Origin of the sequence: Streptomyces sp. MA5143a (assembly GCF_900290235.1) — a bacterium.
Lineage (GTDB): Bacteria > Actinomycetota > Actinomycetes > Streptomycetales > Streptomycetaceae > Streptomyces.
The window spans coordinates 1-56,425 of sequence record NZ_OLMK01000014.1; the positions used below are offsets into that span (position 1 = coordinate 1).

The following is a 56,425-nucleotide window of genomic DNA, read 5'->3' on the forward strand; positions in this document are numbered from 1 at the left end:
CGCCGTCCGTCGCCGGACCGGGTGCCCGAGGGCGCGCCTTCCGATCGCCACGGCGGCCGCGTCGTGGCGGGTGATCTTGCGGTTTGTGCTGGTGAGGGGTTGTTGCCAGTGCTGGGCGCCCCAGCGGCTGGTGTAGGCGGGGTCGACAGCGACGACGGGGATGCCGTGGGCGTCCAGGCGCCACGCGGCCAGGTGGTCGGCGTTGGTTTCCACCCCCACCAGACCCCCCGCGCGGACCGCGGCCAGCGGCACGCTCTGCACTGTGGGGTTGGTCCAGGAGGCGGTGAGGTACCAGCGGCCGCGGGCGGTGTCCTCGTGGATGCGGTAGGCCACGGCCCGGTTCGCGTGGATGCGGTCGGCCCACTGCTCACCCCGGTGCGCGAACCTCACCCGGGCGGTGAGCACGTACCGGCCGTGCGGGGCGTTCGCCAGATAGGCAAGCGGCGCGGGGAGTTTCAGGGAGACCTCGCCGTCGGGGGTGACGCGGATGGTCTCGTTGCCGAACCGTCTGCCGGACTCGCCGTCGGCCTTCAGGAAACGCCGCTCCGCCTGCCACCGGGTGCGCCACCGCTCCTCGGTGAGCCGGGCGGCCTCCAAGTGGTGGCGGGTGTTCAGCAGCCGCTTCCCGCCCCGCACCACCCCCACCCGTCCGGCCTCCCAGTCCGCACGGAGGGCTTGGAGCCGGTCGGTGAGCACGTGCAGACGACGGGACTTCGCATGCCACTCCCGCCTGCTCGCATAACCCCCAGGAGCCCGCCCGCTGCCCTTCTCGCCCACCGGCGGCGACAACCGGTGGGCGATCATCCGCACCCCCGCTTCCAGGCTCTGGATGTGCGCGAGTTGCCCGCGCCGGGCCAGCGCCCACTGATCATGCGTGGCCTTCGTGATCGACCCGGCCCAGCGGGAGGACGACACCCCCGTCACAGCACGCTTACGCACGGCCCACCCTTCGGCGTCATGGTCCAGCCCCACCGCACACCGGGCTCTGAGGTCCCGCGAGGCGAGAGTGCCCAGATGATCGCCGACCATGCGCAGTACGGTCTCGTCCTCCGCCGTCAGGTGCTTGAGCCGGTCACGGACCGCCACACCGGACGGGCCCACGGCGACGAACGGCGCCGCCAACTCCCGCAGCCCACCCATCGCCGATCACCCACCGTCCCCGCACCGGCCGCACCCTCACCGCCGTCAACGACCATGGCGGGCAAAGGTCACACATACGACAACGGAACGTTCGTTCACACCCGTGAGGTCACAACCCCGTCGCCGCGAGCGGCGAGGTCGTCCGTGAGCACGGTGCGCTCTTCTACACGGTGACGGCCCGCCATGCCTCGGCCGCCGAGGCCACCCGGGCGGGGGCGCTCGCGCTGGGCGGCGGCCTGGAGCCGTATGTGCGCGAGGCGCGCGACGCAGCCCCGGTCGCGACGACCCTGCGGGTGCCGGACGATGGCGACGCGTCCGAACTCGTCGCCAAGGCCCTCACCGCGAACCCCGGGCGCCCGTGACACGCGGAGGGCGGCGCCCCCGGCGCGGGGCCCCAGCGCGGGGCCCCCGGCCGCGGTCAGTGCCGCCCATTACTGCTCCGGCACGTCGCCCCCGGAACCGGCGAATCGACGGAAAAGAGGGTCGCTTTTCCAGCAGAAAGGGTCCTACAATTCCATGGGTAGGATCCCGTATTCTTATGCCCGCTTCCACCTTCCCTAAACGCAAAGGTTTCGCGAACAACAAGGGGTGAGATCCGGGTGGATTCCGTGAGGGGCAGGCGCATGTGACGGACTCCACAGCGCGCCCTTTTTGCGAGGGTATTTCCGGGCAAAACCACACAGGTCAACCACCTGCTTGCGCGCCCGCTCGCGCCCGCGTGATAACACAGGGGACGCTCATTCGTAACCCCGAGCGGCGATGCAATTCGAAATTTCGCTGGGTAAATTCAAGCCGTATGACTGCCGCACAAGCAGACCTGCACATCGCACACCTGGAATCACCGTCGGAAATCGCCGAGGGAATTCGGATCGACCGCCCGGACGTGGCGGACGGCAGCGCGCTGTGGCGTATCGCCGGGGCCTCCGGAACCCTCGACCTGAACTCCTCGTACAGCTATCTGCTGTGGTGCCGGGACTTCGCGGACACCTCGGCGGTGGCCCGTGACGAGACGGGGGAACCGGTCGGCTTCGTGACCGGGTACGTGCGGCCCGAGCGGCCGGACACCCTCCTCGTGTGGCAGGTGGCCGTCGACGAGGCGCACCGCGGGCGCGGGCTCGCCGGGGCGCTGCTGGACGGACTCGCCGCGCGGGTCGCGAGAGAGCGCGCGCTGACCGCCGTCGAGACCACCATCACCCCGGGCAACACCGCCTCGGAACGGCTGTTCGCCGCGTTCGCCGAACGCCACGGCGCGACCGTCGAGCGCACGGTCCTGTTCGAGGCGGGGGACTTCCCCGACGGCCCGCACGAGCCCGAGGTGCTGCACCGCATCGGCCCGCTGTCCCCCTGAGCACCACCGGCCCAGGCACCACCGGCCCACGCACCACCGGCCCCCGCCGGGCCGCCCCCTCTCCCCCACTCCCGCACACCCGCACCCCCCACGCATCGAGGAGCGATTCGCCGTGACCATCACCCAGCCCGACCTGAGCGTCTTCGAGACCCTGGAGTCCGAGGTGCGCAGCTACTGCCGCGGCTGGCCCACCGTGTTCGACACCGCGCAGGGCAGCCGGATGCGCGACGAGGACGGCCACAGCTACCTGGACTTCTTCGCCGGAGCCGGTTCGCTCAACTACGGCCACAACAACCCGGTGCTCAAACGGGCCCTGATCGACTACCTGGAGCGGGACGGCGTCACCCACGGCCTCGACATGTCGACGAGCGCCAAGCGGGCGTTCCTGGAGTCCTTCCAGAACCTGGTGCTGCGGCCCCGTGACCTGCCCTACAAGGTCATGTTCCCGGGCCCTACCGGCACCAACGCCGTGGAGTCCGCGCTGAAACTGGCGCGGAAGGTGAAGGGCCGCGAGGCCATCGTGTCGTTCACCAACGCCTTCCACGGCATGTCCCTGGGCTCCCTCGCCGTCACCGGCAACGCCTTCAAGCGGGCCGGCGCGGGCATCCCGCTGGTGCACGGGACGCCGATGCCGTTCGACAACTACTTCGAGGGCCAGGTCCCCGACTTCCTGTGGTTCGAGCGGATCCTGGAGGACCAGGGGTCCGGGCTGAACAAGCCCGCCGCCGTGATCGTGGAGACGGTCCAGGGCGAGGGCGGCATCAACGTCGCCCGCCCGGAGTGGCTGCGCGCCCTCGCCGAGCTGTGCGAGCGGCAGGACATGCTGCTGATCGTCGACGACATCCAGATGGGCTGCGGCCGTACGGGGGCCTTCTTCTCGTTCGAGGAGGCGGGCATCACCCCGGACATCGTCACCGTCTCCAAGTCCATCAGCGGCTACGGACTGCCGATGTCGCTGTGCCTGTTCAAGCCGGAGCTGGACATCTGGGAGCCAGGCGAGCACAACGGCACCTTCCGCGGCAACAACCCCGCCTTCGTCACCGCGACCGCCGCCCTGGAGGCGTACTGGTCGGACGGCTCCGCCATGGAGAAGCAGACCCGTGCGCGCGGTGAGCAGGTCGAGCAGGCGCTGATCTCCATCACCGAGGAGAACCTCGCCGACGTGAAGGAGTACCGGGGCCGCGGGCTGGTGTGGGGCCTGGAGTTCCACGAGAAGGCCCGCGCGGGCCGGATCGCCAAGCGGGCCTTCGAACTCGGGCTGCTGATCGAGACGTCCGGCCCGGAGAGCGAGGTCGTGAAGCTGCTGCCCGCCCTCACCATCACCCCGGACGAGCTGGACGAGGGCCTGCGCGTCCTCGCCCGCGCCGTGCGGGAAACCGTCTGACAACCATCCGAGGAAAGCCCACAAGGAGGCCTGGAACCACCGTGATCGTCCGTTCTTTCAAGGATCTGGAAGGCACCGACCGGCACGTCAAAGCGGCGTCCGGCACGTGGGAGAGCAAACGCATCGTCCTCGCCAAGGAGAAGGTCGGCTTCTCCCTGCACGAGACGATCCTCTACGCGGGCACGGAGACGTCGATGTGGTACGCGAACCACATCGAGGCCGTGGTGTGCGTCGAGGGCGAGGCCGAACTGACCGACGACGAGACCGGGCGGACGTACACGATCACGCCCGGGACCATGTACCTCCTCGACGGTCACGAGCGGCACACGATGCGGATCAAGGAGGACTTCCGCTGCATCTGTGTGTTCAACCCGCCCGTGACCGGACGGGAGGACCACGACGAGAACGGCGTCTATCCCCTGCTGACGGAGGAGGGCTGACCATCATGACCACGAGCACCACGATGAACACCGCCACCCGCGTGCCCGATCTCTACCCCAGCCGCGGCGCCACCGAGGTGTCGGTCCCGCGCCAGGACCCGGTCGTCTGGGGTGCCCCCGGCACCCCCGGCCCGATCTCCCTGACCGACCTCCAGCGGTACGAGCGGGACGGCTTCCTCGCCGTCGAGGAGCTCATCACGCCGGACGAGGTCGCCGTGTACCACCGGGAGCTGGAGCGGCTCGTCACCGATCCCGCGGTCCGCGCCGACGAACGCTCGATCATCGAGCCGAAGTCGAAGGAGATCCGGTCCGTCTTCGAGGTGCACCGCATCAGCGAGGTGTTCGCGCGGCTCGTCCGGGACGAGCGGGTCGTCGGCCGGGCCCGGCAGATCCTCGGCTCCGACGTGTACGTGCACCAGTCGCGGATCAATGTGAAGCCGGGCTTCGGCGCGTCCGGGTTCTACTGGCACTCCGACTTCGAGACCTGGCACGCCGAGGACGGGCTGCCGAACATGCGGACGGTGTCCGTCTCGATCGCGCTGACCGAGAACCACGACACCAACGGCGGCCTGATGATCATGCCGGGGTCGCACCGGACGTTCCTCGGCTGCGCGGGCGCCACCCCGAAGGACAATTACAAGAAGTCGCTGCAGATGCAGGACGCGGGCACCCCGTCGGACGAGGCGCTGACGGCGATGGCCTCCGAGTACGGCATCAAGCTGTTCACGGGCAAGGCCGGCTCGGCGACCTGGTTCGACTGCAACGCCATGCACGGCTCCGGCGACAACATCACGCCGTTCCCGCGCAGCAACGTCTTCATCGTCTTCAACAGCGTGGAGAACGCGGCGGTCGAGCCGTTCGCGGCTCCCGTACGGCGGCCGGAGTTCATCGGCGCGCGGGACTTCACCCCCGTGCGGTGATCCCGACCCCGACCTCGCCGTCACGATGACCGGACCGGGCGGTCCCTGCCCCCTGAGGGACCGCCCGGTCCGCCGTGTGTGCGGCTCCTGGAGGGCGGACGCTACAGCCAGGCCAGCGACGCCGCCGTGACCAGGACGTTCCGTGCGGCGCGCTCGTCGCCCGTGAGCCCCCTCGGCACCTCGTCGGGGGCATAGCGACCGCCGACCAGCAGGCAGAAGTCGACCGGGTCCAGGGTCAGTTCGGCGGCCACGGGCTCGGCGTCCGAGCCGAGGACCCAGCCGGTGCCGGGGGCGGTCCCGGTGACCTCGACGAGGACGGGCGGCGCGTCGTGCAGGGCCAGGCCGAGGATGCGGACGGCGAGCCGGACCAGCTGCTCCAGATGCTCGGCGGGCGGCGGCGGTACGGCGATGCCGAGCGCCCGGCCGATGTCGTCGGCGTGGATCCACGCCTCGAAGGCGCGGATGACGAAGTGGTCGGCGACGGGCAGTCTGAGACCCATCACCGTCGCCGCGCGGGCGGCGAGAGAGGGGTCGCGGGCCTCCGGGGTCGCCAGGAGGTCGGCGGTCTGCGCGGCCCAGGTGGCGACAGTCTCCTCGGGCGTACGGGTGTGCTCGTGGGCGATGGCGTCGGCGGTGCGCAGCTCCCACGCGTGCGCGGCGGGCGTCCCGGCCGGGATGCGGGAGACCGGCAGCCGGGCCGGGACCCCGAGCGCCACGGCGAGGTGTTCGTCGGCGGCGACGAGATGGGCGACGGTGGCGTGCGCGTCCCAGTCGTGCACCACCGGCGTGCCCCAGCGGCCCGGCAGCTCCCGGACCAGCGCCCGGAGTCCGGCGACGGCGGCGGCGTACGGCGCCGCGTGCGGGGCGACACCCGGCGTACGGGGCCGGCGCGAGCGCAGCGCCGACGCGAGCACCCCGTCCGCACCACCCCCCTCACCGGCGCGCGCGGCCTCGTCGCGCGGGTCACCGGGGGCGCCGCTCGCCCCTGAGTCCGGGCCGGGGGTGCCGTCCAGCAGCCGTACGGTCGCCCGGAGTCGTTCGGCCTCGGCCGCGCAGGTCTCGCAGTCGGCGAGGTGGAGCGGTACGGCCCTGGCGTCGGCGGGTGGCAGCGCGCCGACGGCCCAGGCGGCCAGCAGCTCCCGTACGCCGTCGTGGTCGATGGTCATCGCGCGCCGCCCTTTCGCCGTGCCGCTGCCACGATACGCAGGGCCCGCGCGGCCCCGGCGGAGCGGTGAGGGGCCGCCATCACGCGCCCCTCGCCGCTGCCGGGTCCGGTGGATCCGCGAGGGACTCCGCCAGTTTGCGCAGGGCCGAGCGGAGCCGGGTCTTCGCGGTGCCCTCGGGGATGCCCAGCTCCACGGCGGCCTGCCGGTAGGTGCGGCCCGCGAAGTAGGCGAGGTGGACCACCTCCCGCTGGGTGCGGGGGAGTTCGGCGAGGGCGGTGTGCAGCAGCAGGGAGCGCTCGCGGTCCACGACCGTCTCGTGCGGGCCGGGTCCGGCGTCGGGGATGGCGTGCAGCGCCGAGTCGTCCGCCTGGGCGTCCTTGCGGTGCCGGGCCTCGCTGCGCACCCAGTCCACGGCCCGCCGGTGGGCGAGCATCGACAGCCAGGTGCGCAGGGAGCCGCGCCGCGCGTCGAAGCCGTACGGGCTGGTCCACAGCTGGGCGAAGACCTCCTGGGCCACGTCCTCGGCCGCCGCCTGACTGTGGGTGACCCGGACGGCCACCCGGCGCACGAGTGCCCCGTACGCCGCGTAGGCCTCACGCAGCGCGGACTCGTCCCCGTACACCAGCCGCCGATGCAACTCCACATCGATGGACGGCTGTTCGAGCGTCGGCTCCACCGGCACCACCATCCCTGATGCCCTTCCTAGCGTCCCGGCCAGGCTCGCGCCAGCGGTTCAGGAAGACAGGGCGTCCAGGACCCGGTCGACGTCCGCCGCCGTGTTGTAGAGGTGGAAGGCGACGCGCAGGTTGCCGGCACGGTCGGAGACCTGGATGCCGGCCGCGCTCAACTCGGGCTGCCGCGCGCCCAGTCCGGGCACGGAGACGATCGCCGAGCCGGGCGCCGGCACGGGCTCGTGGCCGAGAGCGGCGAGCCCCGCGCGGAACCGGTCCGCGAGGGCGAGGTCATGGGCGTGGACGGCGGCCACGCCGAGTTCCTCGACGAGCGCGAGGGAGTGGCGCAGTCCGGCGTAGGTGAACAGGGCCGGGGTCAGGTCGAAGCGGCGGGCGGAACGGGCGAGTTCGGTGACGGGGCCGTAGCAGCTGCCCCAGGGGTTCTCCCCCGCGACCCAGCCGGCCAGCACCGGGGTCAGCCCGCCGAAGTCCTCGGGCACCACGAGGAAGGCCGCGCCGTGCGGGCCGAGCAGCCACTTGAAGGTCGTGCAGACGGTGTAGTCGTACGCGTCGGCGTCCATCGGCAGCCATCCGGCGGCCTGGGAGAAGTCGACGTAGGTCCGCGCCCCGTGGTCCCGCGCCGCCTCGCGCAGCGCGGGCAGGTCGGCGATCCGGCCGTCGGCGGACTGGGCGGCGCCGACCGCGACGAGCGCGGTGCCGGGGCGGACGGACTCGGCGAGCCGCTCCAGTGGCACGGCCCGCACCTTGAGGTCGCCCCGGACGTGGAACGGGTTGAGGACGGAGGTGAAGTCGTCCTCGGCGGTCAGCACCTCGGCGCCGGGCGGCAGCGACGCGGCGACCACGCCGGTGTGCGCGGCGACCGACGTCCCGGCCGCCACCCGCCCGGCCGGCACCCCGGCCAGCCGGGCGAACGCGGCCCGCGCGGCCTCCACGTCGTCGAAGAGCGGGTCCAGCGGCCGGCCCTCGGCCCGCAGCAGCGCGGCCCGACCCAGCGCGGCCACCGTCCGGGCGGGCAGCAGACCGCTGCTGGCGGTGTTCAGATAGGTGTTCTTCGGTGCGAACTCGGCTCGGACGAGGCTCTCGAAGGTCTCCATGCCTCCACTGTGGGGCCCGAAGACCTCCCCGTCCATTGAGAGGTTTTGCACGATTTCTCAAAGCACTGCTTATACATGGCGGCCTACCAGCACCTTGCCGCCGCCGTCACCGGGACGGCACCGCACATCCGTCGGGCCCGCACGCCTCCGCGCCGCCCTCCTGGATCACCTGGAGCGGCGACCGCGCGCCCCACGCCTGCGCGAGCGCCCGCTCGAACACCTCGGCGGGCTGCGCACCGGACACCCCGTACTTCCGGTCCAGCACGAAGAACGGCACCCCGTTCGCGCCCAGCTCGGCCGCCTCCCGCTCGTCCTCGCGGACGGCGTCCGCGTACGCGGTGGGGTCGGCCAGCACCTGGCGGGCGGCGCCCTCGTCGAGCCCGGCCTCGACGGCCAGCTCGATCAGGAACTCGTCCGCGTCGGCGTACACGGAGCGCTCCTCGGCGAAGTTCGCCCGGTACAGCAGCTGGAGGAGCTCGGTCTGCCGGCCGTGCTCCTTGGCGAGGTGCAGCAGGCGGTGCATGTCGAAGGTGCTGCCGTGGTCGCGGCCCTCCGCCCGGTAGGCGAGGCCCTCGGCGCCGGCCTGCGCGCGGAGGTTGTGCTCGCCGGCCTGGGCCTGCGCCTCGCTCATCCCGTACTTCTTGCTCAGCATGGTGAGGACCGGCTGGATGTCGTCCTTGGCGCGACCGGGGTCGAGCTCGAAGGAGCGGTGCACCACCTCGACGTCGTCGCGGTGCGGAAAGGCCGCGAGCGCCTTCTCGAAGCGGGCCTTGCCCACGTAGCACCAGGGGCAGGCGATGTCGCTCCAGATCTCGACGCGCATGTGTCAGCTCTCTTCGGTCGTACGGGTACGGGTGGACGGAGGCGGCGCGCTCCGCTTCTACGATGGATGAACGTTCAAGCAGCCCGCCTCATTCCCGCGCCCCTCCCCCGCTCCGGCTCGCCCCGGCCCGTCCCCGAGTGCCGTCCCGGCTCCGGCTCACCCCCCGGTGACCGCATAGGTGAGGAGCAGATGGTGGTCGTCCGGGGCCGGCGGGTTCTCGGGGTCCGGTGTCCAGCCGAGGCGGGCGTAGAAGGCCCGCGCCCGGTGGTTGTCGACGTGGACGGTGAGCGTGGCCGTGCGCCTGCCGTCGGCCCGCCACTCCTCCACGCAGGCCGCGTGCAGGGCCCGGCCGGTGCCGCGGCGCCACTGGTCGGGGTCCACATGGAGCTGGGCGAGGTACACCGAGTCGGCGGGGCCGTCCTCCGCCGTGCGGAAGGAGGCGATGCCGGTGATCCGACCGTGCTCCACCGCGCAGAGCACACGGCCGTCCGGTCGCTCGACGGCCCGCCGCCAGCCGGCGAGCCAGTCCGTGCCGTCGTCGGGGACGCCGTCCGGGTAGTACGTCGCGCGGGCGCGGGCGTGCAGCGCGACGACGTCATGGAGCTCGGCGGGGAGCACGGTCCTGATCACTCGCGCTCCGGTCACTCGTTCCACACGGTCCTTGATCATGCGGAGGAGGACGAGCGCGCCGTCGCGACGGTTCCGGCCGGGGGTGACACACCGGGCACCCCGGCCGGGGGTGACACCGGGCACCGTGGCCGCCCGCGCTCCCGCCCCTCAGCTGCCGTTTCTCAGGTCCTCGGGCCAGTTCGGACGGAACTCGATGCCGTCGTACGTCACCACGCAGCCCTCTCCCATCGGGGACTGGGTCATGAATCCGACCAGGGCGGCCCCGCTCTCCCGCTCCCCGGCGAGCGTGAACAGCCGGACGAACGTCCAGTGCTTGCCGTCGCGGGAGGCGTGGAAGGCGAACGCCCGGCCCGTGCGGCTGACCCGCAGCCACACCGAACTCCCCTCGACGGTGAAGGAGTTGGCGTCGTCGGAGTGTCCACGGGTGACCACCGTGCAGACGGTGGGGACGTCCGGCGAGTACTCCAGGCACAGCTTCGCCCAGGCCCGCTCCCCGACGTGCACATACAGCACGCCCGCGTCGAACCCGGCGGCGAAGCCGACGGTGACGCGGGCGATCAACTGGAAGTCCCCCTCCGGCGCCCCCAGCAGCCTGGGCGCGTCCGTGACGGGGTCCAGCCCCTCGTCCGTGGGCGGCACGAACCGGTCCTGCCGGGCGCCGGCCCACCCGGTGAGCACCCCGTCCTCATAGGACCAGTGCCCATCGGGCCCATACGTGCGAAGAGGGAAAGGGAGTTCGGGAAGTTCGAGATCCATTGGGGGATTCTTACAGCCCCCGGCCGGCACCCGCGCCCCTTTTGAGGGCGCGGGAAAGGCGGCCTACCGCTCCAGCGCGCCGTTGAAGCGCCGCGGCAGTCCCAGCGGATTGTCGTCCCGCAGCTCCGGCGGCAGCAGCGCCTCCGGTGCCCCCTGGTACGCCACCGGCCGCAGCCACCGCTCGATGGCCGTGCCGCCCACCGAGGTGGACGTCGACGTCGTCGCGGGGTAGGGCCCGCCGTGGTGCTGGGCCGCGGCGACGGCCACACCCGTCGGCCAGCCGTTGACCAGCACTCGGCCCGCCAGCGGCGTCAGCTCCGCGAGCAGCTCCGGGCCGCGCCCCTCACCGGCGGCCTCCTCACCGGACAGGTGCACCGTGGCGGTGAGGTTGCCCGGCAGCCGGGACAGCACCGACTTGGCCTCGTCCTCGTCCTCGTAGCGCGCGACGACGGTGAGCGGCCCGAAGCACTCCTCCAGGAGCAGGTCGTGCTCGCCCTCGGACGCCAGCTTGCCGGCGGGGACGGTGAGGAAGCCGGGGCTGACGGTGTGATCGCCGCCCGCGCCCGCCGTCACCGGCGACTCCACGTCCGGCAGCTCCGCGCGCTCGGCGACACCGGCGAGGAAGTTGTCGCGCATCCGGTGGTCGAGCAGGACACCCGCGTCGACATCGCTGACCGCGTCGGTGAGCGACTTGACCAGCCGGTCACCGGCGTCGCCCGCCGGCGCCAGCACCAGGCCCGGCTTCACGCAGAACTGGCCGACACCGAGGGTCATGGAGCCCGCGAGACCCGTACCGATCGCCTCGGCGCGCTCGGCCGCCGCGGCCTCGGTGATGAGGACGGGGTTCAGGGAGCCCAGCTCGCCGTGGAACGGGATCGGCACCGGCCGCGCGGCCGCCGCGTCGAACAGGGCCCGGCCGCCGCGGACGGAGCCGGTGAAGCCGGCGGCGGTCACCAGCGGGTGCTTGACCAGCTCGACGCCCGCCTCGAAGCCGTGGACGAGACCGAGGACGCCCTCGGGGATGCCGTGCTCGGCGGCGGCGCGGCGCAGCACGATCGCGACCAGCTCGGACAGCGCCGGGTGGTCGGGGTGGGCCTTGACGACCACCGGGCACCCGGCGGCCAGCGCGCTCGCCGTGTCGCCGCCGGGGACGGAGAAGGCGAAGGGGAAGTTGGAGGCCGAGTAGACGGCGACGACGCCCAGCGGGACCTTGTAGCGGCGCAGGTCGGGGATGGGCGGGGTCGCGGTGTCGTCGGGGTGGTTGATCACCACGTCGAGGAAGGCGCCCTCGTCGACGATGTCGGCGAAGGCCCGCAGCTGGAAGCAGGTGCGGGCGAGTTCACCGGTGAGCCGGACCGGGCCGAGCGCGGTCTCCGCGTCGGCCACCTCGACGAGCTGTTCCTTGGCCGCCTGGAGCTGGTCGGCCGCCGTGCGCAGGAACGCCGAGCGGACGGTGCGGTCGGCGAGGGCGCCGCGGGCCGCGTGGGCCGCGCGGACGGCGGCGTCCACCTCCTGGGCTGTGGCCTCCACCGCGACCTGCTCACGCTGCTTCCCGGTTCGGGGGTCGACACTCCAGACTGGTGCTGCTGCCACCGCGGGTCCCTCCACGTATTTCTGGGTCATTCCCAGGGGTATTGTCTGGGTCATTCACCAAGGTCGTTCGATATGCTGAACGCCGTCTTCAATGATGAATATGGTGTTGGAGACTATTTCCCGTCGAACGAAGGGGTCAAGGGCGATGTCGGCAGTCGAGACGGGCGGCGGAGCGCAGGTCAAGTCGGCGGTACGGACCGTCGAACTGCTCGAATACTTCGCCGGACGCCCCGGAATGCACTCCCTCGCGGCGGTGCAGGAGGCCGTCGGCTATCCCAAGTCCAGCCTTTATATGTTGCTCCGCACCCTGGTGGAGCTCGGCTGGGTCGAGACGGACGCGACGGGCACGCGGTACGGCATCGGCGTACGGGCCCTGCTCGTCGGGACCTCGTACATCGACGGGGACGAGGTGGTGGCGCTGGCCCGCCCCACGCTCGACCGCCTCTCCGACGACACCACGGAGACCATCCACCTGGCCCGCCTCGACGGCACCAACGTCGTCTATCTGGCCACCCGGCAGTCGCAGCACTATCTGCGGCCCTTCACCCGGGTCGGCCGGCGGCTGCCCGCCCACTCCACCTCCCTCGGCAAGGCGCTGCTCGCCACCCACACCGACGAGCAGGTCCGCAAGATGCTCCCGGAGACCCTCCCGGCGCTCACCGAGAACACGATCACCGACCGGGAGCAGCTCATCGAGGAGCTCCACCAGGTCCGCGAGCAGGGCTTCGCCGCGGACCGCGAGGAGAACACCCTCGGTCTGCGCTGCTTCGGCGTGGCGATCCCGTACCGCACCCCGGCCCGTGACGCGATCAGCTGCTCCGTGCCGGTGGCCCGGCTCACCCCGGCGCACGAGCAGCTGGTCAAGGACGCCCTGTTCGACGCCCGCGACCGGCTCACGCTGGCGACCCGCAGACTCTGACCCGAAGACCTCTGAAGACCTCATGAAGACCTCATGAGAACCGGGGCGGTAGGGAACGACCGACCGTGTTCCGCTCGTCTGTCCGGGTGCGATGAACAAGACGATCAGGCGCAGCGCCGTCTTCACCCTGCTCCTCGTGCTCGCCCTGCTGGTGCGGGCGACATGGGTGCAGTTCTACGAGGGCACGGCGCTCGCGGAGGACAAGGACAACCGGCGGAACGCGATCGAGACGTACGCGGCGCCGCTCGGGAACATCATCGTGGGCGGCGACGCGGTCACCGGCTCCGCGCGGACGAAGGGCGGCGACCTCGCCTACAAGCGCACCTACAAGGACGGTGAGCTGTACGCGGCGGTGACGGGGTACGCCTCGCAGAGTTACGCGCCCACGCAGCTGGAGGGCATCTACCAGGACCTGCTCAACGGCACGGACCCCCGGCTGAAGACGGTGCTGGACACCCTGACCCGCGAGCGGGCCGACCCGGGCGACGTGATCACGACGATCGACCCGTCCGTGCAGAAGGCGGCGTACGGGGCGCTCGGCGACAAGAAGGGCGCGGCCGTCGCGATCGACCCGAAGACCGGGAGGATCCTCGCGGTGGTGTCGACGCCGTCGTACGACCCGTCGTCGCTCACGGACGCCAACACGGCGGGCGCGGCCTGGCAGAAGCTCACCGCGGACCCGGACAAGCCGCTGACCAACCGGGCGCTGCGGCAGCCGCTGCCGCCGGGGTCGACGTTCAAGCTGGTCGTGGCGGCGGCCGCGCTGGAGGACGGGCTGTACCCGTCGGTGGATGTGCGGACGGACAGCCCCGACCCGTACACCCTGCCGGGCACCACGACCGAGTTGAGCAACGAGAACCCGAACGCGCCCTGCGAGAACGCCTCCATCCGTACGGCGCTGCAGTACTCGTGCAACAACGTGTTCGCGCGGATGGCCGTCAAGCTGGGCCAGGACAAGGTAAGGGCGATGGCCGAGAAGTTCGGCTTCGACGACACGGAGCAGGACGTGCCGGTGCGGGCGTACACCAGCGTGTACCCGTCCGACATGGACGAGTCGTCCACGGCGCTGACCGGGATCGGGCAGTACGACGTCACCGCGACGCCGTTGCAGATGGCCATGGTGTCGGCGGCCATCGCCAACGACGGCAAGCTGGTGACGCCGCACATGGTGTCGCAGATCACCGACGGCGGCGGCGACGTGCTGGAGGACTACGACTCCGAGGCCGGCACCGAGCAGGTGGTGAGCGCGTCCACCGCGAAGCAGCTGCGGTCGGCGATGGAGACGGTCGTCGAGGACGGCACGGGCACGAACGCGCGGATCGGCGGGGCGACCGTGGGCGGCAAGACGGGTACCGCCCAGCACGGCGAGAAGAACAGCAAGACGCCGTACGCCTGGTTCACGTCGTACGCGAAGGCCGACGGCAAGGAGGTCGCCGTCGCGGTGGTCGTGGAGCAGTCGAACGCGGCCCGCTCCGAGGTCAGCGGCAACGGGCTGGCGGCGCCGGTCGCGAAGGCCGCGATGCGGGCGGCGCTGAAGGACTGAGACCGGCGGTCGAGGACCGTCCGCGGACGAAGGGCCGCCCCTTTCCCCCGGGGGGCGGCCCTTCCTTCATGGCGTCTGCCGCATGACGGCTACCGCATGACGGCTACCGCACGCCGAACAGCTGCTGGACCGGGTTGATCGCGAAGTACACCAGGAACAGCGCCGAGGTGCCCCACAGCAGCCAGTGGATCTCCTTGGCCCTGCCGAGGACCGTCCTGATGAGGACGTAGGCGAGGAAGCCGGCGCCGATGCCGTTGGTGATGGAGTAGGTGAACGGCATCACGGCGATGGTGAGGAACGCGGGGATGGCGATGTCGTACCGGTCCCAGTCGATGTTCTTGACCTGGGTCATCATCAGGAAGCCCACGGCGACCAGCGCGGGGGCGGCGGCCTGCATCGGGACGATGGTCAGCAGCGGGGTGAGGAAGAGGGCGACGGCGAAGAGGCCGCCGGTGATCAGGTTGGAGAAGCCGGTACGGGCGCCCTCGCCGACGCCCGCGGCGGACTCGATGTAGGAGGTCGCGGAGGACGAGGAGGCCGCGCCGCCGGCGACCGCCGCGGCGCCGTCGATGAGCAGGACCCGGCCGAGGTTCGGGACCTTGCCCTCCTCGTCGAGCAGCCCCGCCTCGGCGCTGACACCGACGACGGTGCCCATGGTGTCGAAGAAGTCCGAGAGCAGCAGGGTGAAGACCAGCAGGACGACCGTGATGACGGTGGTCTCGCCGAAGGAGCCGAAGAGGCTGAAGTCGCCGATCAGTCCGAACTCGGGGGCGGCCACGAGGTCGTCGGGGACCTTCGGGGTGGTCAGGCCCCAGCTCTTGATGTCGGCCACCGAGTTGATCACGATCGCAACGACCGTCATTGTCAGGATGCTGATGAGGATCGCGCCCTTCACCTTGCGGGCGAGCAGGCCGATGGTCAGCAGGACGCCGAGGCAGAAGACCAGGATGGGCCAGCCGGACAGCGAACCGGCCGCGCCGAGTTGCACCGGAACCGTGGTGTTCGCGATGTCCGGGATGCGGGTGACGAACCCGGCGTCGACGAAGCCGATGAACGCGATGAACAGGCCGATGCCGACGCTGATCGCCTGCTTGAGCGGCTGCGGTATCGCGTGCATGACCGCCTCGCGCAGGCCCGTGACCACCAGGGCGCAGATCAGCAGACCTTCGAGGACGACCAGGCCCATCGCGTCGGGCCAGCTCATCAGCGGGGCTATCTGGAAGGCGACGACCGCGTTGAGTCCGAGGCCCGCGGCGAGCGCGAGCGGCAGGTTGCCGCCGACGCCCATGATGATCGTCATCACGGCCGCCACGAGGGCGGTGGCGGTGACGAGTTCGGCGCCGTCGAGGGTGTGGCCGTACTTGTCCTTGGCGCTGCCCAGGATGATGGGATTCAGGACAAGGATGTATGCCATCGTGAAGAACGTGGCGAGGCCGCCGCGTATCTCACGGGCGAACGTGGACCCCCGGGCGGTGATGGCGAAGAAGCGATCGACGCTGTTCGCCCCCGCTGGCGGGGTGCTCGGCCGGTCGGCCACCTTCTGTGCCTCGGACATGGGCGGTGCTCCTAGTGACGTGGGTGTACTACGCGCGGGTGCTGGCTGGATTGTTCCGTCGTTGAACCCGGTTCAGGTTTTCTCCGTGTTACGGAATCGACGTTCGTCCCGTAAGACGGTGTTCGAAGGCTCGTACGAAGTTCGTTCACGATCACTGCTACTCTTCCGGATCTCGTCGGGGGAAGCCCCGGTCGATCACGTGTCGTTCACACGGCACGCACAGGCACCCGGTCCCGGTGCCTCCAGCCGAAGCGAGGAGAGAGGTCGCCCGTGGGCACGGTCGTCGACGACGCAGCCTCCGTGGAGTTCCACGACTTCTTCGAACGGCACTACGCCGAACTGTCCCGTCTGGCCCATCTGTTGACCGGTGAGGCGGACGCGGCGGACGATCTCGCCGCGGACGCGCTGCTCGCGATGTGGCATCGCTGGGACCGGGTCCGCGCGGCGGAGCACCCGGTGGCGTACGCCCGCGGGGTGGTCGCCAACCTGGCCCGGACCCGGATCCGCAGCGCGGTGCGGGAGCGCCGCCGGATCACGCTGTTCTGGTCGCAGCGCGAGGAGAAGACCGAGAATCCCGATGTGGCCGGGGCGGTCGACGTGCAGTCGGCGCTGCGCCGGCTGCCGTTCCGCAAGCGGGCGTGCGTGGTGCTGCGGCATGCTTTCGACCTCTCGGAGAAGGACACGGCGCTCGCCCTCGGCGTCTCGGTCGGTACGGTGAAGAGCCAGACGTCCAAGGGGATGGCCGAGCTGCAGAAGCTGCTCGGCACCGGGGACGCCCCGAAGCGGATGCCCGCCGGCGTCACGGGCGCGGGCGTCAGGGGCGCGAGGGTGACCGGCGCGGGTGCGCCGGGCAGCGGAAGAAGGGACCGATGAGGGACGTGCACGAGGAGCTGCGTGCCCGGCTGCGCGAGTCGGCCGAGGCGCACGAGCCCGACCGCGCCCGCATCCTGGCCCGGATCGAGCGCGGAATGGCGGCGGCCCCCGAGGAGCGGCGCCGCAGCCGGAAGGCCACCCGGCCGCCGCTGTGGGGCTGGGTGCGTGTGGTCAGCGCGACCGCGGGTGTCGCGGGCGTGCTCGCGGTGGGCGGTTACGCCGTCGCGTCGGCGGTGAAGGGCGAGGAACGGCCGAACGACCAGACCGTCGCGGTGTCGCCGACGCCGCTGGAGTCCCCGGCCGCGACGAGCCGGGCCCCCGTCCCGCCGGACCCGCAGCCGACCCGCGGCGGGTCGAAGCAGGAGCGCGAGCCCAGCTCCAAGCCGTCGAGCACACCGTCGGCCAAGAACTCCCCCGTTCCGAAGCTGCCCTCCTCGGGGGACGAGCAGGACGGTCCGCTCTGGTCGGACGGTTCGGTCGACCCGCACAGCAACGACTTCTGGGCACAGAGCAATCTGACCCTGAGGACGAGCGAGCAGCTCACCGGGCTCACCGTCCAGTTGCGGGTCGCCGGGAGTGGCGGGGTCTCCTCGTCCGGCGCCTGGCGCTCGCTGCCGGAGCAGGACTTCGACCTGACGGTCGCGCAGGACGACGGTTTCCTGGTCTACACCTGGGTGCTCAAGGACGGCCGTACGGTCCCGAAGGGCGAGTTCGTCTTCGCCGGGCAGTACAACCACGAGCGCGGCGGCCGGGACGCGAGCGGCGACCGCTACGCGATGACCGCGACGGCGGACGGCGAGGAGTTCGCGGTGGCGGGCGGCTTCGAGGGCCCCGACGAGGGCGACGCGTCGGACGACGGCGACTCGTAGCGAAACCCGCGGAAAAATCTCGCGGGGGGCGGCAACCCTTCGGCCGCCGGTGGCGACCGGAAGACGTGAGAGCGGGAGGGAACCGACGGCCGGTTCCCGTCATCTGCTCTCACGTACGAGCGATACGGAATCCACCATTCCCGGAGCACGCCCCTTGAGCACGCACAAGAGACGACGCCTGTCCCGCAGACGGCTGCTCGGCGCCACCGCGATCGGCGTGGCCGCCACCGTCGCGGGTGGCACCGGCCTCCTCTCCACGGCGTCCGCCGCCGGTTTCGGACACTCCGACGACGGCCGGAACCTCGTCGTCGACACGGGCGCCGGCCTGGTCTTCAAGGTCTCCAAGACCACCGGCGACCTGACCTCCCTGCGCTACCGGGGCAAGGAGTACGAGGGCTACGGCGGCAGGCACTCGCACGTCGAGTCGGGGCTCGGCAGCGCCACCGTCACGCTCCGGCAGTCGGGGCGGACGATCCTGGTGAAGGCCGTGCACGGCGCGATCACCCAGTGGTACGCGGCCCGCAGCGGCCGGAGCGACATCTACCTGTGGACGCACAAGGCGGACGCCTCGTTCACCGCGACCCGCTTCCTGGTCCGCCTCAAGCCGGGCGTGTTCCCGAACGACGGCCCGGACTCCTGGATCGAGAGCTCCGACAAGGTCATCGAGGCCGGCGACGTGTGGCGGCGCGCGGACGGCACCACCCACTCCAAGCACTACTCGGGCAAGCGGGTCATCGACTACGACCACATCGGGTTCACCACCGGCGAGGTGGGCCTGTGGCTCGTCCGCTCCAACCACGAGAAGGCGTCCGGCGGCCCCTTCTACCGCTCACTGCTGCGCCACTCCAACGACAAGGGCGCCGGGCTCTACGAGATCCTGCACTACAACCAGGCCCAGACCGAGCCGGAACGTTTCGGCCTCCAGGGGCCGTACGTCCTCGCCTTCACCGACGGCGGCGCCCCCTCCCCGGCCCTGGCCCACGACCGGCTCGACACCTCCTGGGTGGACGGCCTCGGCATCACCGGCTGGGTCGGCAGGGCGGGGCGCGGCAAGGTGGCCGGGGTCGGGCTCAAGGGCATGGACCCGAAGCACGCGTACACGGTCGGCTTCGCCAACGCCGACGCCCAGTACTGGGCCGCGGCCGCGGCCGGCACCGGCGCCTTCTCCTGCAAGGGCATGCTGCCGGGCACGTACACCCTGACCGTCTACAAGGGCGAGCTGGCCGTGCACACCCGGCAGGTGACGGTGACGGCGGGCGGCTCCACCGCGCTCAACACCCTGACCATCACCGGTGATCCGTCCGTGGCGAGGACCCTGTGGCGGCTCGGCGACTGGGACGGCACGCCGCGCGGGTTCAAGAACGCCGAGCTGATGACGTACGCGCACCCCTCCGACGGCCGGGCCGCGAAGTGGACGGGCGACGTCACCCTCGGCGGCGGCGACCAGACGGCGACGTTCCCGGCGTATGTGTGGCAGGACGTGAACAACGGGGTCCGCGTGTACTTCAAGCTGACCGCCGCGCAGGCCGCCGCCGCTCACACGCTGAGGATCGGGGTCACGGACGCGTTCTCGAACGGCCGGCCGCGGGTGACGGTCAACGAGTGGGTGTCGCCGGTCCCGGCGCCGCCCAGGCAGCCCTCGACGCGTTCCCTGACCACGGGTTCCTACCGGGGGAACAACCACATGTTCACGTTCCAGGTCCCCGCCGGCGCATGGAAGTCGAACACCAGTGGGTACAACGTACTGAAGATCGATGTCGTCAGTGGATCGAGCGGCACGGCCTTCCTGAGTCCGGGCACCTCGTTCGACTGTGTGGACCTGCTGGCCTGAGCCCCCCTCGGCCGGCAGTGGTGCCGACCTGAGCCCCCCTCGGTCGGCACGACAAGCGCCCCCCGCCGGTGACGACCGGCGGGGGGCGCCCTTCTCGGGGATCAGCGCATCGTCGAGCCGATGGCCGTGGAGCCGGTCGTCAGGAACGCCGTGACCGGCAGCGCGCCACCCCTGCCACGCGGCCCGTACACCGCGCGCGCGTCCGTGGACCTGAACGGCGGTGTGGCCACCCCGCTGTCCCAGTTGTCGTCCGCCGACACCGTGCGCGGACCCAGCCGGGCCTTCCCCGTGCCGTTGTCCACCGCCAGGTTCCGCGTCAGCCGGGCCTTTCCCGCGACGAAGGAGAACCCGTCCCCTCTGTTGGCGTAGGCGGTGTTGCGGTGCAGCCGGATCGCCCCGGTGTTGGAGTTCTCGGTGAAGCCGTGCAGCGTGTTGTCCCAGGCCGCGCTGTCGCGGACGGAGTGGGCGACGGAGGCACCACCCCCGCCCAGCTTGAACCCGTTGCCGTTGCCCTGGAACGCGCGGTCGTTCCAGCGGTTCCTGCCGTTGCCGAAGGCCCAGGAGTGCTCGACGGTGACGGGCGAGGAGAACTGCCAGAGGTCGAGCCCGTCGTCCGCGTTGTCGTAGAGGCGGGCGCCGGTGATCCGGTTGCCGGTGCCTGAGCCGAACTTCACGGCGATGCCGTCGGCGTTCCGGCCGTGGTTCGCGGCGTCGTAGTTGCCGTGGCTGTCCAGGTTCCGCACGAGGTTGCCGGTGGTGCCGTCGCCGCGCAGGGTGAAGCCGGAGTCGCCGTTGTCCGCGGTGACGAGGTTGTCGAAGATCCCGCCGACGGACGACGTGGCGACGAAGCCCTGCGCCGGGGAGTTCTGGAAGGTGATCCCGGAGACGGTCCAGTGGTCACCGTGGATCGCGGCGAGCCAGGACCCGGCGGGCAGCGCGGAGCCGTCGATCCTGACCTTCCCGTCCCCGTACGCGGTGAGCGTGATCCGGGCCGAGGGGGTGCCGTCGGCCGAGGACGTCAGGGTCCGGGTGGGCCGGTAGGTGCCGCCGCGGACCTTGATGGTCGTACCGGCGGCGGCCCGGGCGAAGGCGGACTCCAGCGACGCGGTGTCGGAGACGGTGACCGTGGTCGCGGCGGCACGGGCGTCGTCGTGGGAGAGGCCGAGAAGGACGCCGCCCGCCCCCGAGGCGACGGCCACGGCGGCCGCGATCGACAGGGTGCCGGTTCGGCGATGGCGCCCGATGCTCTGACGCACGGGGGTTCCTTTCTCGGGGGACGAGGAGCGAAGCGGGCCGGGGGGCCCGCCCCGGCCCGCTTCTGTCACTGGTCGTCGCCCCGCGGCGAAAGGTTGCCGCGCATCGCCGAAAGTTCTCGGAAGTCCGGCTCAGTCCATCGTCGCCCCGATCGTCGTGCTGCCCGTGGTCAGGAACGTGGTCGCGGGCAGCGCGCCGTTCGACCGGCGGGCGTTGTACGTCGTCGAGGCGTTGGTGGAGCGGAACGCGGGCGTGGAGACACCGGAGTCCCAGGTGTTGCCGGACGAGACGACCGACGAGCCCTTGGTGACCGCACCGGAGCCGTTGCCGACGGCCAGGTTCCTGCCGAGGCGGGCCGCGCCGGTCGCGAAGTAGTAGCCCCACTTGGCGTTGGCGTAGGCGGTGGTGCGGTTGATGACGATGGCGCCCCTGTTGCTGTTCTCGGTGAAGCCGTTGCCGGCGTTGTCCCAGGCCGCCGAGTTGTTGATGACATGGGCCACGGTCTCGCCGTCGCCACCCAGCTTGTAGCCGTTGCCGTCGCCCGCGAACGCGGAGTCGCCCCAGCGGTTCCTGCCGTTGCCCATCGCCCAGGTGTGCTCGACGGTGACGGGCGAGGAGAACGACCAGAAGTCCAGCCCGTCGTCCGCGTTGTTGTAGAGACGGGCCCCGGTGATGAGGTTGCCGCCGCCGGAGCCGAACTTCACGGCGATGCCGTCGGCGTTCTCCCCGTGGTTGGCCCGGTCGTAGTGGCCGTAGGAGTCGATGTTGCGGACGGTGTTGTCGGTGGTGCCGTCGCCGGTGAGTGTGAAGCCGGAGTCGCCGCCGTTGATGGTCCTGATGGTGTCCCAGACCGTGGAGGCACAGGACTGGCAGACGACCGCGCTGTCCGGGGAGTTCTGGAAGGTGATCCCGGAGACGGTCCAGTAGTCCGCGGTCAGCTTGAAGATCCAGTCGCCGTCGGGGAGGTTCGAGCCGTCGATCTTCACGGTCTCCGAGCCGTACGGCTGGAGGTGTATGCGGTTGGAGGAGCTGCCGTTCGCCGTGGACTGGAGGGTGGCCGTCGGGTAGTACGTGCCGCCGCGCACCTGGATGACCGTGCCCGGGGTGGCGTTCTTCAGGGCGTTGGACAGGGCGGTCGTGGTGTTGACGACGACGGTCGCGGCGTACGCCTGGGTGGGGAGCACGGCCAGGCCGGCGCCGAGGGCGAGGGCGGTGCCCAGGGCGAGAGTGGTACGACGAGACATGGAGAGCGGTTCCTTTCTCGTGCGGGTGGGGTGGTTCACAGGACGGAGTCGAGCCATGGCGGCCGACGGACACCTCCGCCGGGTCGCCGTCGGCGCCCGGATCACGGGCGCCCGTCGGGCCTCCAGTCCCCGAGATACGTCCGCCGGGTGTGCGGGGCGGCCTCCGCCTCGGTGAGCCGCGGCCGGTTCTCGGGCACCGTGACGACCGCGCCCGGACCGGAGTTGCCGTACTCGCGAAAGCGCATGGTCTGCCACGGGTACGCCTCGCGCATGTTGGTGTACGGGGCGACGGCGTCGATACCGGGGCCGATCCAGGTGTCCCGGACGACCAGGGAGGGCCAGGCGGTCGTCTCGTACGACGGGACCCAGGGGCGGGCGATCTTGTACGCCCCGTGCTCGGCGCCGGAGGTGATCCGGCCCCGCAGGGCGAGGAACCCGTAGAGGTTGGCACGGGCCGTGGAGGGCGCGAAGACCATGCCCTTGGGGGTGAAGGAGACGTCCCGCCGGAGCGTGTGGAAGCGGCAGGACTCGAAGACCGCCCGTGCCCGGCCGAAGACGAAGTCGACGTCGCCCTCGATGTGGCAGCGGCGGTAGTACTGCCGGCCGAAGACGTCGAGCGAGGTGGTGTCCGCGAAGAGCGTGTCCTGATGGGCGAGGAGGCGGACGTTCTCGAAGTGGCTGCGGTCCCCGGTGACGTACGCGGCCACGGCCTGGGTCCCGGTGATGTCGGGGTGGTCGGCGCGCAGCCAGTCGTTGGCGAGGGTCAGGTCGCGCACGGTCAGTCCGGGCGCCGCCGAGGTGAAGGTGGCCGAGCCCGCCGTGCCGTACGTGCCGCCCTCGGGCCGGGGCGTGCCGCCCGCCCGGTCGAAGACGACGACCGTGGCGCGCGGGTCACGGGACGCTCCCCGGAGCGTCAACTCCCCCTTGTCGGCTTGGATGTTGACGACTTCGCGGTAGGTGCCCGGATGCACCACGATCGTCCAGCCGGGGCCGTCCACCGCGTCCACGGCGGCCTGGACGGAGCCGCCGCGCCGGACGTGCAGGACCCGGCGGCGGGCGTCTGCGGACGCGGGGGTGGCGCCGGCGGCCGCGAGACCGCCGGCGATCCCGGTGAGGAGGGTGCGCCGGCGCACGTCAGCACTCCTTCCAGGGTGCCCAGTCGCCGAGGTACGCCTCGCGGGTGTGCGCGGCGGCCTCCTCCGCGGTGAGCTGGGGCCGGTTCTCCGGGACGGTGATCCGGGCGCCGGGGCCGGTGTTCCGGTACTCGGCGAACCGCTGGTCCTGCCAGGGGAAGCCGGAGGACATGGTGGTGTACGGAGCCACCGCGTCGATGCCGGCCCCGAGCCGGGTCTCGCGGACGGTCAGCATGGGCCTGGCGGTGGTGTCGGAGCTGGGCACCCAGGGCCGGGCCAGTTTGTAGTGGGCGTCCGGGGCCCCGCTGGTGATCCGGCTCCGGGTCACCAGACAGCCGCGCGGGTTGGCGCCCGCGGTGGAGGGCGCGAACACGAACCCGTACGGGGCGGAGGCGAGGTCGGTCCGGGTCAGGGTGTGGAAGCGGCAGCGTTCGAACACCGCCGTGGCGCGGCCGAAGACGAAGTCCACGTCCCCTTCGGCGTAGCAGTCCCGGAAGTACTGGCGGGCGAACGTGCCGAGCGCCGTCGAGTCGGTGTACAGCGTGTCCTGGTGCCCGAGGAACCGGCATCGCACGAACGCCGAGCGGTCGCCCTGCACCTTGAGGGCGACGGCCTGGGTACCGCTGATCTCGGGGTGGTCGGCGCGCAGCCAGTCGTTGGCGAAGGTGATGTCCCGCGCGGTGAACCCGTCGCCCTGGACGAGGGTGGTCGCCGATCCGGTGGTGCCGTAGGTGCCGCCTCCGGGCTTGGGGGTGCCGGCCGCGTTGTCGTACACGACGGTGACGTCGCGGGCGTCGCCGGAGGCACCGATCCAGGTCATGTCCTTGCGGGCGGTGCTCACGGCGACGGTCTCCCGGTAGACGCCGGGTGCGACGACCAGCGTGTGGCCGGTGCCGGTCGCCGCGGTGACGGCGGCCCGCACGGTGGTGAAGTCCCCGGCGCCCCCGGCGTGCACGTACAGCGTCCGCTCGTCGAGGCGGGCGGCCGGTGAGCCGTACCGTCCGAAGGGCGACCGGCCGCGGGAGGCGTGGGCCGGTGCCGCCGTCCCGAGCGCGAGCGCGGCCCCGGCACTCGCGAGGACGAACGACCGTCTGCTCCGTGCTGCCCCTCGGTCGGTCATCAGCAGACCTTCCCCGCGCCCGCCCGGGCCTTGAGGATCGCGGGCACGGCGCGGGGCGAGTCGACCTTCCCCCGCAGGGTCGGCGTCCAGCCGGCCCCGGACCGGAGGGTCTCGGCCGGGATCTCCGCGTTGTGGACGGCGATGAGGTCGGTGAGCCTGCCGTTGACATAGTTGTTCTCGGCGGTCAGCGGGGACTCGTTCCACTTCTTCAGGACCTTGCCGACCTTGGCCCCGGCGGGCAGCGTGATGGCGTTGTCGGTGGCGTGGAGCTGCGAGGAGATGCCGACGCCGAAGACGTAGTAGTCGTCCTTCTGTTCCTCGTTCACGACGTAGTGGTTGTTGTAGACGTCGACCTGTCCGAACCGCACGCGCGGGGAACGCTGGAGGATGCCCTCGAAGCGGTTGTGGTGCAGGGTGACCTTCAGCTTGCCGGCGTCCTGGGAGGCGGAGCCGTCGCTGTTGCCGATCAGCATGTTCTTGTCGTGGTTCTCGAAGCGGTTCCAGGACACGGTCACGTGGTTGGCGCCGCGCACGATGTCGGTGAGGCCGTCGTGCTGCTGGAAGACCTTGCCGAAATGGACGGGGCGTTCGCTGTCCGGGTGGCGCCCGTCGGTGAACGTGTTGTGGTCGAGCCACACATGGTGGGTGCCGTAGACCACCACGGCGTCGTACTCGGAGTTCCAGTTGCCGGTGCGGTTGTCGTCGGTGGGGTCCCACTTGGGGAAGCAGTCCAGCGGTGCCTCGATGGTGAGGTTGCGCATGATGACGTTCTGGACGCCCTTGATCTGGAGGCTGCCGCCGAGGATGCCGGAGTTCCCGCCGACGCCGACGATGGTGGTGTTGCTGGGGATGCTGGCCTTGATCTCCGCGTCCTGCCGGGCGGCGGAGGCGACCCGGGCGTCCTCCTGCGGGCCCATGGCGACCTTGTCGTTGCCGTACACGGCCGGGTCGTAGTCCTTCAGATACTGCTGGAGGTCGTATCCGCCGGTGACGAAGGCGTCGCAGCCCTGGGAGACGGCGTCGATCATCCCCTTGATCTTGATGATCTTCGGCGCGTCGCCGCCGTCCGTGAGCGCGGCCTTGAACTCCGCCCAGGTGGTGACGGTGTAGACGTGCTCGGCGTCGGCCGCCGAGCCCCCGGTGGTCCCGCCTTCCGCGGAGCCCCAGCCGTCGCCGGCGGGGAGGACCTGCCGGCCGAGGTCACGGGACCCCGCCTGGGCGACGCCGGTCCCGGTGACCCCGAGGACGAGAGCGGTGCAGCCGACAACGGCGGTAATGGCATGGGCATGCCAGACATGAGCACGCATGGGTGCGAGTTCCTTTCCAGGACAAGGGGGAAGAAGAGGGCGCCCGTGCAGGGCGGGGGTGTTACGCCTGGGGCCAGGTGATCCAGGACTCGGGGACCGTCTCGCTCAGCCGGCGCACGTCGCGGGGCGCGAGCACCCGGCGCCGCAGCAGCTCGGAGGCGACCAGCCGCGCCACGGCGATGGCGCCCGGCGGATTGAAGTGCGTGTTGTCCTGCTCGGTCCCGGTCCAGTTGAAGTACTTCTTGGTCTCCTCGACCCCGAGCTTCTGCCAGAGCGCGAGGGACAGCGCCTGGATGTCGAGGAGGGCGACACCCTCCTCCTGGGCGAGGGCGCGCATGGCCGCCGGGTACGCGCCGTGGGTCGGCTGCGCCACCCCGCCCCCGTCGAACTTCCGGCGCTCCACGGAGGTGGCGAGGACCGGCCGGGCGCCCCGCGCCCGCGCGCCGTCGACGTACTGGCGCAGATGGTCCTGGTAGGTGGTCCACGGCTCGGTGTACCGGGCGGGATCGGCGACCTTGGAGTCGTTGTGACCGAACTGGACGATCAGGAAGTCGCCGGGGCGGATGGCTCCCAGGATGACGTCCAGTCGCCCCTCGTCGATGAAACTCTTCGAACTCCGCCCGTTCACGGCGTGGTTGGCGACCTTCAGCCCGCTACGGAGGAAGAACGCCAGCGCCATGCCCCACCCGGTCTCGGGCCGGGCGTCGGCGTACTTCTGGGCGGCGGTGGAGTCGCCAGCGAGGTAGACCGTGGGCTCACGGCGGACCCGGCCCAAGGAGCCGGTGGCGGAGGCGGGCCCGGTGGCGGCGACGGCGAGCGGAACGGCGGCGAGCGCCGCGGTGGTGACCTGTCTACGGGTGAGGGACACGTGCGGGTGCCTTTCTCAACAGGCGTGTGGGATACGAGAGTGGTGCGGCGCCTTTCATGTGGGGGAGGACGCCCGCGCCCCCTTCGATTCAGGGGCGCGGGGTACTGCGCGACCAGCAGGAACGGACCGACAGCGGAAACGGACCGGCAGCAGAGACGGACCGGCAGTCGAAGCGGCCCCGCCTCCGAAGCGGAGCGTCAGCCCTTCTGCTCGTTCCATTCGGCCTGCGCCTTGTTCAGCTGGTCGGCCAGCGAGTCGAGGAACTCCTTCGCACTCGTCTGCCCGTCCATCACCTTCTGGAAGGCCGGCTCGTTGTCGGCCTTCGAGATCGTGTTCCAGTCGGGCAGGTAGTACGGAAGCTGCACGATCGACGTCGACCCGTCGGTCAGCGCGGCGGCGGCCAGCTTCGTCGGCTCGGCCCGCTGGATCCACTCGTCCTTCGCCGCGTCGTTGTTCGCCGGCACCTGGCCCGCCGACTCGTTGAACTTGGAGTTCTCCTCGTGCGACATGGCGAACTCGATGAACTTCCAGGCGGCCTCCTTGTTCTTCGAGCCCTTGAACATGCCGAGCCCGTCGACCGGGTTGGAGACCTGGACCCGCTTGCCGCCGGGGCCGGTCGGCTGCGGGATGCCCCGGAACTTGTCGCCGAACGCCTTCACATGGTCCTGGTAGGAGCCCAGGTTGTGGTTGAGCATGCCGATCGTGCCGGAGTCGAACTGCGCGACCATCTTGGTGAAGTCGTTGTTGAGGTCGGCCGCGGGCGTGACCTTCTTGTAGAGGCCGACGTACTTCTCCAGCGCCGCCACGTTCTTCGGGTCGTTCACGGTGGTCTTCTCACCGCTGGAGTCCCAGAACGAGGTGATGCCCGACTGCCCGTACATCGCGTCCAGCGCCTGGGCGATGGAACCCGCGCCACCGCGGATGGTGTAGCCGAACTTGTTCTCGTCCTTGTCCGTGAGCTTCTCGGCGGCCTTGTAGAACGTGTCCCAGGTGGTCGGCTCGTCGAGTCCGGCCGCCTTGAACAGGTCGGTGCGGTAGTAGAGGACGCCGTTGTTCGCGGAGGTCGGGATCGAGTACAGGGCCTCGCCGCCGCCCGCCGACTTCAGCGACTCGACCATCGCCTCGTTGAGCTTGCCGTTCAGGGAGGACGAGGAGAGCCTGCCGTCCAGCGGTTCCAGCGCGCCCTGCGCGGCGAACCCGGCGGCCATGGCCGCGCCGACACCGCCGACGTCCGGCAGACCGCCGCCCTGGATGGCGGTGTCGACCTTCGACTGGTACTCGGTGGCCGCGATGCCGACGTACTCGACCTTGATGTCCGGGTTGGCCTTGTGGAAGTCGGCGATGATCTCCTTCCAGATGTCGGTGCGGACACCGCCGTTGTTGTCCCAGAAGACGATCTCGCCCTTGCCGCTGCCCTCGGAGCCCTTGTCGCCGCCGGCCCCGCTGCCGTCGTCACCGCAGGCGGTGGCGGTCAGCGCGAGGACGGATCCCAGGGCGACGGCCAGGGCGGCGCGCCTGCTTCTGTGATTGCTGATCTTCATGAACGGCTCTCTCTTCCGGATCCAACGGGGGTGATGAAGTGCGTACGGGTTACGAGGAGGGGGTGATCCTGAAGGTGGTGAAGGTGGCCGCCCCGGCGTGTCCCCCGCCGGTGGGCGCGACCGCGAAGAGGCCGAGCAGGGCGCCGACCCAGCGCCAGGGCGTGGCGGCGAAGACCCTGCCGGAGGAGTGCCACCCCTCCCCCACGTCGTAGGAGAAGTGGCAGCGTGCCCCGGCGCGCGTCTCGATGCGGAGCCTGGCCCGCCCCTCGGGCGCCGGGCGCGGAGGTGCCGCGTCCCGCTCCCTCCCCCACTGCCCCGAGGGCGTGGGAGGTGCCCCCGCGGCCACGGTCTCGGCGAACCGGTGGACGAGGCGCGCGCTCCCGTCGGCGTCCCGCTGGAGCCCGATCCAGCAGAAGGCGTCCCCGAGCACGGCGAGCCCCGCGCGCGCCCCCGGCTCCTCGCTGTCGAGGCGTAGCTCCACCTCGGTCACGGTGGGGATCCCCGGCAGCCGCTGTGTGAGCACATTCGCCAGTTTCCGCAGGTCGTGCGCGTGCACGGAGCGCACGCACGTGAGCCGCAGCCCGTCGCCGGAGTGCTGGGTGGCCCAGCCGTCCTGGGGGTTCGCGGTCCACTGCCACTGGCGTCCGAAGCGGCCGCCGGGGAAGTCGTCGTCGGTGGCCGGCGCGGCGGGCGGCTGCGCGGGCAGTGCCGGCTTGGGGTGCACGGCCACGGGGGCGCCCTCGTCGCCGAGGACGGGCCAGCCGTCGGCGCCGAAGCGCATCGGCTGGAGGTGGACGACCCTGCCGTACGCGCCCCGCTGCTGGAAGTGCAGGAACCAGTCCTCGCCGGCCGCGGTGCGCACCCAGCCGCCCTGGTGGGGGCCGTTCACATCGGTGTCGTGCTGCTCCAGCACGACGCGCTCCTCGTAGGGGCCGAAGAAGTCGCGGGAGCGGAAGGCGCCCTGCCAGCCGGTCTCCACTCCCCCGGCCGGGGCGAGGATCCAGAACCAGCCGTCGTGCCGGTAGAGCTTGGGGCCCTCCAGGGTGAACCAGCCGGGCAGCCGGTCCGCGTCGACGATCACCTTGCCCCCGTCGAGCAGTCCGGTGCCGTCGGGCCGCATCCGGTGTCCGGTGAGCCGGTTCTTGATCCCGGAGCGGGACTTGGCCCAGGCGTGCACGAGGTACGCCTCGCCTGTCTCCTCGTCCCACAGCGGGCACGGGTCGATGAGCCCCTTGCCCTCCTTGACCAGGTGGGGCCGGGTCCACGGGCCGCGGATCTCGGGGGCGTTGACCTGGAAGACGCCCTGGTCGGGGTCGCCCCAGAAGATCCAGAACCGGTCGTCGAAGTGCCGTAGCGACGGCGCCCACACCCCGCAGTCGTGACGGGGCGCCCGGAACTCGCTCGCGGGTTCGAGGAGGTGCAGCGCGTGGCCGACGAGCGTCCAGTTGACCAGGTCCCGGGAGTGGAGCAGGGGAAGTCCCGGGACCCGGCCGAAACTGGAGGCCGTCAGATAGAAGTCGTCCGCCACGCGCAGGACATCGGGGTCGGACCAGTCGGCGTCGAGGACGGGATTGCGGTAGGTGCCGTCGCCCCGGTCGGCGGAGAAGGCGGGCGCGCTCACGGAGGTCGTCACCGGCTCACCGCCTTGCGGACCAGGGCCGCCGCCTCGGCGCGGTCGAGGGTGCCGTCGGCGACGACGGTGACGACCCGGCGTACGGCGGTGCCGCCGGGCTCGACGGTCAGGCGTTCGGTGGGGGCGAGCGACGAGCCGACGCCCGGGTACTCGTCGGCGCGGACGAACCAGGGGTCGCGGCGGGTGGTGGCGGTGGCCCCCGCGAAGACGAGCGTCCAGGCGTCGCCCGCGAGGGCGAGCCAGTCGGCGCGGGTGCCGTGGACGCCGGCCTCGCCCTCGGTGTCGGCGGTGAACACGTGTGGGGGCCGGGCCTCCTTGCGGGCCCGCCAGAAGAACCCGCCGTACGCGGCGCCGGGGCGTCCGTTGGTGGCGGGGCTGCCGATCGAGACGGGCTCGCCGGTGGTGTTGGTGAGCGAGAAGGTGAAGTCCAACGCCCAGGCGCTGTCGGTCAGTTCGGTGGCCGCGACGGTACGGCGCTCGCGCAGCAGCTCGGTGCCGGACGCCACCCAGCGCAGTTCCTCGACGAAGCCGTCGGGGTCGCGCAGTTGGAAGGCGACGTGGCGCTGGGAGCCGTGGTTGTCGAGCTCGGTCGGGCCCCGGTCGCGGACATAGGTCCGCCCGCCCCAGAAGTTGTGCCCCTCGACGTCGGGAACGGCGACACCGACGCCGAGGTGGTGGAGGTGGTCGGCGGGGCTCAGCTCGGTGACCGCCGTACCGGACAGGGTGGTGACGGGGTGGAGGTAGGGGCGGGGCGAGAGGCGGGCCGGCACCTCGGGCCGGGCGTGGTACCGGCCCACCGGGCGTCCCGCCGCCCGCAGGACGAGGGACTCGTCGGTCGTCATCAGGTACTCACCTCGTTCGCCGGTGGCTCGGGGAGCGCCCAGGGGGCGCCCAGTTCGGAGTAGAGGGCGAGGTCGTCGGCGGCGGCCGTGACCAGGGCGTCGATGCCGTAGACGACCCGGCGGTCCTCCTCGGGCAGCCGGTGCCAGGCGTCGGCCGGGAGCGCGCGGGGGTCGGGGGCGGTGCGGATCGCCTCGACGACCTTCATGAAGGCGCCGGTGGTGTCCGGCGGGACGAGCAGGTCGGCGCCGTCGACGAGATGGTCGACCAAGTTCTCCAACAGGTCGGTGCGCCCGTACTCGATCTCCTCGGGGCCGTGTCCGGCCCGCTGGACGAGCACGCGGTCCTGCTTGTACCAGAAGGTGATCCGCCCGCTGGTGCCGTGGACCACGTTGTACGGCTCGTCAGGGTTCTCCGCGCACAGCGTGGCCGCGACGGTGATCCGGCCGCCGCGGGCGGTGGTGATCCGCACACAGGAGGTGTCGTCGGACTCGATGTCGTTGGCCCGCAGCAACTCGGTCTCGATGGCGGCGACGTCCTCGGCGCGGCCCGCGTCGCCGAGCGCGAGGCCGGTGGCGACGGCGTGCGCGAGGGGGTTGGTGAGCGCCCCGTCGATCACGTCGACTCCGTTCAGGCGGCGCTTGCCCGCCCAGGGCGCCCGCCGGTAGTACGCCTCGGCGCGGGCCCAGGCGCCGGCGCCGCCGATGCCGGTGACCTCGCCGATCAGCCCGTCCGCGATCATCTTCCGGATCGCGGGCACCGCGTGCGAGCCCAGCGACTGGAAGCCGATCTGGCAGACGACTCCGGCGGCGGCCACCCCGTCCGCCATCCGGCGGAACTCGGCGTACGACGGGGCCGGGGGCTTCTCCAGCAGGAGGTGCACGCCCCGCTCGGCCGCCGCCAGCGCCAGGTCGGTGTGGGTCGGGATCGGGGTGCAGATCACGGCGATCGCGGCGCCGGTGGAGTCGAGGAGCGCGCCGAAGTCGGCGGACTGCTCGGGGGTGCCGAGGCCGTCCGGGATCTCGTCCGCGGCGAGCGGGGTCAGCTCGCAGACGCCGGCGAGGCGCACGATGCCCTTGTCCGCCAGACGGCGGATGTTCTCCAGGTGCCAGCGGCCGTGGCCGCGGGCGCCCGCGAGGACGAGCGGGACCGGGGTGTCGTATGCGGTGGTGTGGTTCATCGGAGCCTCCCTGCGCCCGCGCCGCGCGCCACCTCTCGGTCGGCCCTCACGGCGCTGTCGATCTTCTGGTGCAGGGTAGGCGTCCGGCCGACGTCGGCCGTCAGCCCGCGCTCGCTGGGGGCGTCACCCGTGGCGGTGTCGCCGTTGCCGGTGAGGAGGCCGGTCCTCCCGCCTGTCCTCATCCCTTCACCGCCCCCGCGCTGAAGCCGGTGATCAGCCACTTCTGGATGAAGGCGAAGACGATGACGACCGGGACGGCGGCGATGATGCCGCCCGCGGCGAGCGCGCCCAGGTCGACGCTGTCGGCGCTGAGCAGGGTGTTCAGGCCGACCGGGACGGTCTGCTTCTCCTGGTTGCTGAGGAACATCAGCGCGAACAGGAAGTGGTTCCAGGAGTGCACGAAGGCGAAGGAGCCGACGGCGATCAGACCGGGCCGCAGCAGCGGCAGCACGACCACCCGGAACGCGGTGAACCGGTTGCAGCCGTCGACCCAGGCCGCCTCCTCCAGCGAATACGGCACGTTCTTGATGAAGTTGCTGATCAGGATGATCGACAGCGGCAGCTGGAAGACCGTCTCGGCGAGGATGACACTGCCGAGCGAGTTGATCATCCGCAGCTCCGCGAAGATCTGGAACAGCGGGACGAGGAGCAGCGCGCCCGGGACGAACTGGGAGCACAGCAGCGCCAGCATGAAGCCGCGCTTGATCCTGAAGTCGAAGCGGGCGAGGGCGTAGCCGCCGGCGAGGGCGACGAGCGTGGTCATCAGCAGGGTGACGACCCCGACGAGCACGCTGTTCTGGAAGTAGGTGCCGAAGCTGCGCTCGTTCCACACCTTCTCGAAGTGCTCGAAGGTGACGGGCCACGGCACGAGCGAGGTCGAGCCGGGCTCGCGGAGCGCGAACAGCAGGATCCAGTAGAAGGGGACGAGGGTGAAGACGAGGTAGACCGACAGGGGCAGATAGATCTGCCAGCGGGGCACCTCGTCCCAGGCGCGGTGCTGCTTGCGGGGCCGCTGCGGGGGCTCCTCGGCCGCCGGCGCGGGCGTCACCGGAGCGACCTTCTCGGCGTCCTTGGTGATCACTTGGACTCGCCTCCGAACTTGCTCAGCCGCAGATAGACCATCGAGCAGAAGAGCAGGATCACGAACGCGACCGTGGTCAGGGCGGACGCGTAGCCGAAGTTGTGGGCGTCGACCGAGGTGTTGGCGATGTACAGCGGGAGGGTCGTGGTCTCTCCCGCGGGTCCGCCGCCGGTCAGGGTGTAGAGCAGGTCGACGTTGTTGAACTCCCACACCGCGCGCAGCAGCGTGGAGAGGATGATCGCGTCCTTCAGGTGCGGCAGCGTGATGTGGAAGAACTGCCGGACGCGGCTCGCGCCGTCGACCTCGGCGGCCTCGTAGAGGTCCTTCGAGACGGACTGGAGGTCGGCGAGGATGAGGATCGCGAAGAAGGGGACACCGCGCCACAGGTCGGCGACGACCACCGCCGAGAAGACGGTGGAGGTGTCGGAGAGCCAGCTGGTGCCGTATTCGCCGATGCCGATGTCCGCGAGGTAACGGGTGATGCCCGTCTGGGAGTTGTAGAGGAGCACCCAGATCGCGGAGGTGAGGACGCCGGAGACGGCCCACGGCGAGAAGACGAGCGCGCGGCCGAGGGCTCGGCCGACGAACGTCTGGTTGACGATCAGCGCGAGCGCGAGACCGAACAGCAGCTGGAGCCCGACCTCGACGACGACCCACTTGGCGCTGAAGACGAGGGTGTCCCAGAACAGCGGGTCCTCGGTGAAGGCGTGGACGAAGTTGTCGAAGCCGGCGAAGCCGTTCCGCCAGGGCTTGGTGGGGTTGTAGTGCTGCAGGCTGTAGTAGAAGACGCTGACGACCGGGTAGGCGATGAAGCCCAGCATGAGCAGGGCGGCCGGGGCGATCAGCAGATAGGGCAGCCTGCGCGGGGTCGCGGAGGCACGGCGCGCACGGCTCCGCCGGGGTGGCGCGGGCGGTTTCGCCACGGCTGCGGCTTGGGCCATGACTGGGGCTCCGTTTCTGGGTACGTCGTGGTGCGTTGTCGTACAGGAAGCGCTTTCTCGGTGGGCGTGGGTGCGCGGTACGGGGTGCCTCTCGGGGTGCGTTGGCGGGTGCGGGTGCGGGTGCGCTGGCGCTTGTCGCGCAGTTCCCCGCGCCCCTGAAAGACCTGGGGCCCGGGTCGGTCGGGTTGTTCAACCGGCGTACGGGTCCGGGACCTTGCCGGGGCGGGCCAGGAACTCGAAGTCGCAGCCGGTGTCGGCCTGGGTGATCTGGTCGTTGTAGAGGGCCCCGTAGCCGCGTTCGTAGCGGGTGGGCGGCTCGGTCCACTCCGCTCGGCGGCGCTCCAGCTCCTCGTCGTCCACGTGGAGATGGAGGGTGCGCGCCTCGACGTCGAGGGTGATCGGGTCGCCGGTGCGGACCAGGGCGAGCGGGCCCCCGATGTACGACTCCGGTGCGACGTGCAGCACGCAGGCGCCGTAACTGGTGCCGCTCATCCGGGCGTCGGAGATCCGCACCATGTCCCGTACGCCCTGCTTCAGCAGGTGGTCGGGGATGGGCAGCATCCCGTACTCGGGCATGCCGGGGCCGCCCTTGGGGCCGGAGTTGCGCAGGACGAGGACACTGTCGGCGGTGATGCCGAGGGACGGGTCGTTGATGGTGCGCTGCATGGTCCTGTAGTCGTCGAAGACGACCGCGGGGCCGGTGTGCTTGAGCAGGTGCCGCTCGGCGGCGATGTGCTTGATGACCGCCCCGTCGGGGCAGAGGTTGCCGCGCAGGACGGCGACCCCGCCCTCGGCGGCGACCGGGTTCTCGCGGGTGCGGATCACGGCGTCGTTGTGGACGAGCGTGCCGTCGAGCTGCTCGCGCAGCGTGTCGTGGGAGACGGTCGGCCGGTCCAGGTGCAGCAGGTCGGTGATCCGGGAGAGGAACCCGGGCAGACCTCCCGCGAAGTGGAAGTCCTCCATCAGATACGTCCGACCGCCGGGCCGGACGTCGGCCAGCACCGGGACCGTGCGCGCGACGCGGTCGAAGTCGTCCAGGGTGAGCTTGACGCCGGCGCGGCCGGCCATGGCGATGAGGTGGATGACCGCGTTGGTGGAGCCGCCGAGCCCGAGGACGGTGGTGACGGCGTCCTCGAAGGCGTCGGCGGTGAGGATGTCGCTCAGCTTGCGGTCCTTGTGGACCAGCTCGACGATCCGCAGCCCGGACTTGGCCGCCATCCGGTCGTGCCCGGAGTCGACGGCCGGGATGCTCGACGCGCCGGGGACCGTGACCCCGAGGGCCTCGGCGGCGGCGGTGAGCGTGGAGGCCGTGCCCATGGTCATGCAGTGACCGGGCGAACGGGCGAGACCGGACTCCAGTTCGGTCATCTCGCAGTCGCCGATGAGTCCGGCGCGCCGGTCGTCCCAGTACTTCCACATGTCGGTGCCGGAGCCGAGGACCTCGCCTCGCCAGTGCCCCGGCAGCATGGGCCCGGCGGGCACGAACACCGTCGGCAGGTCGACGCTGGCGGCACCCATCAGGAGGGCGGGCGTGGACTTGTCGCAGCCGCCCATCAGCACGGCCCCGTCGACCGGGTAGGAGCGGAGCAACTCCTCGGTCTCCATCGCGAGCATGTTGCGGTAGAGCATCGGGGTCGGCTTCTGGAAGGTCTCCGAGAGGGTGGAGACCGGGAACTCCAGCGGGAAACCGCCCGCCTGCCACACGCCCCGCTTGACCGCCTGCGCGCGGTCCCGCAGGTGCGCATGGCAGGGGTTGATGTCCGACCAGGTGTTCAGGATCGCGATGACCGGCTTGCCCAGGTGCTCCTCGGGCAGATAGCCGAGCTGGCGGGTGCGGGCGCGGTGGCTGAAGGCGCGCAGCCCCGAGGAGACGCCGCTGCCGTACCACTGGTGGCTGCGGAGTTCCTCCGGCTTCCTCCGGTCGACCGGCTTCGTCATATCGACCACCCCGCGGCGATGGAGGCGACCTCGGCCCGCTCGTCCTCGGGCAGGCGCCTGCTGGGTGCCCGGACGTCCCTGCGGCACAGACCGAGCGAGGCGAGGGCCTCCTTGACCACGGTCACGTTGTCGGCGGAGCCGTTCGCGGCGCGCAGCTCCTCGAAGCGGCGGATCTGCTCCCAGACCTTCATGGCGGCCGGGTAGTCGCCCGATCGAAGCGCTTCGATCATGTTCAGCGAGACGGCCGGGGCGACATTGACGAGCCCCGAGGTGAAGCCGGTGGCGCCCGCCGAGAAGTACGAGGGGGCGTACGGTTCGGCGAGTCCGGCCACCCAGACGAAGCGGTCCAGGCCGGCGTCGCGGGCGAAGGCGGCGAAGCGCGCCGCGTCCGGGACGGCGTACTTCACGCCGATCACGTTCGGGCAGTCGTCGGCGAGTTCGGCGAGCCGGGCGCCGGACAGCTGCGCGTTGCGGATGTACGGCACGACGCCCAGCTCCGGCACGGCCTCGGCGATGGCCCGGTGGTAGTCGACCCAGCCGCCCTGCGAGACGTAGGGGTGGACCGGCTGGTGGACCATCACCATCCGGGCGCCGACCGCGCGGGCGTGCTCGGCGGAGGCGACCGCGGTCGGGATGTCGTGTCCGACGCCGACCAGGACCACGGCGCGCTCGCCGACCTCGTCCATGGTCAGCTCGGTGACCAGGCGCCGCTCCTCGGGGGTGAGGGCGTAGAACTCGCCGGTGTTGCCGTTGGGTGTGAGGGTGGTGATCCCCCCGTCGAGCAGCCGACGCAGCAGGGCCCGGTGGGCGCCCTGGTCGACGGTGCCGTCCTCGGCGAACGGAGTCACCGGGATCGCCACCACGTCGGCCAGAGCCGTCCGTTGGGTCTCGAACGTCACGCTGCTCATGGATGACCTTCCTCTGCGAGGACTGCGGAGGCCGCCGCCTGCGCGGCCGCGGACTCGTGGACTCGGGGGCTTACGGGGCGGTGCCGGGCCGGGTGCCGTGGTCGCCCAGGGTCCGGCCGACGGGCGGGCCCTCGTCGCCGTCGTGGGCGCCCGGGAAGGCCCGCTCGACGAACGAGGCGATGTGCGCGTGCAGGGCGGCGGCCGCGCCGTCGGCGTCGCCGTCGAGGGCGAGCCGCAGGATCTCCCGGTGCTCGGCGGCCTCCCGCTCCCACGAGGGGTCGGCGGCCCAGGCGACGGCGGACACCAGGGCGGCCTGGTCGCGCACCTCGTCGAGCATCCGGCCGAGCAGCGGGTTGCCGCAGGGCACATAGAGCGCGCGGTGGAACTCCCGGTTCGCCAGGGACCGTTCGGCGGTGTCGGTGGCCTCGTCGGCCCGGGTCAGCGCGTCGCTCGCCGCGTCCCACGAGGTGCCGCGCCGCACCGAGCGGCGCAGGGCCTCCGGCTCCAGGAGCAGCCGTACGTCGTAGACCTCGCGCGCCATGTCCGCGTCCACCATGCGCACCGTGACGCCCTTGTACTGGTTCATCACGACGAGCCCGGTGCCGGCCAGCGTCTTCAGCGCCTCACGCACGGGCGTCTTGGACACCCCGAACTGCGCGGCCAGCTCGGTCTCGACCAGGGCCTGACCCGGCGTCAACTGTCCGGTGAGGATGCGGTGTTTGATCCCCTCCAGCACGAACTGCGTGCGGGACGGGATCGGCGTGGGCACAGAGGTCATGCGCGGCCTCTCGATGTCACGGAGACCCTCCGCGAGCCGCCGGGCAAGGAACCGGCATCTCACGTATCCGATCTCGCGTATCGCGTCTCATATATGACGTACGAAGTACGACGCGTTGAAGGTAGGAGGGGGCTCGGGTTTCGTCAATGCTTCCGGCAAAAGAATCCGTGGTCGCCGTCACACGACGCGGGTGTCGCCCTCACGCGCGCTCTCGGTGGGCCCGCCGAACGCCACGGCCGCGCGTCCGGCGGCTTCCTCCCTGGTCAGCGTGGGTCCCACATGGGTGACGAGCAGCCGGCTCGCTCCCTTGGCGTACGCCCCGGCGTCCTCCGGCGTGAGATGCACCCGGGGTTCGCCTTCGCGATGCGCGGTGACGTCCGCCTCGCACAGGAAGAGGTCGGCGCTGCCGGCGAGGTGGGTGAGCGCGTCGCACGGCCCGCTGTCCCCGGAGTACGCGAACACCCGCCCCTGGCACTCGGCGCGCAGCCCGTACGCCTCCGCGTCGTGGACGACGGCACGCGCGGTGAGGGTGAGGTTCCAGTGTCGGGCGGTGTGCCCGTCGTACAGCGGGCGGAACTCGAACACGCTGCTCAGGAAGGCGGTGTCCGGCCGGCCGAAGAAGCCCGCGACCCGCTGCGCGCAGCCGTCGGGCGCGTAGACGGGGATCGGGGCGGGCAGGGTGAGGCCGCCGTACGCGAAGCCGTACGCGGCGGCGAGCAGATCGGCGCTGTGGTCGGCGTGCAGATGGGAGAGCCAGATCGCCGTGAGCCTCGTGGGGTCCGTGTGCCGCTGCAACTCGGCGAAGGTACCGAACCCGGCGTCCACCCATATCTCCGCGCTCCCGCCCCGCAGCAGGTACCCGGAGGCGGGCCGGCCGGGTCGGGGATGCGGAGAGGCGGTGCCGAGGACGGTGAGGCTCAGGGGCATGTGGGGGAGCGTACGGACGCGGGCGGGGGCCCGCGCCGGATTTCGCGCGTTCTGTCTGGGGAGTGTCTACGCCTTCCAGTTCGGGTCGCGTCCGCTCAGGCCGATGGCGTGGTCCAGAAGGGGCGCGTCGTCCGGGACGGCCACGACGGGGCCGAAAATGCTGTCCCGGCTCGGGTCGCCCACCGACGCGGCGAGGAAGTCGTGGGAGGCGGCCAGGGCGTCCGGGTCCGGCTCGTACGCCTGTCCGGTGGCGCGGGCGAGGTCCCAGCCGTGCACGACGAGTTCGTTCACGGCGACGGCACCGGCCACGGCTCCCGGCAGCGGCACGCCGCCCGCCCGGGTGTCGCCGGTCCAGGCGGCCGGGTCGCGCCACGCCTCCGCGAGTTCGCCGAGCGTGCGGGGCAGGGCCTCGCGCCAGTCGGGGCCGATGTCGGGGAGAGAGGAGCCGGGGTCGGTGTCCGTCGTGGGCCCCAGGTCCTTGCGGGCGGCGTCCCGGAAGGCGACGGAGAGCCCGAGCAGATGCCCGAGGAGGTGCCGCACGGCGTACGCGGGGCAGGGGGTCGCGCCGGAGAGCCGCTCGTCCCCGACGGCCAGGACGAGGCGGGCCACGACGCGGGTCTGTGCGGTGAGATCGAGGGGGGTGGGGAGGGCGGCGGTCATCCGGAGCTCCTTGGTGTCGGTCGAGGGCGCGTGCCTTTCTCGGTAGACCGACCCGGTGGGGGAAACTCATCGCCGATTCGAGGGGGAGGTGGGGGTGCGTCGGCGAGTGCGGGTGGGTGGGGGCTTGTCGCGCAGTTCCCCGCGCCCCTGAAAAGCGCTCGGGGCTGCGCCCCGTGCTTTTCATGAAGGGGCGGGCCGCAGGCCCGTTCCCTTCAGGGGCGCGGGGAACTGCGCGAGAAACCACGAACCACCCGCACCCGCCAGAACCACACGCGCCCCCGAGCCATTAGGCACCGGGCACCGCCGTCAGCCCCTCCCTCACCGCCGTCAGGTCCTGGTCCGACGCCAGGCCCGCGTGGTAGAGCCGGATCTCCGTCGCCCCCAGCTCCGCCGCCCGCCGGGCATCCGCGCCCAGGGTCCCGGGGCTGCCGCCCATCCCCGACACGACGCCGAAGTTGGCGGCCAGCACCGCCCCCTCCGCGCCCACCTTCCCGCGTGCCTCCGCGAACGCGGGAAGCAGCCCCGGTCCGCCCGCGCACGGAACGACGACCCCGTCTGCCAGGTCCAGGACGTGCGCGGGGTCGACGCCGGCGTTGGCCCCGCAGTGGTAGGTCACGGGGTCCGCGTGGAGCAGCACCTGGAACCCCCCGGGCGCGGCGGCCCGTACCGCCGTGACGGCGGCCTCCTGGAGGGAGCGGGCGACGGCGTCGCGCCACACCCGGGTCCCCGCAGCCCACTCCGCGCCGAGGAGCTTCTCGACCGCCGGCCAGCCCTCGTCGACCGGCTCGCCCCGCCACAGCGGTTCCAGCGCGTCCCGCACGGCCGCGGCCAGCGCCTCCGGGTCCAGCCCGGCGTCGGCGTACCCGTCCCGGCAGGTGGGGCAGAAGCAGAGCGCCATCAGGTACTGCCCGGCGTCCCCGAGCGCGACCCCGCCCGTCTTGTCGTGGGCGTGCAGGTGCTGGAAGCCGTACCAGCCGAGGGACTCCAGTTCGGTGCCGCGCGCGCCCGGCCGTACGGCGGCCTCCGCGGCCAGGTCGACGAGGTACTCGCGGGTCTCCGGCTGGGCGATGCACGGCGCCCACGGGTAGCGGTCGCCGTACGCGTTGACGACGGAGGTCGACGGGTGTTCCGTACCGAGCCGGGAGTTGTGGGCGAGGACCACCCAGGTGTGCACCTCCAGACCGGCGGCCTCCAGCGCCCCGGCGGCCTCCCCGAACGCGTCGCCGGGCGCCCACTCCCCCGCCGGGTACGGCCGCAGGGTCCGTTCCCGCCAGCGCTCGCCCGGCGGGTACAGCACGGCCGCGTGCTCGGCGGTGACGACGCGGTGCCGGGGGTGGCGCGGGGTGAGGGCGCGGGTGGAGTGGTAGGCGGAGGCGAGCGTCACCTGCCGCACACCGAGTTCCGCGATGCGCTCCGCGGCGGCCGGATCCCCGTTGACGTCCCACGGGTAGACGAACGTAGACGCCTTCACTTGCCCTCCTGGCACTCCTCCAGCAGCGCGTACCCGCGCTCGATCAACTGGCCCAGCTGTTTGACGTGTTCCGCGGCCGGCTCGTGCAGCGGCGGCCGTACCTCTCCCACGTCCAGCCCCCGTAGCCGTACCCCGGCCTTCACCAGTGACACGGCATAGCCGCGTCCTTTGGCCCGCAGGTCGACGAAGGGGCGGTAGAAACCGTCCAGGAGCCGTCGCACGGTCGGGTCGTCGCCCGTGTCGAGCGCCCTGTGGAACGCCTGGGCGATCTCCGGGGCGAAGCAGAAGACGGCCGACGAGTACAGGGTGACGCCGACGCCGCGGTAGGCGGGCTGGGTCAGTTCGGCGGTCGGCAGTCCGTTGAAGTAGAGGAAGTCGCCCGGTGCCTCGTCGCGCACCGTGCTCACGACGCGCTGCATCAGGTCGAGGTCGCCGACACCGTCCTTGAGGCCGACGACGCCGTCGGTGCGGGCGAGTTCGACGACCGTCTCGGGGGTGAGGACGGCGTTGTCGCGCTGGTAGACGATCACGGGGAGCGGGGTCGCGGCGGCCAGCCGGCGGTAGTGCCGCAGGAGGCCTTCCTGGGCGGCGACGACGAGGTAGGGCGGCAGGGCGAGCAGTCCGTCGGCACCGGCGTCGGCGGCGAGCCGTGCGTAGCGCTCGGCGAGCGCGGTGCCGTAGCCGGTGCCGGCGACGACGGGCACCCGCCCGGCGGTCTCGGTCACCGCCGCCCGGACGCACTCCTGGAACTCCTCGGGGGTGAGCGCGTGGAACTCGCCGGTCCCGCAGCAGGCGAAGACGGCGGCGGCCCCGGCCTCGACACCCCGGCGCACATGCGCGCGACAGGCGTCGAGGTCGATCCGGCCGTCCGCGGCGTAGGCGGTGACGGGGAAGAACAGCGGCCCGGTGGGGACACGGAGTCGAGCGGCGAGCGAGGCTGACGTCACGGGCTCTCCCAAGTCCATGTCGCTGATCAGTGTCTACATTTCTGAACGATGTCACGCTAGGGCGCCCCGGTCGGGCCGGTCAAGGTCGCCAACACGCGCCGCACCAGCCGATTCACCCGTCCGGCACAGGCCGACGGCACACTTGACGCACCGGACCGCCACTCCCTAGCGTGTCCACGAATGTGAATGCTGGACGCCCATATGCACGAATGGCGAGGCAAGGAGATCCGAGGATGCCCGCTCCCCGCACCGTTCTGCTCACCGGCGCCGCCGGTGGTCTCGGCACCCTGATGCGGGAGCTCCTCCCGGCGTACGGCTACGAGCTGCGTCTGCTCGATCTGCTCCCCGTCGAGGGCGAGCCGGACGCGATCACCGCCGACCTCGCCGACAAGGAGGCCCTGCGGGAGGCCGTACGGGGCGTCGACGCGATCATCCACCTCGCGGGCATCTCCCTGGAAGCCCCCTTCGAGAAGATCCTCCGGGCCAACATCGAGGGCACCTACCACCTGTACGAGGCCGCCCGCCAGGAGGGCGTCCCGCGCATCGTCTTCGCCTCCTCCAACCACGCCGTCGGCTTCACCCCCCGCCCGCTGGGCGACCCGCCCCTCGACCCGGGCGCGCTGATCCCCGTCGGCACCCCGCGCCGCCCCGACACCTTCTACGGCCTGTCCAAGTCCTTCGGCGAGGACCTCGCCCAGTTCTACTGGGACAAGTACGGCCTGGAGACGGTGTCCGTGCGGATCGGCTCCTGCTTCCCCGAGCCGACCAGCGTGCGCATGCTCTCGGTGTGGATGAGCCCGGCCGACGGCGCCCGCCTCTTCCACGCGGCCCTGACCGCCGAGGACGTCGGCCACACCGTGGTCTACGGCTCCTCCGCCAACACCCGCCTGTGGTGGGATCTGACCACCGCCCGCGCGCTCGGCTACGCACCGCGGGACGACTCCGAGCCGTACGCCGAGAAGCTCATCGCCGAACAGGGCGAACTCGACCCCGACAACGAGGCGCACGCCTGCCTGGGCGGCCACTTCGTGAACAAGCCGCCGATCTGGCCGCACTGACCGGGCGACGGCCGGCCTCCCGGCCGTCGGCGCGGGGCACCTCACCGGCGGATATTCACTGGGGTGCCCCTCCCCTCCGCCCCTACGATCCGGGACATGCCACGTCCTCAAGGATTCACCTACACCGAGCACACCGACCGCACCGTGACGATCGAGCATCACGGCCGGGCGGCCACCACGCTGCGCGGCCCGCGCGCCGACCGCTTCCTCGCCGAGGTCGCGGCGGGCGACCCGCAGCTGGTCATGGCCCGCTGGACCGGGAACTACCGGCGGGGCAACGAGCGCACCGCCCGGGAGCACCCCCGCAACCGCCGCTGACCCGAACGGCCGCCCGGCCCGCTGGGTAAGGGAACGGTAAAGCGGCTTGAATCGTTCACCACGCATGACAGCTATGACCCCCGGCTCGAACATCCCGCTGCCCGTTCCCCGTGTCGCGGTGGACGTCTCCGCCCCCGTGCGGCTCGACGTATCGGGCCTGCTGCTCACCGCCGACGGCAAGGTGCGCTCGGACGACGACTTCATCTTCTACAACCAGCCGAGCGGCCCGGGTGTGACGTACCGCTCGGGCGGCGGTGCGACCCCCGACTCGATCACGGTCGACACCACGGCCCTCCCGCCGGGCATCGAGAAGATCGTCGTCACGGCCAGCCCGGACGCGGCCGACCAGACCTTCCAGGGCATCGAACCCACCGCCACCGTCCGCGACGCCGCGAGCGGCTCGGTGATCGCCACGTTCACCCCGCCGCGGCTCGGCACGGAGACGGCCCTGGTGATCGTGGAGATCTACCTGCGGGGCGGCGCCTGGAAGGCCCGCGCCGTCGGCCAGGGGTACGCCAACGGCCTGGCCGGTATCGCGACGGACTTCGGCGTCACGGTGGAGGAGCCCGCCCCGGCCCAGCCCGCGGCCCCCGCCCAGCCCGTCACTCCCCCCGCCCCCACCCCCACGCCGCACACCCCCGTGACCCCGCCGCCGGCACCGCCCGCCATGGCACCGGCCGCGCCCCCGGCGCCGCCCGCCCCGCCGGCTCCCCCCGCGCCCGGCGCCGGGAAGATCAACCTGGACAAGGGCCGGGTCAGCCTCCAGAAGAACCAGACCGTCTCCCTGGTCAAGGGCGGCCGCCCCCTGCTCTCCCAGGTCAAGATGGGCCTCGGCTGGGAGCCCGCGTACCGGGGCAAGGACATCGACCTGGACGCGTCGGTGATCGCGTACGGCCCGCAGCGCAACCACATCGACAGCTGCTACTTCGGCAAGCTCTCGATCGTGAACGGAGCGATCAAGCACTCCGGCGACAACCTCACGGGTGAGGGCGGCGGCGACGACGAGGTGATCGTGGTCGACCTCGGCCGGCTCCCGCAGGAGGTCACCGGACTGGTCTTCACGGTGAACTCCTTCTCCGGCCAGAAGTTCACCGAGGTCGCCAAGGCGTACTGCCGTCTCCTGGACGCCGCCACCGGCGAGGAGCTCGTCCGCTTCGACCTCACCAACGCCGAGGCCCAGACGGGCGTGATGATGGCCAAGCTCATCCGCCAGTTCACCGGCGAGTGGGAGATGACGGCCATGGGCGACTTCGTGAAGTCCCGCACGGTCCGGGGCATGGTGAAGCCTGCGGCCCAGGCGCTCTGACCCACCGGCGACGAGGGCGCGCACGGGGACGGGAAGAGGAAGGGGCGGATCCGGGCCTGCCTACCGGATCCGCCCCTCATCTCGTCATCTCGTCATCTCGTCACTGGATGACGCCGCTGTACGCGTTCAGCGCGGGCTGGCCGCCGAGGTGGGCGTAGAGGACGGTCGAGTCCTCCGCGATCTCGCCGCGTTCGACGAGGTCGATCATCCCGGCCATCGACTTCCCCTCGTAGACGGGGTCGGTGATCATGCCCTCGGTGCGGGCCGCGAGCTGCATGGCGACGAGGGTGGCGTCGTCGGGGACGCCGTAGATACCGCCGTGGTAGCGCTCGTCCAGCTCCACGTCCGCCTCGGTCAACTCGCGCTTGACACCGATGAGTTGCCCGGTGTTGTGGGCGATGCGCGCGATCTGGGCGCGGGTGGTGTCGGGCTTGGCGGAGGCGTCGATGCCGAGGACCCGGCGGGGCCGTGCGCCGGCCTCCTCCAGCGCGGCGAACCCGGCGACCATGCCGGCCTGGGTGGATCCGGTGACCGAGCAGACGATGACGGTGTCGAAGAAGACGCCCAGCTCCCGCTCCTGCTCGGCGACCTCATACGCCCAGGAGGCGAAGCCGAGGCCGCCGAGGGGGTGGTCCGAGGCGCCGGCCGGGATGGCGTACGGCTTGCCGCCCGACTCCTCGACCTCCCTGAGGGCCAGCTCCCAGCTCTCCTTGAAGCCGATGCCGAACCCGGCCTGGACCAGCCGTACCTCCGCGCCGGCGAGCCGGCTGATCAGTATGTTGCCGACCTTGTCGTACACGGCGTCGGGCCACTCCACCCAGCTCTCCTGCACGAGGACGCACTTGAGCCCGGCGCGGGCGGCGACGGCGGCGACCTGGCGGGTGTGGTTGGACTGCACCCCGCCGATGGAGACGAGGGTGTCGCAGCCCTGGGCGAGCGCGTCCGCGACGAGGTACTCCAGCTTGCGGGTCTTGTTGCCACCGTAGGCGATACCGGAGTTGCAGTCCTCCCGCTTGGCCCAGAGGGAGGCGCCGTCGAGATGGGCGGTCAGGCGTTCCAGCCGGTGCACCGGCGAGGGCCCGAAGAGGAGCGGGTAGCGCTCGAAGGAAGCAAGGGACACGGGTCCTCCCGGGGTCAGTGGTCCACGCCGGTGGCGGGCTCTACGTCGTCGACGGCGGCATCGGCGGGGAGCCCGCCTGCGGATTCGGTGGTGGCGGGCGAAGCGTCGGGGCCGGTCGCGGGCGGGACCTCCGGGCCGGTGGCGGATGTGATCGCGGGCCCGGTGGCCGGTGGGGCCTCAGGGCTGTCCGGTTCGTCGGCGAGGGCCGCCAGGCCGCGCCAGATCTCCGCGGTGACGGTGACCGCCTCGTCCGTGTCACCGGCGGCGCAGGCGTCGATCAGCCGGTCGTGCAGTCCGGCCGAGCGGCAGTTGCCGCCCTCGCCGAAGCGGCGCCGCTCCAGTCGGCGGATGAGCGGGGTGTAGCGGGCGACCGTGGCGGCGGCCGCGCGGTTGCCGCTCACCCGGACGAGGACGTCGTGGAGTTCGTCGTCGGCGTCCAGGGCGGCGTCGACGTCGCCCGCGTGGACGGCCGCCGCGAACCGTTCGTTGGCGGAGCGCATCGTCTCCACGTCCGCCGCGAACAGCCGGGGCACGGCGACCCGCGTGGCCAGCTCGTGCATCGCGCCGACCACGGCGGCGGCGTCACGCACATCGGCGGCCACGACCGGCGTCACCCGTGTGTAGCTCTGCGGTTTGCTCTCCAGCAGGCCCTCGTCCACCAGCCGCGAGAACGCCTCCCGCACCGGCGCGCGGGACAGCCCCAGCAGCTCCGCGAACTCGGCGTCCCGCACCACCGCACCGGGTTCGATCTCCCCGGCCACGATGGCGTCCCGGATGGCGAGGTAGGCGCGGTCCCTCAGCAGGGTGCGGCTCACCGGTCGTATGGCCTCCATGAACTGAAATGTTAGATGTCAGTTCGGGGCGCGAACAAGAGTGTGGCCCGTGTCCCTGCTGGGACACGGGCCACACTCAGGGCGTCCTCACGCCCTCTCCCCCGTCGTCATCGGCTCCACGGCCAGTCGGCGTCCCGTGCCGCCTCCAGCAGCGGGACCATCCGGAACGCCGCGTCCGAGAGGCCGCCGAAGGTGTGGCGGTTCGCCGTGCCGGAGGGGCCGTGGCCCGCCCGGTGACCGGCGAGGTTCCAGGTGTAGACCGGCACATGGGCCGGGACCTGGGCGGTCGGGTCCCCGTAGTGGCTGTACGTGGCCTGCTCGTCGGTGACGATCAGCACCCGGTCGTGCTTCCGGTAGTGCCCCCGCACCGCCGCCGTGGTGTCGGTGCCCCCCAGGTCGCCGAAGCGCTCCAGGATCTTCAGCACCGACTCGCCCTTGCGGTACGGCACCCGCCGGCTCTTGGTGCCGAACTCGACGAGGTGCGCGTCCTCCGCCCGCAGCGCGAGCGCCGCACCGAAGATCGCCGCCGCGTCCGCGTAGGTGAGGGACGAGCGGTCGGTCAGCCGCGAGTGAAACATCGAGCCCGAGCGGTCGACCAGGACCAGGGTCCGGCCGGGCAGCGCGGGCACGTTGGCCAGCGAGTGGCCGAGCGCCTGCTCCAGCGGGTACGCCCAGCGCAGCGACGGCGCGTGCCGGTACGCGGCGAGGTAGCGGAACGGGAACTGCCGGGACCGCGCGACCTCGGCCGGATCGCTGATGCGCGCGGCGACCCGGGCCGCGACCTCGTCGCAGACCCCGGCCTCGTCGAAGTTGCGCAGGTTCCGCACGAGCGCCATGGCGCCCATGGACGGGATGACGGCCTCCCAGGCCGCCTTGTCCATCGGTCCCTGGAGCCAGCCCGCCAACGCCTCCCAGGTGATGCCCGCGTCCGCGAGCCGCTGGGCGCCGCCCGCGCCGGTCACGACCTTGCGGCGCTTGGCGGGCCGCAGGGCCATCAGGTCCCGGTGGGCCCCGAGCACGGGCAGCGACTTGGGCACGACCGCCGTGTCCGGGTGGTGCCGCCGGTCGAGGGCGTACTGGAACAGGTCGCCCTGCCACGGCTTGTCCGGGTCGGGCGCCGCGTGCACCAGGTTGAGGATGTCGCCGAAGCGGTATCCCTTGGACGCGGTGTCGTACTTCAGCAGCGACTTGGGGTGGTAGAGCCGTCGTACGGCGTCGGCGACGCCCCGCTTCACAGGCTTGGGGAGGGCGCGGCCGTAACGGGAGGTCCAGTACGCGAGCAACTCGCCGGGCTCGTCCGGGCGCCGGAGCACCGAGTCGATGACCTGGCGGTTGGTCGGGCCGTGGGTGACGCCCGCGTCGAGCCGTGCCTTCACGTACTCGGCGGCGCCCACGAGGGAGGCCGTACGGAGGTTGCCCTCGCCACGCAGCCAGCCGAGCAGGCCGGCCGTCCACTCCGGGTCGGTGACGGCGAGACGGCGGACGAGCGCGGCGAACCGGTCGTCCCGGTCCTCGGCGGACTCGTAGAACGTCTTCTGCGCGACGAAGTTGGCGATCGAGAGCAGGAACAGCTCCGAGCGCTCGTCCCGCTCCTGGCCGCGACCGCCCTGGTGGGTGCGGAGCACGCGTCCCGTCGAGGTGACGCGCGACGTGGGCCGCGCCCGGGTGCTCTTGCTGTTGAACCGCGCCATGGTGAATTCCCCCGAATTCCTCCGCACGTTGTGCGTGACTTTTTTCGGAGGGAGGCGCGGCAGAAGGAAGGTGCCCGAGATCCAGGTCGGCGACGGTCCTATAAACAGGCGCGTCTGCCATTCCGCCACATCGGCCGTGACCGATGACGGGATTCGAACCCGTACGAGGAAATTCCTCACCAGTTCCCGAAGTATCCGCTGCCTGCGCACCGGGCACCCACCTTGTGCCGCGCCTCCCGAGATCAAGGTGGCGGCGGCGTGGATTCTTTTTACAGAAGAAGGAGCCGCAGCCTGCGCACCGGGAGGTGCATGAAGTTTTGGGTGTCCAGAGATCGAATTCGGCGGAACCGACGTAGGTGCTCTGCCATCTGAGCTACACCGGCGTGTTGGTGCCGGCGACGGGACTCGAACCCGCGACCGCCCCATTAACAGTGGAAGTAGGTCCTGCCTTCGCACCTGGACGTGCATCACTCTAGGAGGACGGTCGCGGGAGGGGCGAGCGAATTAATTACCGCTTCTGCCGCTTCCAGGGGCCGGTGATGGCGAGCAGGATGCCCGGCGTCTGGATGTTGGCGTACAGGGTCTTTCCGTCGGGCGAGAAGGTGACGCCGGCGAACTCGCTGTACTCCGGCTCCTCCTCGGTGCCGATGTTCAGGTCGTTGCGGGCGATCGGATACGTACGGCCGCTGTCGGTGGCGCCGAACAGGTGCTGGACGCCTTCGCCGTCCTCGGCGAGGACGATGCCGCCGTAGGGGGAGACGGTGATGTTGTCGGGGCCGTCGAGGGCGCCGTCGGCGGACGGGTCCGGGTTGACGCCGAGCAGGACCTTCAGGGTGAGGGTGCGGCGCTTGGGGTCGTAGAACCAGACCTGGCCGTCGTGCGCGGCGCCGGGGCTCTCCGCGCGGGCGTAGGAGGAGACGATGTAGGCGTCGCCGTCACCCCACCACATGCCTTCGAGCTTGCGGGCACGGGTGATCTCGTCGAACTGCTTGCGCACGGCGACGGTCCGCGCGTCCCGGTCGGGGACGTCGATCCAGTCGACGCCGTAGACGGTGCCGATCCTGGTGGCACGGGAGAGGTCGTCGACGAAACGGCCGCCGGAGTCGTAGCACTTGGGCGCCTGGAGGACACCCGCGTCGTCGGCGAGGGCGCGGAACCTGCGGGGGCCGTGGGTGAAGCCCTTCGGCGGGGTCCAGCGGTAGAAGAGGCCGTTGGGGCCTGCGGCGTCCTCGGTGAGGTAGGCGTGGCCGCGCCGGGGGTCGATGACGACGGCCTCGTGGTCGTACCGGCCGAAGAACTTCAGGGGCTTCGGGTCACGGTTGGCGCGCCGGTCGCAGGGGTCGACCTCGAAGACGTAGCCGTGGTCCTTGGTCATGCCGTTGACGCCGGCCCGGTCGGAGTTCTCCTCGCAGGTGAGCCAGGTGCCCCACGGGGTGCTGCCGCCCGCGCAGTTGGTGGAGGTGCCCGCGATACCGACCCACTCGGCGACCCGGCCGTCGGGGCGGACCTCCACGACCGTGCAGCCGCCGGACGCGGCCGGGTCGTACACGAGTCCCTCGGTGAGCGGCACCGGGTGCGGCCAGTTGGCGCGGGGGCCCTTCAGTTCGTGGTTGTTGACGAGGAGGGTGGTGCCCCGGGGGCCGGGGAACGCGGCGGTGCCGTCGTGCTTGCCCGGGGTGAACTCACCGGACTCCAGTCTGGTCCGCCCGCTGTAGGTGAGGATCGTGTAGGTGAACCCGGCCGGCAGCGCCAGGATCCCCTCCGGGTCGGGCACGAGGGGCCCGTAACCGACCCCGCCGTGCCGGTGCGCCCCCTTGCCGTCCGAGCCGTCGAGGCCGGCGCCGTCCACGTCCGCGTCCGAGGCGGCGAGGGCGTTCGGCGCGGTGGCGAGGGCGCCCACGGTGCCGGCCAGCGCGACACCGGCGCCGGTGACCGCGGATCGACTGGCGAAGTCCCTGCGGGTGAGCGACATGCTGTCTCCTGCGTGCGGTGGGAGGCGTGCGGTGGGAGGACCGTGGAGGGTGGCGGGCCCAGGCTTCGCGCCGCACTGTCCCGCCCCTGCCTGAACGCGGGTTGAACACCGCGGGAGGAGTCGGGGGACCGGGGTGGTCGGGCGGGTGCGGGTGGTTGCGAGCTGTTCGCGCCCACGATGGCGCCGTCGAAAAGCACGGGGCGCAGCCCCGGCCGCTTTTCAGGGGCGCGGGGAACCGCGCGGGAAACCACAACGCACCCGCACCCGCACCCGCCAACAACAGGCGCACCCCGAGCTATGAGGCGCCCGGCAGCCGTCACTCCCCCTTCTGCGACCGCGCCTTGAACGCCGCCTTCCGCGCCTCCTTCGCCACCCGCTTGTCCGGATGGATCCGCCCCATCGCCTCCAGCACGTCCGCCGTGGCCGGATGCCCCACCCGCCACGCCGCGTCGAAGAACCCCCGGTGCTGCTGCGCGAGCCCCTCCACCAGCCCCCGCAGCTCCGCCGAGTTCCCCTCGGCCGCCAGCTGCGCGGCCACCGTGTCGATGGTCAGCCAGAACACCATCTCCTCGGACGGCGCCGGCACCTCCGCCGCGCCCCGCTCGGTGAGCCACACCCGGGCGAGCCCGCCCAGTTCCGCGTCGTCGAGCACCTCCCGCAGCGCGGGCTCCGCGGCGGCGCCCACCAGGGACAGCGCCTGCTGGCAGCGCAACCGCCGCAACGGCGCCCCCTCGTCGGCCCCCCGGGCGGCGGCGAGCAACTCGCGTGCGGCGGCCAGCGGTTCATGCCGGGCCAGCCACTGCTCGGTCTCGGCGAGGGCCGCCCCCGGCGGATACCCGGCGGTGCCGTCGAGCAGCACGTCCGCGCCCTTGTCGGAGAGGTCCCCGACCGCCGGCGCCACGAGTCCCGCCTCCTGGAGGCGCGCCCGCATCCCGTACAACCCGAGCGGGGTGAGCCGCACCATGCCGTACCGGGTGACATCGGTGTCGTCGACGACCGGACCGCTCCCGGCGCCCTCGGCGGTCGGGGCGTCCCCCGCGGCCGCGGTCTCCTCCGCGTCCGTCATGAGCGCCTCGTCCACGGGCTGGTACTCCACCAGCCCGACCGGCTCCAGTACCCGGAACTGGTCGTCGAGCCGCATCATCGCGTCCGACACCTGCTCCAGGACGTCGTTGGTGGGCTCCCCCATGTCGTCCGGCACGATCATCGACGCGGCGAGGGCGGGCAGCGGCACCGGCCCGTCGCCGGGTCCGTCCTCGTTGACGGTGAGGAGGTAGAGGTTGCCGAGCACCCCGTCGAGGAACTCCGCCTCGGCGTCGGGGTCCCAGTCCAGCGCGGAGAAGTCGATCTCGCCGCCGGACTCCATGGCGTCGACGAGGCCGTCGAGTTCGGGCACGCTCGCGTCGGCCAGCGCGGCCTCCAGCGCGGCGAGCCACACGCCGAGGACGTCGCGGGGCGAGCCGGAGGTGAGGAGTGCCAGCGCGTCGCCGGTGGTGACCGCGCTCCCCTCCTCCTCGTCCGGGTCCACGATCTCGACGAGCCCGGTGTCCACTGCCACCCGCCACGCCTCGCTCGCCAGGGCCGCCGCGTCCTCAAGGGTGGTGCCCCCGGCGGCGGTCCCGGCGGCGCCCCCGGCGGCGGCTCCCTCGCCGGTGAGCCCGAGCGCCTCGGCCGCGGCGGGCAGTTGTTCCTCGACGAGTTCGCCCCCGGCGCCCACCCGCGTCTCCGGCCCGGCCCAGCGGGCGAGTCGCGCGGCGCGCGAGAGCAGCGGGGTGGCGAGCGCGTCCCGCGCCAGTTCCGCCTCGGAGCGGAGCCGCACCGGCGGCAGTGGCGAGCTGTCTGACATCGGCGGAGTTCTCCTCGGGGACGAACGACGGCGAGCGGTGTGCGGAACAAGCATCATCGATGGCGAGGCGGGGCCGGTCCGCGCACCACCTCGGCAACCGCTCAGCCTAGACGGATATCCACCCATGCCGCCCGGTTCATGTACCTGCCAGGAGTCGGACGTGGCCGAAACCTTGACAACGGGCCTGACCAGGCAGGAGATTGACGCGCGTAGAAACTCACGGGTAGCTACGGGGGCGAGACCCCGGCCTCCCCGGACGCCCCTCTCGGGCGTTCCGGCGTTCTACGCGCGTCACGCCGCCCCACCGGTATCTGGCCACCCCCCGTCCACCCTCGTCCCGGCGCCCATGTACGTCCCCGGAGGGATTTCCTTGCCGAGCAAGAGAACCGCGCGCATCGGCGCGCTGACCGTCGCCGCCATCTGCTCCACCGTCTCCGCCGTGGCTCTGACCTCGCCCGCCGCGGCGGACACCATACGCATCCACGACATCCAGGGCACCACGCGCACCTCGCCGCTCGCCGGCCAGCAGGTCACCGGTGTCGAGGGCATCGTCACCGGTGTACGGACCTACGGTTCGTCGCGCGGCTTCTGGATGCAGGACACCCGGGCGGACGACAGCCCGGCCACGAGCGAGGGCATCTTCGTCTTCACGAGCTCCACGCCGAAGGTTTCCGTGGGCGACGCGGTCACGGTGTCGGGCACGGTCGGCGAGTTCGTGCCGGGCGGCACTTCGTCCGGAAACCAGTCGGTCACCCAGCTCTCCCGCCCCACCGTCACCGTGGTCTCCAGTGGCAACGCCGTCCCGGCCGCGACCGTCATCGACGCCGCGTCCGTACCGAAGGCGTACGCCCCGGCCGGCGACTCCGCCGCGAACGGCTCGGTCAACGGGCTCACCCTCGACCCCGCCGCCTACGCCCTGGACTACTACGAGTCCCTGGAGGGCATGAACGTCCAGGTCGCCGACGCCCGTGTGGTCACGGCGACCGACGCGTTCACCGAGCTGTGGGTCACCGTGAAGCCGCGGGAGAACGCCAGCCGCCGCGGCGGCACGGTCTACGGCTCGTACACCTCGCAGAACACCGGCCGGCTCCAGATCCAGTCGCTCGGCGCGGCCGCGGACTTCCCGAAGGCGAACGTCGGCGACGTCCTGACGGGCACCACCGAGGGCCCCCTGGACTACAGCCAGTTCGGCGGCTACACGCTCGTCGCGAGCAAGCTCGGCACCCTGGAGCAGGGCGGCCTGGAGCGCGAGACGACCCGTAAGCAGGCGCGCGGCGAACTCGCGGTGGCGACGTACAACGTCGAGAACCTGGACCCCTCCGACACCACGTTCGCCGCCCACGCGGCCGCGATCGTGAACAACCTGAAGTCGCCCGACGTCGTGGCCTTGGAGGAGATCCAGGACAACAACGGTGCCACGAAGGACGGTACGGTCGCCGCCGACCAGACGGTGAAGAAGCTGATCGACGCCATCGTGGCGGCCGGCGGCCCGACGTACGACTGGCGCTCCATCGACCCGGTCGACCTCGCGGACGGCGGCGAGCCCGGCGGCAACATCCGCCAGGTGTTCCTGTTCAACCCGGAGCGGGTGTCCTTCACCGACCGCGCGGGCGGCGACGCCACCACCGCGGTCGGTGTGACGAAGGCGTACGGCAAGGCCCGGCTGACCCTCTCGCCCGGTCGTATCGACCCGGCGAACGCCGCCTGGACCAACAGCCGCAAGCCGCTCGTCGGCGAGTTCTCCTTCCGTGGCCAGTCGGTGTTCGTCATCGCGAACCACTTCTCGTCCAAGGGCGGGGACCAGGCGCTGCACTCGCAGTTCCAGCCGCCGGCGCGCAGCTCGGAGACGCAGCGCCATCTCCAGGCGACCGCCGTGAACACGTTCGTCAAGGAGATCCTGGCGAAGCAGAAGAACGCGAACGTCATCGCCCTCGGCGACATCAACGACTTCGAGTTCTCCGACACCGCCAAGCTGCTGGAGGACGGCGGCGCGCTGTGGTCCTCGGTCAAGTCGCTGCCGAAGAACGAGCGTTACTCGTACGTCTACCAGGGCAACGCACAGGTCCTCGACCAGATCCTGGTCAGCCCGTCGATCCGCCGTTCGTGCGAGTTCACGTACGACAGCGTGCACATCAACGCGGAGTTCCACGACCAGATCAGCGACCACGACCCGTCGGTGCTGCGGTTCCGCCCGTGACCCGCTGAGGGTTCCGGATCTTTCAGGGCTGGCTGAACACGCCGTTCAGCCAGCCCTTCCATGCCGCCTCGTCGGCCTCGGCGTCGGCACCCGGCGCGAAGTCGTGGACGCTGACACCGACGGGGTGGCCCCAGTGGCCGCGGCCGAAGAAGCGGATGAGGGCGTCGTCGGTGCGCAGCCCGAGGAAGTAGGGGTTGCGGTAGTCGACCACCGCGTCCAGGGGCTTCCCCTCGGGCCCCTCCGCCCGGACGCGCGCGCCCTCGGCGGTGTCGTCGGCGAGGCCGAGCGCCCGCGCGACGGCGGTGAACGCGCCGGCGGCCGAGGACGCCTCGGGCCCCTCGAACGTGGCGAAGGCGGTGAGCGGGCGGCCCGCGAAGCGCGTCAGGTACTGGCGCAGGGTGTGGAGGTAGAAGTCGGTGTGGCGGCCGGCGGCGTCGTACTGGTTGTCCCAGTCGTCGACGAAGACGCCGCTGTGCACGTACCGCACCCAGGCGCGGCGGCCCTCGTCGCGCGGCTCGATCGTGTAGTCGAGCTGATTGATGGTCTGCTCGGAGATGCCGTCGACGTCCTCCACCCGGTTGGTGTACCGGTGCGGCGGCTCCCAGGCGATGACCTCGGAACCGAAGGGCCCCTTGCCGCCGACCCGCGGCTCGGGCGCCTCCATCGGCCACAGCCAGCCGCCGGTACCGCTGGTGACGGCGTCCCACACCTGCTCGGGCGTGGCATCGACCTCGAACTCTCGGGCGATCTCGAATTCCTTGGACATGGTGGCTCCTGAGTACTACGGATGCGAGGGAGTTTCGAGGGCGGGGTCCCCGGCCGGGGATCCGGTCAGGGGGTGGGCCGGGCGGTCGGCCGGACGGTCGGCCATGCGGGCAGCCGTGGCCTCGGCGCCGGGCTCGGCGGTGGCCGCGCCCTCGTCCCCCGTCCCTGCCGGACGGGTGATCGCGGGGTGGACGGCGACGACGACGCGGTGCGCCCGGCCGCCCTCGGCGCCCGGAGCGTCGTACTTGCGGATGAGGGCGCCCACCCCGGCCGTCAGCTCCCGTACGAACGCGGCGCGGTCGGCCGCCGAGGCGAAGGTGACCTCGCCGTCGAGCGCGTAGGTCGCGAGCCGTTGCCGCGCCTTCGCCGCGCCGGTGATCAGCGACCCGACGTCACGGACGAGCCGGGCGCCGAGCGCGAGCAGCCAGCGCGCCGAGAGCTGGTCCCGGAAGCGGTCCGGGTCCGGCTGCACGGCGGCGAGCGCGAGCGGCGAGATCACGTACGACGCGGCGGTCGCCCGCATCAGCCGCTCGGTGACGTTGCCCTTGCGGCGCTCCTCCGCCAGTTCGACCAGGCCGTGCTGCTCCAGCGCCTTGAGGTGGTAGTTCACCTTCTGGCGGGGCAACCCGACCTTTCCGGCCAGCATCGCGGCGCTCGCCGGGCCGGCCGCCAGCTCCGCCAGCAGCCGGGCCCGTACGGGGTCCAGCGACACGGCCGCGGCCTCCGGGTCCTCGATCACGGTGACGTCCCACATGACTCCACCCTCTCACCGAAAACTTTTCTTGTCCAGACGATTCGAGTGTTCGGCTAGGGGACGTCCGACCGCCGACCTGTCGCTTCTCGCCCCTCCCCCTTCTGTCTCAGTCCGGGACGAGGCCGAGGGCGTACGCGTACCGGCTGACCGTGCTGCCCTTCAGCCCCGGCCAGGTCTGGACGCGGTGCCACGGTTCGGTGGCAGAACCGACGCCGTCGCCGTCCCCGGCGAGCGCGTCGATGTGGGCCTGGGCGCTCTCCCACTCGGCGTAGTTCAGGACCCGGGTGCCGTCGGTGCCGAGATGGAAGTGGGCGGCGATACCGCCGGGATGCTGGTTCGGGTCGGCGGCCAGCGCCTCCTCCACGGCGTCCACCCAGGCCCGCTGCCGGTCCGGATCCGGGGCGTCGAACTCGACGTCGACGATGACCACGCATCCCGGCACCCGCGTGTCGTGATCACCGCCGGTGAGACTGCGGTAGTGGCGGTAGCGCCCGAGCCGGACGCGCTCGATGTCCGGCACGGCGGTGTCGATCGCGTCGTTGCGTTCCTGCCGGCGGGTCCGCACGAAGGCCTCGTAGGCCTGCTCGTCGGCCCACTGCGAGTAGTGCAGCAGGGTGGAGCCGTCCTCGCCGGTGTAGAGGAAGTAGCCCAGCAGCCCTTCGGCGGGCCAGGGCCGCCCCAGCCAGGTGTCGGCCACGGCTTCGACGACCTGGCGTTGCCGCTGCGGCGTGCCGACCCGCCAGGTGCTGAAGAAGGGCGCCCCGACGCCGGGGCGGTCGAGGACGGGATGGACATCGGTACGACGGGTCATGACGCTCTCCGAGGTTCGGTGCTCGACGGACGGACACCCCCACCCTTCAACCTCAACCAGGATTCAGGTCAACTCCGCGATTCGAGGCCAGAATTCGGGAGACCCGCCTGGTCATGGACGAGAAGCGGTCCGACGCCGCGCAGGCGAACACGGGGGCGGTAACGGGGATGGGGTCGGGGGCAGGCGAGGGAACCGGGACCGGGGAGGGGCCCGAGGTGGCGGGCAGCCCGATCCGGCTGCCGAAGAGTTCCTGGTGGGCGGTGGTGCGGCGCACGGCCAAGGAGGTCCTGGACGACGATCTCGCGGACCGGGCGGCGGCGTTGACGTACTACGGCGTGCTGTCCCTGTTCCCCGCACTGCTGCTCACCGTGTCGCTGCTCGGTGTCGCCGGGCAGCGCACCATCGAC

The 56,425-nt window shown here is 71.7% G+C and carries 49 protein-coding genes and 2 pseudogenes (1 of these 51 cut by a window edge); 15 read left to right on the top strand and 36 right to left on the bottom strand.

All coding sequences use genetic code 11. The annotated features are described in order from the left end of the window. A partial coding sequence (locus tag SMA5143A_RS06790; RefSeq protein ID WP_107462013.1) for a hypothetical protein occupies positions 1-1,140 on the bottom strand: 1,140 nt, incomplete at its 3' end. 170 nt (positions 1,141-1,310) lie between these two features. On the opposite strand from SMA5143A_RS06790, the pseudogene SMA5143A_RS06795 reads away from it, so the two are divergent. The 5 genes and pseudogenes from SMA5143A_RS06795 to thpD all read left to right on the top strand — a co-directional run. Continuing rightward, a pseudogene (locus SMA5143A_RS06795) lies at positions 1,311-1,499 on the top strand (alanine--glyoxylate aminotransferase family protein); the annotation flags it as partial. A 437-nt stretch (positions 1,500-1,936) separates the two neighbouring features. Next, a complete protein-coding gene (gene ectA / locus SMA5143A_RS06800) occupies positions 1,937-2,488 on the top strand; it encodes a diaminobutyrate acetyltransferase (RefSeq protein WP_181361765.1) in 552 nt (183 codons plus the stop codon). A 112-nt stretch (positions 2,489-2,600) separates the two neighbouring features. Beyond that, positions 2,601-3,872, top strand: a complete 1,272-nt coding sequence (gene ectB / locus SMA5143A_RS06805) for a diaminobutyrate--2-oxoglutarate transaminase (RefSeq protein WP_099968707.1) — start codon at positions 2,601-2,603, stop codon at positions 3,870-3,872. A 41-nt stretch (positions 3,873-3,913) separates the two neighbouring features. After that, positions 3,914-4,312, top strand: coding sequence for an ectoine synthase (locus tag SMA5143A_RS06810; RefSeq protein WP_099968708.1), 399 nt, complete (start codon positions 3,914-3,916; stop codon positions 4,310-4,312). 23 nt (positions 4,313-4,335) lie between these two features. Next, positions 4,336-5,232: an ectoine hydroxylase gene (gene thpD / locus SMA5143A_RS06815; RefSeq protein ID WP_107462166.1), complete on the top strand. Its 897-nt coding sequence runs from the start codon at positions 4,336-4,338 to the stop codon at positions 5,230-5,232. Positions 5,233-5,333: 101 nt separating this feature from the next. Here the strand turns inward: thpD and SMA5143A_RS06820 are convergent, their stop codons facing one another. From SMA5143A_RS06820 to SMA5143A_RS06850, 7 genes are all read right to left on the bottom strand, one after another. Next, complete coding sequence (locus SMA5143A_RS06820) at positions 5,334-6,398, bottom strand: maleylpyruvate isomerase family mycothiol-dependent enzyme (RefSeq protein WP_107462015.1); 1,065 nt, start codon at positions 6,396-6,398, stop codon at positions 5,334-5,336. Positions 6,399-6,477: 79 nt separating this feature from the next. Continuing rightward, on the bottom strand, positions 6,478-7,086 hold the full coding sequence (locus SMA5143A_RS06825) for an RNA polymerase sigma factor (RefSeq protein ID WP_107462016.1): 609 nt from the start codon (positions 7,084-7,086) through the stop codon (positions 6,478-6,480). Positions 7,087-7,131: 45 nt separating this feature from the next. Next, positions 7,132-8,184 carry an aminotransferase class V-fold PLP-dependent enzyme gene (locus SMA5143A_RS06830; RefSeq protein WP_107462017.1) on the bottom strand — a complete coding sequence of 351 codons (1,053 nt, stop codon included), beginning with the start codon at positions 8,182-8,184 and terminating at the stop codon, positions 7,132-7,134. 106 nt (positions 8,185-8,290) lie between these two features. Beyond that, complete coding sequence (locus tag SMA5143A_RS06835; protein WP_107462018.1) at positions 8,291-9,007, bottom strand: DsbA family oxidoreductase; 717 nt, start codon at positions 9,005-9,007, stop codon at positions 8,291-8,293. A gap of 156 nt (positions 9,008-9,163) precedes the next feature. Further along, positions 9,164-9,676: a GNAT family N-acetyltransferase gene (locus SMA5143A_RS06840; RefSeq protein WP_181361767.1), complete on the bottom strand. Its 513-nt coding sequence runs from the start codon at positions 9,674-9,676 to the stop codon at positions 9,164-9,166. Between the two features lie 108 nt (positions 9,677-9,784). Continuing rightward, entirely contained in the window at positions 9,785-10,393 is a 609-nt protein-coding gene (locus tag SMA5143A_RS06845) for a DUF1349 domain-containing protein (protein ID WP_055711783.1), read from the bottom strand. A gap of 63 nt (positions 10,394-10,456) precedes the next feature. Next, positions 10,457-11,986, bottom strand: a complete 1,530-nt coding sequence (locus tag SMA5143A_RS06850) for an aldehyde dehydrogenase (NADP(+)) (protein WP_107462168.1) — start codon at positions 11,984-11,986, stop codon at positions 10,457-10,459. A gap of 145 nt (positions 11,987-12,131) precedes the next feature. On the opposite strand from SMA5143A_RS06850, the gene SMA5143A_RS06855 reads away from it, so the two are divergent. Both SMA5143A_RS06855 and SMA5143A_RS06860 read left to right on the top strand, forming a co-directional pair. Then, a complete protein-coding gene (locus SMA5143A_RS06855; protein ID WP_107462019.1) occupies positions 12,132-12,905 on the top strand; it encodes an IclR family transcriptional regulator in 774 nt (257 codons plus the stop codon). A 91-nt stretch (positions 12,906-12,996) separates the two neighbouring features. After that, entirely contained in the window at positions 12,997-14,448 is a 1,452-nt protein-coding gene (locus tag SMA5143A_RS06860; RefSeq protein WP_107462020.1) for a peptidoglycan D,D-transpeptidase FtsI family protein, read from the top strand. Positions 14,449-14,551: 103 nt separating this feature from the next. On the opposite strand, the gene SMA5143A_RS06865 is transcribed toward SMA5143A_RS06860, so the two are convergent. Then, the gene (locus SMA5143A_RS06865) at positions 14,552-16,003 is read right to left on the bottom strand and encodes an NCS2 family permease (protein ID WP_107462021.1); all 1,452 of its coding nucleotides are present in this window, start codon (positions 16,001-16,003) and stop codon (positions 14,552-14,554) included. Positions 16,004-16,273: 270 nt separating this feature from the next. Between SMA5143A_RS06865 and SMA5143A_RS06870 the strand changes: the two genes are divergently transcribed. The 3 genes from SMA5143A_RS06870 to SMA5143A_RS06880 all read left to right on the top strand — a co-directional run bounded on the left by SMA5143A_RS06870 (position 16,274) and on the right by SMA5143A_RS06880 (position 19,576). Further along, positions 16,274-16,876, top strand: coding sequence for a SigE family RNA polymerase sigma factor (locus SMA5143A_RS06870; protein ID WP_107462022.1), 603 nt, complete (start codon positions 16,274-16,276; stop codon positions 16,874-16,876). Further along, positions 16,873-17,745: an anti-sigma factor gene (locus SMA5143A_RS06875; RefSeq protein ID WP_107462023.1), complete on the top strand. Its 873-nt coding sequence runs from the start codon at positions 16,873-16,875 to the stop codon at positions 17,743-17,745. Before SMA5143A_RS06870 ends, SMA5143A_RS06875 begins: the two co-directional genes overlap by 4 nt. Positions 17,746-17,899: 154 nt before the next feature. Further along, the gene (locus SMA5143A_RS06880) at positions 17,900-19,576 is read left to right on the top strand and encodes a rhamnogalacturonan lyase B N-terminal domain-containing protein (RefSeq protein ID WP_107462024.1); all 1,677 of its coding nucleotides are present in this window, start codon (positions 17,900-17,902) and stop codon (positions 19,574-19,576) included. Positions 19,577-19,677: 101 nt separating this feature from the next. Here SMA5143A_RS06880 and SMA5143A_RS06885 read toward each other — a convergent pair whose 3' ends face one another. The 19 genes from SMA5143A_RS06885 to SMA5143A_RS06980 form a co-directional block, all read right to left on the bottom strand. Next, entirely contained in the window at positions 19,678-20,832 is a 1,155-nt protein-coding gene (locus tag SMA5143A_RS06885; protein WP_107462025.1) for a right-handed parallel beta-helix repeat-containing protein, read from the bottom strand. A 129-nt stretch (positions 20,833-20,961) separates the two neighbouring features. Beyond that, on the bottom strand, positions 20,962-22,074 hold the full coding sequence (locus SMA5143A_RS06890) for a right-handed parallel beta-helix repeat-containing protein (protein ID WP_107462026.1): 1,113 nt from the start codon (positions 22,072-22,074) through the stop codon (positions 20,962-20,964). Positions 22,075-22,175: 101 nt separating this feature from the next. After that, positions 22,176-23,207 (bottom strand): pectinesterase family protein, encoded by a 1,032-nt coding sequence (locus SMA5143A_RS06895; RefSeq protein WP_107462027.1) that lies wholly within the window; start codon positions 23,205-23,207, stop codon positions 22,176-22,178. A 1-nt stretch (position 23,208) separates the two neighbouring features. Then, positions 23,209-24,327, bottom strand: a complete 1,119-nt coding sequence (locus SMA5143A_RS06900; protein WP_107462028.1) for a pectinesterase family protein — start codon at positions 24,325-24,327, stop codon at positions 23,209-23,211. Next, positions 24,327-25,634, bottom strand: coding sequence for a pectate lyase family protein (locus tag SMA5143A_RS06905; RefSeq protein WP_107462029.1), 1,308 nt, complete (start codon positions 25,632-25,634; stop codon positions 24,327-24,329). Before SMA5143A_RS06905 ends, SMA5143A_RS06900 begins: the two co-directional genes overlap by 1 nt. A 61-nt stretch (positions 25,635-25,695) precedes the next feature. Next, a complete protein-coding gene (locus tag SMA5143A_RS06910) occupies positions 25,696-26,502 on the bottom strand; it encodes a rhamnogalacturonan acetylesterase (RefSeq protein ID WP_107462030.1) in 807 nt (268 codons plus the stop codon). A gap of 197 nt (positions 26,503-26,699) precedes the next feature. After that, positions 26,700-28,043 carry an ABC transporter substrate-binding protein gene (locus tag SMA5143A_RS06915; RefSeq protein ID WP_107462031.1) on the bottom strand — a complete coding sequence of 448 codons (1,344 nt, stop codon included), beginning with the start codon at positions 28,041-28,043 and terminating at the stop codon, positions 26,700-26,702. A gap of 49 nt (positions 28,044-28,092) precedes the next feature. Continuing rightward, on the bottom strand, positions 28,093-29,676 hold the full coding sequence (locus SMA5143A_RS06920) for a glycoside hydrolase family 43 protein (protein WP_258193437.1): 1,584 nt from the start codon (positions 29,674-29,676) through the stop codon (positions 28,093-28,095). Next, a complete protein-coding gene (locus SMA5143A_RS06925) occupies positions 29,673-30,518 on the bottom strand; it encodes a PmoA family protein (RefSeq protein ID WP_107462032.1) in 846 nt (281 codons plus the stop codon). The genes SMA5143A_RS06920 and SMA5143A_RS06925 overlap by 4 nt, the downstream gene beginning before the upstream one ends. Further along, the gene (locus tag SMA5143A_RS06930; protein ID WP_107462033.1) at positions 30,518-31,696 is read right to left on the bottom strand and encodes a Gfo/Idh/MocA family protein; all 1,179 of its coding nucleotides are present in this window, start codon (positions 31,694-31,696) and stop codon (positions 30,518-30,520) included. Before SMA5143A_RS06930 ends, SMA5143A_RS06925 begins: the two co-directional genes overlap by 1 nt. 178 nt (positions 31,697-31,874) lie before the next feature. Further along, positions 31,875-32,777 carry a carbohydrate ABC transporter permease gene (locus SMA5143A_RS06940; RefSeq protein ID WP_107462035.1) on the bottom strand — a complete coding sequence of 301 codons (903 nt, stop codon included), beginning with the start codon at positions 32,775-32,777 and terminating at the stop codon, positions 31,875-31,877. Beyond that, complete coding sequence (locus tag SMA5143A_RS06945; protein ID WP_107462036.1) at positions 32,774-33,718, bottom strand: carbohydrate ABC transporter permease; 945 nt, start codon at positions 33,716-33,718, stop codon at positions 32,774-32,776. The genes SMA5143A_RS06940 and SMA5143A_RS06945 overlap by 4 nt, the downstream gene beginning before the upstream one ends. Positions 33,719-33,907: 189 nt before the next feature. Beyond that, a complete protein-coding gene (gene araD / locus SMA5143A_RS06950; protein WP_107462037.1) occupies positions 33,908-35,656 on the bottom strand; it encodes an L-arabinonate dehydratase in 1,749 nt (582 codons plus the stop codon). Beyond that, positions 35,653-36,564 (bottom strand): dihydrodipicolinate synthase family protein, encoded by a 912-nt coding sequence (locus SMA5143A_RS06955; protein WP_107462038.1) that lies wholly within the window; start codon positions 36,562-36,564, stop codon positions 35,653-35,655. The genes araD and SMA5143A_RS06955 overlap by 4 nt, the downstream gene beginning before the upstream one ends. A gap of 70 nt (positions 36,565-36,634) precedes the next feature. Beyond that, on the bottom strand, positions 36,635-37,342 hold the full coding sequence (locus tag SMA5143A_RS06960) for a GntR family transcriptional regulator (RefSeq protein ID WP_258193438.1): 708 nt from the start codon (positions 37,340-37,342) through the stop codon (positions 36,635-36,637). Positions 37,343-37,519: 177 nt separating this feature from the next. Continuing rightward, entirely contained in the window at positions 37,520-38,269 is a 750-nt protein-coding gene (locus SMA5143A_RS06965; RefSeq protein WP_107462039.1) for an MBL fold metallo-hydrolase, read from the bottom strand. A gap of 66 nt (positions 38,270-38,335) precedes the next feature. After that, positions 38,336-38,929 carry a TIGR03086 family metal-binding protein gene (locus tag SMA5143A_RS06970; RefSeq protein ID WP_107462040.1) on the bottom strand — a complete coding sequence of 198 codons (594 nt, stop codon included), beginning with the start codon at positions 38,927-38,929 and terminating at the stop codon, positions 38,336-38,338. Between the two features lie 286 nt (positions 38,930-39,215). Then, positions 39,216-40,400: a hypothetical protein gene (locus SMA5143A_RS06975; protein ID WP_107462041.1), complete on the bottom strand. Its 1,185-nt coding sequence runs from the start codon at positions 40,398-40,400 to the stop codon at positions 39,216-39,218. After that, the gene (locus SMA5143A_RS06980) at positions 40,397-41,365 is read right to left on the bottom strand and encodes a 5-dehydro-4-deoxyglucarate dehydratase (RefSeq protein WP_107462042.1); all 969 of its coding nucleotides are present in this window, start codon (positions 41,363-41,365) and stop codon (positions 40,397-40,399) included. Before SMA5143A_RS06980 ends, SMA5143A_RS06975 begins: the two co-directional genes overlap by 4 nt. Positions 41,366-41,580: 215 nt before the next feature. Between SMA5143A_RS06980 and SMA5143A_RS06985 the strand changes: the two genes are divergently transcribed. From SMA5143A_RS06985 to SMA5143A_RS06995, 3 genes are all read left to right on the top strand, one after another. Further along, positions 41,581-42,405 (top strand): NAD-dependent epimerase/dehydratase family protein, encoded by an 825-nt coding sequence (locus SMA5143A_RS06985; protein WP_107462043.1) that lies wholly within the window; start codon positions 41,581-41,583, stop codon positions 42,403-42,405. 96 nt (positions 42,406-42,501) lie between these two features. Next, complete coding sequence (locus SMA5143A_RS06990) at positions 42,502-42,723, top strand: hypothetical protein (RefSeq protein ID WP_107462044.1); 222 nt, start codon at positions 42,502-42,504, stop codon at positions 42,721-42,723. Positions 42,724-42,796: 73 nt separating this feature from the next. Continuing rightward, entirely contained in the window at positions 42,797-44,029 is a 1,233-nt protein-coding gene (locus SMA5143A_RS06995) for a TerD family protein (protein WP_181361774.1), read from the top strand. Positions 44,030-44,129: 100 nt separating this feature from the next. On the opposite strand, the gene SMA5143A_RS07000 is transcribed toward SMA5143A_RS06995, so the two are convergent. The 5 genes and pseudogenes from SMA5143A_RS07000 to SMA5143A_RS07020 form a co-directional block, all read right to left on the bottom strand. Further along, positions 44,130-45,149: a 1-aminocyclopropane-1-carboxylate deaminase gene (locus SMA5143A_RS07000; RefSeq protein WP_107462046.1), complete on the bottom strand. Its 1,020-nt coding sequence runs from the start codon at positions 45,147-45,149 to the stop codon at positions 44,130-44,132. A gap of 194 nt (positions 45,150-45,343) precedes the next feature. After that, a pseudogene (locus tag SMA5143A_RS07005) lies at positions 45,344-45,982 on the bottom strand (GntR family transcriptional regulator); the annotation flags it as partial. A gap of 107 nt (positions 45,983-46,089) precedes the next feature. Then, the gene (locus tag SMA5143A_RS07010; RefSeq protein WP_107462048.1) at positions 46,090-47,673 is read right to left on the bottom strand and encodes a TROVE domain-containing protein; all 1,584 of its coding nucleotides are present in this window, start codon (positions 47,671-47,673) and stop codon (positions 46,090-46,092) included. A gap of 508 nt (positions 47,674-48,181) precedes the next feature. Further along, positions 48,182-49,645, bottom strand: coding sequence for an alkaline phosphatase PhoX (locus SMA5143A_RS07015; RefSeq protein ID WP_107462049.1), 1,464 nt, complete (start codon positions 49,643-49,645; stop codon positions 48,182-48,184). A 316-nt stretch (positions 49,646-49,961) separates the two neighbouring features. Continuing rightward, positions 49,962-51,491 carry a hypothetical protein gene (locus SMA5143A_RS07020; protein WP_107462050.1) on the bottom strand — a complete coding sequence of 510 codons (1,530 nt, stop codon included), beginning with the start codon at positions 51,489-51,491 and terminating at the stop codon, positions 49,962-49,964. A 370-nt stretch (positions 51,492-51,861) separates the two neighbouring features. On the opposite strand from SMA5143A_RS07020, the gene SMA5143A_RS07025 reads away from it, so the two are divergent. Further along, on the top strand, positions 51,862-53,688 hold the full coding sequence (locus SMA5143A_RS07025; protein WP_107462051.1) for an endonuclease/exonuclease/phosphatase family protein: 1,827 nt from the start codon (positions 51,862-51,864) through the stop codon (positions 53,686-53,688). Between the two features lie 22 nt (positions 53,689-53,710). Here the strand turns inward: SMA5143A_RS07025 and SMA5143A_RS07030 are convergent, their stop codons facing one another. From SMA5143A_RS07030 to SMA5143A_RS07040, 3 genes are all read right to left on the bottom strand, one after another. After that, positions 53,711-54,454: an SRPBCC family protein gene (locus tag SMA5143A_RS07030; RefSeq protein ID WP_107462052.1), complete on the bottom strand. Its 744-nt coding sequence runs from the start codon at positions 54,452-54,454 to the stop codon at positions 53,711-53,713. A 15-nt stretch (positions 54,455-54,469) separates the two neighbouring features. Continuing rightward, entirely contained in the window at positions 54,470-55,207 is a 738-nt protein-coding gene (locus SMA5143A_RS07035) for an ArsR/SmtB family transcription factor (protein ID WP_258193439.1), read from the bottom strand. 106 nt (positions 55,208-55,313) lie between these two features. Further along, positions 55,314-56,018, bottom strand: a complete 705-nt coding sequence (locus tag SMA5143A_RS07040) for an antibiotic biosynthesis monooxygenase (protein ID WP_107462053.1) — start codon at positions 56,016-56,018, stop codon at positions 55,314-55,316. Between the two features lie 113 nt (positions 56,019-56,131). On the opposite strand from SMA5143A_RS07040, the gene SMA5143A_RS07045 reads away from it, so the two are divergent. Continuing rightward, positions 56,132-56,425, top strand: partial view of a YihY/virulence factor BrkB family protein gene (locus SMA5143A_RS07045; RefSeq protein WP_107462054.1) — the 5' end (the start) only. The gene runs 801 nt beyond the window's last position; 294 of the gene's 1,095 nt are visible here — the first part of the coding sequence; its start codon is at positions 56,132-56,134; its stop codon lies off the right edge, out of view.

What these genes read in the sequence shown, in the direction of transcription:
- ectA (WP_181361765.1), top strand. Translation starts at nt 1,937, where the DNA reads ATGACTGCCGCACAAGCAGACCTGCACATCGCACACCTGGAATCACCG.
- thpD (WP_107462166.1), top strand. Translation starts at nt 4,336, where the DNA reads ATGAACACCGCCACCCGCGTGCCCGATCTCTACCCCAGCCGCGGCGCC.
- SMA5143A_RS06820 (WP_107462015.1), bottom strand. Translation starts at nt 6,398, where the DNA reads ATGACCATCGACCACGACGGCGTACGGGAGCTGCTGGCCGCCTGGGCC.
- SMA5143A_RS06825 (WP_107462016.1), bottom strand. Translation starts at nt 7,086, where the DNA reads ATGGTGGTGCCGGTGGAGCCGACGCTCGAACAGCCGTCCATCGATGTG.
- SMA5143A_RS06830 (WP_107462017.1), bottom strand. Translation starts at nt 8,184, where the DNA reads ATGGAGACCTTCGAGAGCCTCGTCCGAGCCGAGTTCGCACCGAAGAAC.
- SMA5143A_RS06835 (WP_107462018.1), bottom strand. Translation starts at nt 9,007, where the DNA reads ATGCGCGTCGAGATCTGGAGCGACATCGCCTGCCCCTGGTGCTACGTG.
- SMA5143A_RS06840 (WP_181361767.1), bottom strand. Translation starts at nt 9,676, where the DNA reads ATGATCAAGGACCGTGTGGAACGAGTGACCGGAGCGCGAGTGATCAGG.
- SMA5143A_RS06845 (WP_055711783.1), bottom strand. Translation starts at nt 10,393, where the DNA reads ATGGATCTCGAACTTCCCGAACTCCCTTTCCCTCTTCGCACGTATGGG.
- SMA5143A_RS06855 (WP_107462019.1), top strand. Translation starts at nt 12,132, where the DNA reads ATGTCGGCAGTCGAGACGGGCGGCGGAGCGCAGGTCAAGTCGGCGGTA.
- SMA5143A_RS06860 (WP_107462020.1), top strand. Translation starts at nt 12,997, where the DNA reads ATGAACAAGACGATCAGGCGCAGCGCCGTCTTCACCCTGCTCCTCGTG.
- SMA5143A_RS06865 (WP_107462021.1), bottom strand. Translation starts at nt 16,003, where the DNA reads ATGTCCGAGGCACAGAAGGTGGCCGACCGGCCGAGCACCCCGCCAGCG.
- SMA5143A_RS06875 (WP_107462023.1), top strand. Translation starts at nt 16,873, where the DNA reads ATGAGGGACGTGCACGAGGAGCTGCGTGCCCGGCTGCGCGAGTCGGCC.
- SMA5143A_RS06890 (WP_107462026.1), bottom strand. Translation starts at nt 22,074, where the DNA reads ATGTCTCGTCGTACCACTCTCGCCCTGGGCACCGCCCTCGCCCTCGGC.
- SMA5143A_RS06900 (WP_107462028.1), bottom strand. Translation starts at nt 24,327, where the DNA reads ATGACCGACCGAGGGGCAGCACGGAGCAGACGGTCGTTCGTCCTCGCG.
- SMA5143A_RS06905 (WP_107462029.1), bottom strand. Translation starts at nt 25,634, where the DNA reads ATGCGTGCTCATGTCTGGCATGCCCATGCCATTACCGCCGTTGTCGGC.
- SMA5143A_RS06915 (WP_107462031.1), bottom strand. Translation starts at nt 28,043, where the DNA reads ATGAAGATCAGCAATCACAGAAGCAGGCGCGCCGCCCTGGCCGTCGCC.
- SMA5143A_RS06925 (WP_107462032.1), bottom strand. Translation starts at nt 30,518, where the DNA reads ATGACGACCGACGAGTCCCTCGTCCTGCGGGCGGCGGGACGCCCGGTG.
- SMA5143A_RS06930 (WP_107462033.1), bottom strand. Translation starts at nt 31,696, where the DNA reads ATGAACCACACCACCGCATACGACACCCCGGTCCCGCTCGTCCTCGCG.
- SMA5143A_RS06945 (WP_107462036.1), bottom strand. Translation starts at nt 33,718, where the DNA reads ATGGCCCAAGCCGCAGCCGTGGCGAAACCGCCCGCGCCACCCCGGCGG.
- araD (WP_107462037.1), bottom strand. Translation starts at nt 35,656, where the DNA reads ATGACGAAGCCGGTCGACCGGAGGAAGCCGGAGGAACTCCGCAGCCAC.
- SMA5143A_RS06955 (WP_107462038.1), bottom strand. Translation starts at nt 36,564, where the DNA reads ATGAGCAGCGTGACGTTCGAGACCCAACGGACGGCTCTGGCCGACGTG.
- SMA5143A_RS06960 (WP_258193438.1), bottom strand. Translation starts at nt 37,342, where the DNA reads ATGACCTCTGTGCCCACGCCGATCCCGTCCCGCACGCAGTTCGTGCTG.
- SMA5143A_RS06965 (WP_107462039.1), bottom strand. Translation starts at nt 38,269, where the DNA reads ATGCCCCTGAGCCTCACCGTCCTCGGCACCGCCTCTCCGCATCCCCGA.
- SMA5143A_RS06970 (WP_107462040.1), bottom strand. Translation starts at nt 38,929, where the DNA reads ATGACCGCCGCCCTCCCCACCCCCCTCGATCTCACCGCACAGACCCGC.
- SMA5143A_RS06980 (WP_107462042.1), bottom strand. Translation starts at nt 41,365, where the DNA reads ATGGACTTGGGAGAGCCCGTGACGTCAGCCTCGCTCGCCGCTCGACTC.
- SMA5143A_RS06985 (WP_107462043.1), top strand. Translation starts at nt 41,581, where the DNA reads ATGCCCGCTCCCCGCACCGTTCTGCTCACCGGCGCCGCCGGTGGTCTC.
- SMA5143A_RS06990 (WP_107462044.1), top strand. Translation starts at nt 42,502, where the DNA reads ATGCCACGTCCTCAAGGATTCACCTACACCGAGCACACCGACCGCACC.
- SMA5143A_RS06995 (WP_181361774.1), top strand. Translation starts at nt 42,797, where the DNA reads ATGACCCCCGGCTCGAACATCCCGCTGCCCGTTCCCCGTGTCGCGGTG.
- SMA5143A_RS07010 (WP_107462048.1), bottom strand. Translation starts at nt 47,673, where the DNA reads ATGGCGCGGTTCAACAGCAAGAGCACCCGGGCGCGGCCCACGTCGCGC.
- SMA5143A_RS07015 (WP_107462049.1), bottom strand. Translation starts at nt 49,645, where the DNA reads ATGTCGCTCACCCGCAGGGACTTCGCCAGTCGATCCGCGGTCACCGGC.
- SMA5143A_RS07020 (WP_107462050.1), bottom strand. Translation starts at nt 51,491, where the DNA reads ATGTCAGACAGCTCGCCACTGCCGCCGGTGCGGCTCCGCTCCGAGGCG.
- SMA5143A_RS07030 (WP_107462052.1), bottom strand. Translation starts at nt 54,454, where the DNA reads ATGTCCAAGGAATTCGAGATCGCCCGAGAGTTCGAGGTCGATGCCACG.
- SMA5143A_RS07035 (WP_258193439.1), bottom strand. Translation starts at nt 55,207, where the DNA reads ATGTGGGACGTCACCGTGATCGAGGACCCGGAGGCCGCGGCCGTGTCG.
- SMA5143A_RS07040 (WP_107462053.1), bottom strand. Translation starts at nt 56,018, where the DNA reads ATGACCCGTCGTACCGATGTCCATCCCGTCCTCGACCGCCCCGGCGTC.